This is a genomic window from Cellulomonas sp. (assembly GCF_017744555.1).
Taxonomy (GTDB): Bacteria; Actinomycetota; Actinomycetes; order Actinomycetales; family Cellulomonadaceae; genus Cellulomonas.
In genome coordinates this window covers 1-57,232 of the sequence record NZ_JAGIBD010000008.1, presented here as the reverse complement: position 1 = coordinate 57,232, position 57,232 = coordinate 1, and the positions used below count along the sequence as shown (strand labels likewise).

Sequence of the window (57,232 nt, the reverse complement as noted above, 5' to 3'; positions counted from 1 at the left end):
GGTTCCCGAGCGGGCAGCCGTTGTGGCAGAACGGGATGCCGCAGTCCATGCAGCGGCCCGCTTGCTGCTTGAGGAACGGCTGGCCCTCCTCGAGGTGGGCGTGCACGTCCTTCCAGTCGCGCAGGCGCACCTCGACGGGGCGGTTGGCCGGGAGCTCGCGCTCACGGACCTTCAGGAAGCCGCGGGGGTCAGCCACGGGCCACCTCCAGGATCTGGTCCCACACGCCGGGGGCTGCCGGGTCGAGGCCGTCGGCCTCGGCCTGGGCGAGCGCACGGCGGACGCGGGCGTACTCGGTGGGCAGGAGGCGCGTGAACCGCGCCCGGGACGTCGCGAAGTCCTCGAGCAGCTGCGCGGCGACGGGCGAGCCCGTCTCCTCGTGGTGCGTGCGCAGGAGCTGCTCGACGACCGCGGCGTCCTCGTCGTCGAGGGCGCCGAGGGACAGCTCGCCGGAGCGGACCGCCTCGAGGTTGACGAGCGCGGGCACGAGGTCGAGCACGTAGGCCGTGCCACCCGACATGCCCGCTCCGAAGTTGCGCCCGGTCGGGCCGAGGACGAGCACGGTGCCGCCGGTCATGTACTCGCAGCCGTGGTCGCCGACGCCCTCGACGACGAGCGTCGCGCCGGAGTTCCGGACGCCGAACCGCTCGCCGACCAGGCCGCGCAGGAAGATCTGCCCGGTGGTCGCGCCGTAGCCGATGACGTTGCCCGCGACCACGTTGATCTCGCTCTGCAGCACCGCGCTGCGGTCGGGACGGATCACGATGCGCCCACCCGACAGGCCCTTGCCGACGTAGTCGTTCGCGTCGCCGAACAGCCGCAGGGTCACGCCGCGCGGCACGAACGCGCCGAACGACTGTCCGGCGGACCCGGTCAGCGTGACGTCGATCGTGTCGTCGGGCAGGCCGGCACCGCCGAACCGCTTGGTGACCTCGTGGCCGAGCATCGTGCCGACCGTGCGGTTGACGTTGCGGATCGGCAGGGCGATGCGCACCGGCTCGCTGCGCTCGAGCGCGTCCTGCGCCAGGGCGATCAGCTGGTTGTCGAGTGCCCGGTGCAGGCCGTGGTCCTGGTCCTGCGTGTGGAACAGCGACGAGCCGGGCACCGGCTCGGGCACCGCGAGCACCGGCCCGAGGTCGAGGCCCTCGGCCTTCCAGTGGTCGATCGCCGCACGCGTGTCGAGCATCTCGACGTGGCCGACGGCCTCCTCGAGGCTGCGGAAGCCGAGCTGCGCGAGCAGCTCCCGGACCTCCTGCGCGATGAACTCCATGAACGTGACGACGAACTCGGGCTTGCCCGTGAACCGCGCCCGCAGCTCCGGGTTCTGCGTCGCGACGCCGACCGGGCAGGTGTCGAGGTGGCAGACGCGCATCATGATGCAGCCCGACACCACCAGCGGCGCGGTCGCGAAGCCGAACTCCTCGGCCCCGAGCAGGGCGCCGACGACGACGTCGCGGCCCGTCTTGAGCTGGCCGTCCACCTGCACCACGACGCGGTCGCGCAGGTTGTTCAGCACCAGGGTCTGCTGGGTCTCGGCCAGGCCGATCTCCCACGGCGTGCCCGCGTGCTTGAGCGACGTGAGCGGGCTCGCGCCCGTGCCGCCGTCGTGGCCCGAGATGAGCACGACGTCTGAGTGCGCCTTCGCGACACCCGCCGCGATGGTCCCGACACCGAACTCGCTCACGAGCTTGGTGTGGATCCGGGCGCGCGGGTTCGCGTTCTTGGCGTCGTGGATGAGCTGCGCCAGGTCCTCGATCGAGTAGATGTCGTGGTGCGGCGGCGGCGAGATGAGGCCGACGCCCGGCGTCGAATGCCGGGTCTTCGCGACCCACGGGTACACCTTGTGACCGGGCAGCTGACCGCCCTCGCCGGGCTTGGCGCCCTGGGCGAGCTTGATCTGGATGTCGTCCGCGTTGGTCAGGTACTCGCTCGTCACGCCGAACCGGCCGGACGCGATCTGCTTGATCGCCGACCGGCGCTCCGGGTCGTGCAGGCGCTCCGGGTCCTCGCCGCCCTCACCGGTGTTCGACTTCGCGCCGATCCGGTTCATCGCGACAGCGAGCGTCTCGTGCGCCTCCGCCGAGATGGAGCCGTACGACATCGCACCGGTGTTGAACCGCTTGACGATCTCGCTCACGGGCTCGACCTCGTCAAGCGGCACGGGCTCGCGCACGCCCTCCTTGAAGGACAGCAGCCCGCGCAGCGTCATGAGGCGCGACGACTGGTCGTCGACCCGGCTCGTGTACTGCCGGAAGATGTCCATCTGCCGCGTCCGGGTGGAGTGCTGCAGGCGGAACACCGTCTCGGGGTCGAACAGGTGGTCCTCGCCGTCACGGCGCCACTGGTACTCGCCGCCGACCGCCAGGCGCTGGTGCGCGAGCCGGTTGCCGCTCGCCGGGTACGCGTCGGCGTGCCGGGCCGCGACCTCGGCCGCGATGACGTCGAGCCCGATGCCGCCGAGCCGGCTCGTGGTGCCCGTGAAGTACCGGTCGACGAGCGCGTGCGACAGGCCGATCGCCTCGAACACCTGCGCGCCGCGGTACGACGCGATCGTCGAGATGCCCATCTTCGACATGACCTTGAGGACGCCCTTGCCGAGCGCCTTGATGAGGTTCGCGACGGCCTTCTGCGGGCCGACGGTGCCGAGGTAGCCGTTGCGCGCGAGCTCCTCGACCGTCTCCATCGCGAGGTACGGGTTGACCGCGGCCGCGCCGTACCCGATGAGGAGCGCGACGTGGTGCACCTCGCGGACGTCGCCGGCCTCGACGACGAGCGAGATCTGCGTGCGGGTGTGCCGGCGCAGCGTGTGGTGGTGCACCGCGGACAGCAGCAGCAGCGACGGGATCGGCGCCAGGTCGGCGTCCGAGTTGCGGTCCGACAGCACGAGGAAGCTCACGCCGTCGGCGACCGCCGCGTCGACCTCCGCGAAGATCTCCTCGAGGCGGGCCTCGAGCGCCTCGCCGCCGCCCTCGGCACGGTAGAGACCACGGATCGTGGTCGCCCGGAAGCCGAGCGACGGCTCCTTCTGGACGTGCACGATCTTCGCGAGCTGGTCGTTGTCGATCACCGGGAACGGCAGGATCAGCTTGCGCGCGTGCTCCGGGCCGTCCTCGAGCAGGTTCGGCTCCGGGCCGATCGCGCCGCCGATCGCGGTGACGAGCTCCTCGCGGATCGCGTCGAGCGGCGGGTTCGTGACCTGCGCGAACATCTGCGTGAAGTAGTCGAACAGCAGCCGCGGACGGCTCGACAGCACCGCGACGGGCGTGTCCGAACCCATCGCGCCGAGCGGCTCGGCGCCGTTGGCTGCCATCGGGCTGAGCAGGATCTTGAGCTCCTCCTCGGTGTACCCGAACGCGCGCTGACGACGGCGCACCGACGCCGCCGAGTGCGCGACGTGCTCACGCTCGGGCAGCTGCTCGAGGTAGACCGAGTTGTCGCGGACCCACTCGGCGTACGGGCGCTGCGCGGCGAGCTGGGCCTTGATCTCCTGGTCCTCGACGATCCGGCCCTTGCCGGTGTCGACGAGGAACATGCGGCCGGGCTCCAGGCGGCCCTTCGCGACGACGGTCGCAGGGTCGATGTCGAGCACGCCGGCCTCGGACGCGCAGACGACCAGGCCGTCCTCCGTCACCCAGAACCGGCCGGGGCGCAGGCCGTTGCGGTCCTGGACCGAGCCGACGAGCGTGCCGTCCGTGAACGTCATCGCCGCCGGGCCGTCCCACGGCTCCATGAGGGTCGAGTGGTACTCGTAGAACGAACGACGAGCGGGATCCATCTGGGCGTGGTTCTCCCACGCCTCCGGGATCATCATCATCACGGCGTGGGGCAACGAGCGGCCCGACAGGTGCAGCAGCTCGAGCACCTCGTCGAAGCTGCCCGAGTCCGAGCCGCCGGGCGTACACACCGGCAGCAGCGGCGCCAGGTCGCCGAGCGCCTCGCTCGCGAGCGTGCCCTCACGGGCCGCCATCCAGTTCCGGTTGCCGCGGACCGTGTTGATCTCGCCGTTGTGCGCGACCATCCTGAACGGCTGCGCGAGCGGCCACGACGGGAACGTGTTCGTCGAGAACCGCGAGTGCACGAGCGCGATCTCGCTCGCGTACCGCGGGTCCGACAGGTCGGCGAAGAACGGCTCGAGCTGACCCGTGGTGAGCATGCCCTTGTACGCGATGGTGCGCGACGAGAGCGACGCGAAGTACACGCCCAGCTCGCGCTCGCTCCGCTTGCGCAGCCGGTACGCACGCCGGTCGAGGTCGATCCCCGACAGCTCCCGCGACGGGTCCGCGACGACGAGCTGGCGGAACACGGGCATCGACGCGCGCGCCGTCGGACCGACGAGGTCGGCCGTGACCGTGACGTCGCGCCACGCGAGGACGTCGAGCTTCTCCTCGGCCGCGATCGACTCGATCGCCGCGACCACCGTGCGCTGCTCGGCCTCGTCGACGGGCAGGAACGCCATGCCGATCGCGTAGAAGCCCGCCTGGGGCAGGTCCGCGTCGACCACGTCACGCAGGAACGCGTCGGGGATCTGCGTGAGGATGCCGGCGCCGTCGCCGCTGTCCTCCTCGGCGCCGACCGCGCCGCGGTGGTCGAGGTTGAGCAGCGCGGTGAGACCGGCGTCGACGATGTCACGGCCGGGGGTGCCACGCAGCGTGGCGACGAACGCGAAACCGCACGCGTCGTGCTCGGCGGACGGGTCGTAGAGACCCTGCCTCACCGGGGCGGCCGACGCGGGTGCGTCGGGGCTCACGGGCGACGTCGACATCAGCACCGTCCTCACGGACCCCGGGGGGCCGGGGCATAGCACGAACATGGGGAACGCGGGACGTCGTCGGCCCAGACGTGTGGGCGACGATACAACCCGGAAACATCCGTGGCTGCATCGCCGCTCGTGTTGAGATGGCTCGCTCGGTCGCTCGCGGTCAGCGAGCGGGCTCCGACGTGCTCTCCTCGTCGTCCTGCGCCTGTGGGGGTTCTCGCAGGAGTGTCGTGTCGCGCCCAGGATGCCGGCGCCCGACCACGACGAACGCTACCAGCGCGCCGAGGCCCACGATGATGGACGTCCAGACGTTGAGGCGCAGCCCCAGGATGTGGTGCGCCGTGTCGATCCGGAGCAGCTCGATCCAGAGCCGTCCGGTCGTGTAGACGACCACGTAGAGCCAGAACACGCGGCCGTGCCCGAGCCGGTAGCGCCGGTCCAGCCAGAGGAGCAGGGCGGCGCCCGCGAGGTTCCAGACGATCTCGTAGAGGAACGTCGGGTGGAACAGCGTGCCGGACTCGTAGCCCGGCGGCAGGTGCGCGTCGTCGATCTGGAGGCCCCACGGCAGGCTCGTCGGGCCGCCGAACAGCTCCTGGTTGAACCAGTTGCCGAGCCGGCCGATCGCCTGTGCGACGAGCAGGCCCGGGGCGAGCGCGTCGGCGAACGGTGCGAGCCGGACCCCGTTGCGACGGCACCCGATCCACGCACCGACCGCGCCGAGCGCGACGGCACCCCAGATGCCGAGGCCGCCCTCCCAGATGGCGAGCGCGCGCCACGGCTCGCCGCCCTCGCCGAAGTACGCGTCGGGCGAGGTGATGACGTGGTACAGCCGCCCGCCGAGGATCCCGAACGGGACGGCCCAGAACGAGATCTCGAGGACCGTGTCGGCGTCCCCACCTCGTTCGACCCACCGCCGCCGCGTCATCCACAGCGCGACGACGATGCCGATCAGGATCGCGAACGCGTACGCCCGCACAGGGAACGGCCCGAGGTGCCACACGCCCTGCGACGGGCTCGGGATCGAGGTCGCGAGGCCGCTCACGGGGCGACCCGGGCGGCCGACGCCACGCCCGCGGCGAGGTCGGCGGTCAGCCGGGCGAGCGAGTCGAGACCCGCGGACGCAGACTCCGCGTCGAGCAGGGTCCGCACGAGCGCGGAGCCGACGATGACGCCGTCGGCGTACCCGGCGACCTGGGTGGCCTGCTCGGGTCGGGACACCCCGAGGCCGACGCACACGCGCTCGGCGCCCGCGGCGCGCGTGTGCGCGACGAGCTCCTCGGCGCGCGAGCCCACGGTCGCGCGCTCCCCGGTGACGCCCATGGTCGACGCCGCGTAGACGAAGCCGCGGGACGCGGCCGCCGTCGAGGCGAGCCGCTCGGGCGTCGAGCTGGGCGCGACGAGGAACACACGGTCGAGACCGTGCGCGTCCGACGCCGCGATCCAGTCGGCGCCCTCGTCGGGGATGAGGTCGGGCGTGATGAGCCCGGCGCCCCCGGCGGCAGCGAGATCGCGCGCGAACGCGTCGACGCCGTAGCGCAGGACGAGGTTCCAGTAGGTCATGACCAGCACGGGCGCGCCACGGCCCGACACCTTCTCGACCGCGCTGATCGTGTCGCGCACGCGCGCGCCGCCGGCGAGCGCGATGTCGGCGGCCCGCTGGATCACGGGACCGTCCATGACCGGGTCCGTGTACGGGACGCCGAGCTCGACGATGTCGACGCCGGCGTCGACCATCGTGTCGACGGCCTCGACCGAGCCCGCCACGGTCGGGAACCCGACCGGCAGGTAGCCGATGAGCGCGGCACGTCCCTCGTCCGCGCGTAGCTTGTCCAACCGTTCGCCGACCTGCGACCGCACGACGACGCTCCCCGTCACAGCTGCTCCCCCTCGTCGGCCAGCACGACCGGCTCGTCCTCGATCAGCCCGAACCAGGCCGCGGCCGTCGCCACGTCCTTGTCACCACGACCCGACAGGTTGACCAGCAGCACGGGCTCCTGACCGTCCTCGCGCCACGCCGACGCCTCCCGTCCGACCTGGATGGCCCCCGCGAGCGCGTGCGCCGACTCGATCGCCGGGATGATGCCCTCGGTGCGGCACAGCAGGCGGAACGCGTCCATCGCCTCGACGTCCGTCACGGGCCGGTAGTCGGCACGGCCGATGTCGTGCAGCCACGCGTGCTCTGGCCCCACGCTCGGGTAGTCGAGACCCGCGGAGACGGAGTGGCTCGGCAGCGTCTGGCCGTCCTCGTCCTGCAGCAGGTACGACTTGGCGCCGTGCAGCACGCCGGGTGCACCGCCCCGGAACCGGGCCGAGTGGCGGCCGGACTCGATGCCCTCTCCCCCGGCCTCGAAGCCGAACAGGCGGACGTCGGGGTCGTCGAGGAAGGCGTTGAAGATGCCCATCGCGTTCGACCCGCCGCCCACGCACGCCGCGACCGCGTCGGGCAGGCGGCCGATCTCGTCGAGCAGCTGCGCGCGCGCCTCCTCGCCGATGACGCGGTGGAAGTCGCGGACCATCTCCGGGAACGGGTGCGGGCCGGTGACGGTGCCGAGGAGGTAGTGCGTCGTCTCGACGTTGGCGACCCAGTCGCGCAGCGCCTCGTTGATCGCGTCCTTGAGCGTGCGGGTGCCGATCGTCACCGGGACGACCGTCGCGCCGAGCAGCTCCATCCGGGCGACGTTGAGCGCCTGGCGCCGCGTGTCCTCCTCGCCCATGTAGATGACGCACTCGAGGTCCATGAGCGCGGCCGCGGTCGCCGTCGCCACGCCGTGCTGACCGGCGCCCGTCTCGGCGATGAGCCGCGTCTTGCCCATGCGCTTCACGAGCAGCGCCTGGCCGAGCACGTTGTTGATCTTGTGCGAGCCGGTGTGGTTGAGGTCCTCGCGCTTGAGGAACACCCGCACGCCCTCGCCGACGTGGCGCGCGAACCGCGGCACCTCCGTCAGCGGGCTCGGCCGGCCCGTGTACGTGCGGTGGAGCCGCGCGAGCTCCTTGCCGAACGCCGGGTCCGTGAGCGCCTTGTGGTACTCCGTGTCGATCTCGTCGAGCGCCGCGATGAGCGCCTCGGGGACGAAGCGACCGCCGAAGTCCCCGAAGTACGGGCCGAGGTGGGCAGCGAGCGGACCACCACCGGACCGGATGTCCCGCATGCCGGGGACGTCGGGCCGTCCGCTCACCGGCGCACCGCCCGCAGCGACGGGTGGGCGCCCGCGGCGACCAGGTCGGCCACCGAGTTGCGCGGCGCGTCGTCCGTGACGAGCGCCTCGCCGACGAGCACCGCGTCCGCACCGGCGCGCGCGTAGTCCATGACGTCGTGGGGCCCGCGCACGCCCGACTCGGCGATCCTCACGATGTCGGACGGGATCGAGGGCGCGACCCGCGAGAACGTGGTCCGGTCCACCTCGAGCGACTTCAGGTTGCGCGCGTTGACGCCGATCACCCGCGCGCCGGCGTCGACCGCACGCGCGACCTCTTCGGTGTCGTGCACCTCGACGAGCGCGGTCATGCCGAGCGAGTGGACCCGCTCGACGAGCGACTCGAGCACGGTCTGCTCGAGCGCCGCGACGATGAGCAGCACCACGTCGGCGCCGTGCGCCCGCGCCTCCCACACCTGGTACGGCGTGACGACGAAGTCCTTGCGCAGCACGGGGATGTCGACCTTCGCCCGCACGGCGTCGAGGTCCGCGAGCGAGCCCTTGAACCGGCGCTCCTCCGTGAGCACCGAGATGACGGCGGCGCCGCCCTTCTCGTACTCGACGGCCAGCGCAGCGGGGTCCTTGATCGGGGCCAGCGAGCCCTTGCTCGGGCTCGAGCGCTTGACCTCGGCGATCACCGTGACCGCGTCCTCGACCTTGAGGCGGACCACCGCGTCCAGCGCGGACGGCCGCTTCGCGGCGAGCTCCTTCACGAGCGCCAACGGCGTGGCCGCCTCGCGGACGGCAAGGTCCTCCCTGACGCCTGCGACGATGTCGTCCAGCACGGTCATCGAAGCCTCACTCCTTCCCCGGTGCGGAGCCGTCCCGCTGCCCTCGGTGGCGACGGAGTCTCCGGCGGCCATCGTAGAGCCGTCGGCGGGTGACCCCGACCACACGCCGGTCCGTGGGACCGCCGCGCACCGGGCGCCCCGGATCCGGACGATCCGGTCGAACGCTCAGGGCGCCAGCCACGGGGCGAGGACGGGCACGTTGCGCAGCACGGCGAACACCAGGACCACCGCCAGACCGACCCAGCCCGCCCGGACGGGGATCGGCCGCGTCGGTCGCCCCGCGGCCGCCGCGGCGAACCAGCGCACCCACAACGCCGCCACCAGGGGCACCATCAGCACCCACAACGGGTTCATCCCCCACGCGCCCGCAAGGTCGCCGTGCGCCAGGTCGTGGGTCGCGCGCAGGCAGCCGCACGCGGGGCACGCCAGCCCCGTCAGGGCGTTGAAGGGGCACAGCGAGTAGCTGCCCCGCACGTGCGGGTCACGCACAGCCAGCAGCACCGTGCCGGCCGCGATGCCCGCTGCGACGAGCAGCGGGCGCCGGACTCGCAGGATCAGCTCGTGACGCGGCCCGCGGGTGGCCGCCGCCCCGGGGATGCCGGGTGCACCGTCCCGCGGGCCGGACGTCACCGCCTCAGTAGCTCGAGGTCCCACCGTTGACCGCCGCCACGCCCACCAGGACGATCCACGCGATGATCCCCAGGACCGACAGGCCGACGCTGATCCAGCCCATGATCACGCCGGCCGTGCCGAGGCCCCCGTTGTTCGCCTCGCCCGCCGCGGCCGCCTTCTTCGCGTTGTTGCCGACGATGATCGCCGGGATGCCCGCGAACAGGCCGCACGCGACGAGGCCGAGGATGCCGAGCACGAGCGCCCACACGCCGAGCGAGTTCTTCGGGTACACGTACCCGTACTGGCCGGCACCGTACGGCGTGGCAGCCGGGTACTGACCTGCCTGCGGGTACTGACCGGCCGGGTACTGCGGCGCCGCCGGGTACTGCGACGACTCCTGCCCATAGGTCGGGTACTGCGGCGCGGCCGGATACTGCGAGGCCGACGGGTCCGGCGGCGGTGTCGGTGCGCCGTACGGGGACGCGGGCTCCTGCGGCGTGTTGCCGTCGTAGGGGTTCTGCGGGTCCTGGGGGGTCGACATCGGTCCTCCTCGGTGGTGCCCGGCGGGAGCCGGGGGTCGTGCGGCGTCGCTGACGCCGCGCTGGAGCTGAGCTGCTGGACGACGAGCGCGCCGTGCACGACCTCGTGGAGGCGTGACCTCGGCGGGGTCAGTGACCGCCGGAGCGGGCCTGCCGGGCGAGGGTCGCGGCGCCGCCCTGGCCGTGCCCGAGGACCTGGAGCACCTTCCCGAGGATCACCGTGACGACGCAGATGGCGAGACCGGCCCAGACCAGCCAGACGACGGCGAACGCCATCGCGAGACCGGCGATGGTGAAGCCCGCGACGACCCCGTAGGTCGTGAACCACGCGGCGAACGTCTTGCCGTGGTTGGTGGGCGGCGCGCTCGGCGGCAGGTGGATCGTCTCGGTACGCGTGGGGTGCTGCGCGCGGTGCGCAAGGGACTGGTCGGCCATCAGGTGGTGCCCTTCGTGCGGGATTCGAGCATCACCCTATCGGACCGCGACCTGCACACGACGTCCTCAGGACGGGTCGTCGCCGCGGCTCAGCGCGTCCCACGCCGAACGCTCGTCGTCCGGGCCGTCGACGGCGCGACCCGCGGCCGCCTCGTGCCGTCGGGAGGAACCGCCCCACGCCTGCGACGCGCGGAGGAACCACACCGCCGCGAGCACGTCGACGGCTCCTGCCACGACTGCGACCCAGGGCCACGCGGTGGTCGACACCGGCCCGGCGACGTGGCCCACGCCGGTGACGTCCGCGACCACGGGCGTCGCCGCGGCCAGCGGGTCGGAGATCACGGCACCGGCGCTCAGCGCGACGAGCACGCCGCAGCCCGCCACGACCACGGCCACGACCCAGCGACCGGCCCTGCCGACCAGCGCGACCGCCGCGGCCGCCGCGAGCAGCGCGACACCCGCGGCGAAGATCCCCGGAGCGACCTGCGAGCCCGCGATCGACACAGGCACCGTGCCGCGCAGCGGCGTCGTCCCGGTCGTGGTCAACCACGTCGGGAGCGCCGGCACGACCGTGACCGCCGCGAGCAGCACCATGACGCCCGCGGCGCGTCCACGGGCACCCCGCCGGGGCGCGGGCACGGGCGCGGGTGCAGCGCCCGTCGTCATGCCCCTGCCCGGCGCAGCCGGGACGCCGTCTGCACCGCCCGGACCGCGGCTGCCGCCTTGTTCCGCGACTCCTCGTACTCGAGAGCAGGCACCGAGTCCGCGACGATGCCACCGCCCGCCTGGACGCTCGCGCGGCCGTCGCGGATCAGCGCGGTGCGGATCGCGATCGCCATGTCCATGTCGCCCGCGAAGTCGAAGTACCCGACCGTGCCGCCGTAGATGCCGCGACGAGCCGGCTCGAGCTCGTCGATGAGGGCGATCGCCCGCGGCTTCGGGGCGCCCGAGAGCGTCCCGGCGGGGAACGTCGCGACGAGCGTCTGCAGGGCGGTCGCGCCCGCGCGGAGCCGCCCGACCACGGTCGAGCAGATGTGCATGATGTGCGAGTACCGCTTGACCGCCATGAACTCGACCACCTCGACGCTGGTCGGCTCGCAGACCTTGACCAGGTCGTTGCGGGAGAGGTCGACGAGCATGATGTGCTCCGCCCGCTCCTTGGGGTCGGCGAGCACCTCGTCCTGCAGGGCGCGGTCCTCCTCCGGCGTCGCACCGCGCGGCCGCGAGCCGGCGATCGGGAACGTGACGACCCGCCCGTCGGTGACCTTGACGAGCGTCTCCGGGCTCGAGCCGACGACGGCGAAGTCGCCGCCGTCGGCATCCTGCAACTGCAGGTAATACATGTACGGGCTCGGGTTGATGGTGCGCAGCACGCGGTACACGTCGAGCGGCGCCGCCGGGCAGTCGAGGTCGAGCCGCTGCGAGATGACGACCTGGAAGACCTCGCCGTCGCGGATCGCCTCCTGACCGATGCGGACCTGCTGCTCGAACTCGTGGCGCGTCGACCGGAACGCCAGCTCCGGCTCGTCGACGTCGACGAGCACGGACACGTCCGGGTCGACGGGGTGCAGCAGGAGCTCCTGCATCGCGTCGAGGCGGGCGACCGCGTCGGCATGGGCCTCGTCGACCCGCGCGTCCGTGTCGTCGAAGTTGATCGCGTTCGCGACGAGCCACACGGACCCGTCCTGGTGGTCGACGACGGCGAGGTCGGTCGCGAGCAGCAGCGTGAGCTCGGGCACGCCGAGCTCCTCGGGCGCCTTGGCCGGGAGCGTCGGCTCCCAGTGCCGCACGATGTCCCAGCCGAGCGCCCCGACCAGACCGCTGGTCAGCGGCGGCAGACCGGGCACGGCGGGGGTCCGCAGCACGTCGAGCGTGCGCTCCAGGACGTCGAGCGTGTCGCCCTCCGTGGGCACCCCCACGGGCACGTCCCCGACCCAGACGGGCGCACCGTCGCGGACCGTGAGCGTGGCGCGCGAGCGGACGCCGACGAACGACCAGCGCGACCAGGTGCCGTCGGACTCCGCGGACTCGAGGATGAACGTGCCCGGACGGCCCGCGGCGAGCGACCGGTACAGGCCCACGGGCGTCACGTCGTCCGCCAGCAGGCGCCGGACGACGGGGATGACGCGGCGCTCGCGCGCCAGGCCCCGGAACGTGTCGAGGGCCGGCCAGGTGGTACCCCAGGGGACGTCCGCAGCGACGATGCCGGGGGTCACGCTGGGCGCGCTCATCGGGCTCCTCCTTCGGAGGTCTCGAGGTGGGAGGTCTCGAGGTGGGAGGTCTCGAGCTGGGAGGTCTCGGGCCGGTGGCCCACGACGGCGGGCAGGGGTCCGCCCGCCTCGAAGCACGTGTGCGCGCCGGTGTGGCACGCGGCGCCGACCTGGTCGACCTGCACGAGCAGCGCGTCGCCGTCGCAGTCGATGCTCACGCCCTTGACGTACTGCGCGTGCCCGGACGTGTCCCCCTTGCGCCAGTACTCCTGCCGGGACCGGCTCCAGAACGTGACGCGGCCCGTGGTGAGCGTGCGCCGCAAGGCCTCGTCGTCCATCCAGCCGACCATGAGCACCTCGTGCGAGTCGTGCTGCTGCACGACCGCGGCGACGAGGCCGTGCTCGTCGCGGCGCAGGCGCTCGGCGACCGTGGGATCGAGGACGTCGGCGGGGAGGGGACCGTTCTCAGGCACGGACCGATCCTGCCACGGCGCGCTCGTCCGCCAGGTGGGCGTCCAGGTATCAGCGCTCCTCAGCGCGTCTGCGCGACCCACGCCTCGTGCATCGCGGCGTAGGTGCCGCCCCGCGCGACGAGGTCCTCGTGCGGGCCGACCTCGACGACCCGCCCTGCCTCGACGACGACGACCAGGTCGGCGGCCTCGGCGGTCGAGAGGCGGTGCGCGATCGTCAGCGTGCTGCGGCCCCGGGCGAGCTGCTCGAGCGCACGGGCGATCCGGACCTCCGTCGCGGGGTCGACGGCCGACGTCGCCTCGTCGAGGAGCAGCAGGTCGGGGGCCGCCAGGTACGCGCGCGCGAGGGCGACGAGCTGCCGCTCCCCCGCGGACAGCGACTCGCCGCGCTGGCCGACCGGCGCCGACAGGCCGCCTGCGAGCTCGTCGACCCACGGGCGCAGACCGAGAGCGTCGATCGCGTCACCCACCCGCGGGTCGTCGGGCGACGGCATCGCGCCGTCGGTGCCGCGCAGCCCGTACGCGACGTTCTCCGCGACGGTGCCGTCGAACAGGAAGCCCTCCTGCGGGACCAGGACGACACGGCGCCGCAGGTCGGCGAGCGGCACGTCGCGCAGGTCCACGCCGTCGAGCAGCACACGGCCGCTCGTCGGGTCCATGAGACGGGCGACGAGCCGGGCGATCGTCGTCTTGCCCGAGCCGGTCGCTCCCACGACGGCCACGGACGTGCCCGCCGGGACGGTCACGTCGACGTCGTGCAGGACGGGCGGACCGTCGGGGTACGCGAACCCGACGCGGCGCAGCTCGACGGTCGCGGCACCGCGCGGGCTCGGCACGCCGTCCCGGCCGGCATCGACCACCGAGACCGGCGTCTCCAGGATGCCCAGCACGCGGCGCCACCCGGCCGTCGCGTTCTGCAGCTCGTTGAGGATCTCGGTCGCCTGCTGGACGGGACCCGTGAACATCTGGACCAGGAACAGGAACGCGAGCAGCCGACCCGCGGTCAGGCCGCCGGCCAACCCGAGGTAGGTACCCGCGACGACCACGACGGCCAGGACGAGGTTGGCGACGAGCACACCGCTCGAGAACACGACCGCCACGAGGTTCTGCGCGCGGATCATCGCGCGCCGCGTGGCTGCGACGGCCGCGTCGACCCGGCGCTGCGTGCGGGCCGCGACACCGTACGCCCGGATCGTCTGCGCCCCGACGACCGACTCGGAGATCGAGCCGAGCATCGCGCCGTACTGCTCCCGGACCGCGGTGTACCGGGCGTTGACGCGCTTCTGCAGCGGGCGCAGCGCCACCACGAGCGGCACGAACCCGAGCCACACGAGCAGCGTGAGCTGCCACGAGTACACGGCCATGAGGACGGTCGCGACACCGATCTGCAGCACCGAGACGAGCAGCATGATGCCGCCCCACTGCACGAACAACGAGATCGTGTCGACGTCGGACGTGACGCGCGAGACGAGCGACCCGCGACGCTCGGTGTTCTGGGTGAGGACCGACAGGTCGTGCACGTGCCCGAACGCGCGCGTGCGCAGCGTCCACAGGCCGGCCTCGCTCGACCGGAACAGCCGCACGTTGACGAACGCCGAGCACGCCGCGCCCACCAGCAGGCCCACCGCGGCGAGGCCGGCGAGCGTGGCGACCCGCGACACGTCGGGGCCGCCCTCGGCGAGGATCCCGGTGTCGACGGTCTGCTGCACGGCGACCGGCACGAGCACCTTGCCGAGCGACGCGACGACGGCGAGGAGCAGCGTCACGCCGAGACCCTGCACGAGCTGCGGCGACACCTGCACGCCGCGGCGCAGGGTCGCGAGCACGCCGAGGTCGGCGGCCGGGGCGAACCGGTGGTCGGTGCTCATGCGTGCTCCTCGACGACCTCGGTCGCGTCCTCGTCGGCCCGGTCGGCGGCCCGCCGGGCCGACTCCTGCTCGTACGCGGTGGCGAGCTCGCGGTACCCGGGGTCGCGCGCCAGGAGCTCCTCGTGGCGGCCGCGGTCGACCACGCGCCCGCTGTCGACGTGCACCACCTCGTCGGCAAGCAGCACCGACGACATCCGGTACGCGACGAGCAGGACGGTCGGCGAGCCCTGCGCACCCCGCAGGCCCGTGAGGATGGCCTGCTCGATGCGCGGGTCGACGGCCGACGTCGCGTCGTCGAGCACGAGCACGCGCGGGCGCCGGACCAGGGCGCGGGCCAGGGCGAGCCGCTGCCGCTGCCCGCCCGACAGGTTCGCGCCGCGCTCGCCGAGCGACGCGTCGAGCCCGCCCGGCAGCCCGCGGACCACGTCGTCGACGTGCGCGAGGCGCAGGGCCTCCCAGACCTCGTCGTCGGACGCGGACCCCGGGTCGCCGACGTCGGCGAGGGTGACGTTCCCGCGCACGGTGTCCTCGAACACGAACGTGCTCTGCGCGACGAACGCGACGTGCCGGGTGAGGTCGGCGGACGCCATCTCGCGCAGGTCGACGCCGTCGACCAGCACCGCCCCGGTCGTCGGGTCGGCGAGGCGGCTGACGAGCGAGACGAGGGTCGTCTTGCCCGCACCCGTCGAGCCGACCACGGCCACCGACCGTCCGGGCTCCACCTCCAGGTCGACGCCGTGCAGGAGCTCGACCGGCCCGCGCGGCCCGGGCACGGACAGGTGCACGTCGCGCAGTTCGACGCGCGCGCCCGCACCCTGCGGCTCCCACGGGACCGTGCCGTCGGGCAGCTCGCCGCGTGCGTCCAGCACCCGCGAGATCCGGTCGTACCCGACCAGCGCGCGCGGCGCCTCGCCCAGCACCCACCCGAACGCCCGCACCGGGACCGCGAGGAGCGTCAGGAGGTACGCCGCCGCCACAACATCACCCGTCTCGATCCGGCCCTCGGTGACCTGGACCGTGCCGACGACCAGCACGAGCAGGGTGCCGAGGCTCGGCAGCAGGTCGATCACCGGGTCGAACATCGCGCGGACCGTGCCGACTCGCACGTTCGCGTCCCGCAGCTGCGCCGCCCGCGCCGAGAACCGGACCTCCTCACGGTGCTCCGTACCGAGCGCCTTGACCAGCAGCGCCGCCTCGAAGCTCTCGTGCGCGACGTCGGCGACCTCCGCACGCAGCTGCTGCGCCTTCCCGACGGCAGGCGCCATGTGCCGCTGGAAGACGACGTTCGCGACGATCGCGAGCGGGATCACGACGAGCGCCGACAGCGCGAGCCACACGTCCGTGCGGAACAGCGCGACGGCCGCGACGGCGAGCATCACGACCACACCGAGCGCGAACGGCAGCGGGTTGAAGATCGACGTCGCCGCCTCGACGTCCGCGCTCGCGTTCGACAGCAGCTGGCCCGTGGGGTGCCGCCGGTGCCACGACATCGGCAGGCGCAGGTACTGGCGGGTCACGGCAGCGCGGTGGTCGGCCTGGATGAGCGCGAACCCCTTGCCTGCGAACACGCGCCGACCCGCGACCGACAGCGCGAGCGTCACGGCCACGAGCACGAGCGCCAGGCCCGCGAGCCAGATGTCCCCGCGCGCCTCGGGGTCGCCCGCCAGCGCCGGCACCACGACCCGGTCCGTCACCGCCCCGAGCACTCGGCTGACCCCGACCGTCGCGGCGCCGAAGACCGCGGACGTACCCACCGCGAGGGTGTAGGTGCCCGGATGGGCACGCATGCCCCGGGCCATGAGGGTGACGGCGCGACGCACCGCGGACCCGGTGAGAGCCGTCGGCTTCGACGGCTCGACTCGCGTGCGCACGCCAGACCTTCCAGAGGACGAGGGGGACCCGTGGATCCTCTCATGGAACGTTCCGACGACCCGGGTGGCGGGCGCGTGCGAGCATGCGTGGATGACCTGGCACCAGCACGAACGCGCCGCGCTGGCGCAGGCCCTCTCCGACGTCCCACCGGACGCGCCGACCCTCTGCGAGGGCTGGGAGGCGAGGCACCTCGCCGCGCACGTGGTGCTGCGGGAGGGGTCGGCCGTGGTCGGTGCCGGGATCGTCGTGCCGGCGCTCGCCGACCGTGCCGAGCGGGCGATCCAGGAGCTCGGCGACTCCGCCGCGACCGAAGGGGCGTACCGCGACCTCGTCGCCCGGGTGGCCGCTCAGCCCCCCGGCTGGCACCCCATGGCGTGGGCCGGGGACGCGGCGAACCTCGTCGAGCTGTTCGTGCACACCGAGGACGTCCGCCGCGGGAGCGGGCCCGTCGCACCCCGCCCGCTCGAGCCCGAGCTGGCCGAGGCGCTGTGGCGGCAGCTCGTGCGCAGCGCGCCGGTGCGGCTGCGCGGTGCGGGCGTCGGCATCGTGCTCGTGCGACCCGACGGCGTCCGTCGCCGCGTCGCCAAGGCCCGAGGGGACCACGGCACGGTCGTCGTCCGCGGTGACGTCGGCGAGCTGCTGCTGCACGCGTTCGGCCGAGGGCGCGCCGCCGACGTCACCGTCGAGGGGGCGCCCCGCGACCTCGAGGCGCTCGAGCGTCGGCTGCCCGTCTGACGCGCTGCGGGTGCGGCCCGCGGGCCGTCAGCGGACGGTGACCCCCGCGTCGCGCAGGCCGTCCTTCACCTGACGCACCGTGAGCTGCCCGAAGTGGAACACGCTCGCGGCGAGAACCGCGTCGGCGCCCGCGCGGGCTGCCTCGACGAAGTGCTCGACCGTGCCTGCTCCCCCGCTCGCGATGAGCGGCACGTGCACCGCGCCCCTGACGTCCCGGAGCATCTCCAGGTCGAACCCGTCCTCGGTGCCGTCGGCGTCCATCGAGTTCAGCAGCACCTCCCCGGCACCGAGCTCCGCCGCGCGCGCCGCCCACGCGACGGCGTCCAGCCCGGTCCCCCGCTTGCCGCCGTGCGTCGTGACCTCGTAACCCGACTCCGTGCGCACGTCACCCGTCACGCGGCGCGCGTCGATCGAGATGACGAGCACCTGGCTGCCGAAACGGTGAGCGATCTCCGAGATGAGCTCGGGCCGGGCGATCGCGGCCGTGTTCACGCCCACCTTGTCGGCACCCGCCCGCAGCAGCGTGTCGACGTCGTCCGTCGACCGGACCCCGCCGCCGACCGTGAGGGGCACGAAGACCTCCTCGGCCGTCCGGCGCACCACGTCGAACGTCGTGTCCCGGCCCGCGAGGGACGCCGAGACGTCGAGGAACGTCACCTCGTCCGCGCCCTCCGCGTCGTACCGACGGGCGAGCTCCACCGGGTCGCCCGCGTCGCGCAGGTTCTCGAAGTTGACGCCCTTGACGACGCGACCGGCGTCGACGTCGAGGCAGGGGATCACACGCAGGGCCAGGCTCACTTGGTGCCTCCGTCCGGGCTGCCCGTGGCAAGGATGTCGATCACGAAGACCACGGTCTGCCCCGCGAGCTCAGGGCTGTCCGTCACACCGAGGGCGTACGTCGGCGGCACCACCAGCATCACCTGGCTGCCGACCGGCTGGTCCACCAGACCCTCCTGCCAGGCCTGCACGTCCTGCAAGGAGAAACTCACGGGCAGCCCGCTGTGCCACGTCGAGTCGAACGGCTCGCCGGTCGTCCAGGCGAAGCCCGTGTACTGCACGGTGATGACGTCACCCTCGGCGACCTGGTCGCCCGTGCCGCGGATGAGGGCCTGCACGACCAGGTCGGACGGCGGGTCGGTGCCCGTCGGCGTGATCGAGGGCGCGCCGTTGTCGCCGAGCGTCACGACCGGCAGCCCCTCGCGCGGCGGCACCGGCTCGCCGTCGGCGCGGGTCGGGAGCACGTCGAGCACCGTGACCGTCGGATAGTCCAGCGCACCGGACCCCGATCCCGGGCTCACCTGCAGCAGCCGCGCGCCCACCTTCTGACCCTTCAGCGTCTTGTACAGGTCGGTGCCGAGGTCCTCCTCGGTCAGCAGCCGCGGGGTCGGGTTGGACGAGAAGCTCTCGTCGACGAGCGATGCGTCGGTCGCGTTCTCGAGCCAGAAGTCGATGAGGACGGGCCCGCCCTCCACCAGCTCGGCGCCCGTGCCCGGCCACACGGTCGAGCGGTAGGTCTTCGACACCGACAGGGGCGTCACGTACGTGACCGTCGGGGCCTGACCCGGCTCGCCCGTGACGGTGACCTGCGGGTCCGTCGTCCCGTCGGCCGTGCACCCCGCGAGGGCCACGACTGCCAGGACCGCAGCGGCAGCCATGACACGCAGTCGTCGCACGGTGATCCTTCCTGGTGGAGCGCGCGCCCCGGTCCGGGCGCGACGGTGTTCCGGCCGCGGACGGCCGAGGCACCGCCACACTGTACGGCCCGGGGCCATGAGGCCGAGGACGCGCCTACATCGACTCGATGAGCCTGTCCACGCGCTCGTCGACGCTCCGGAACGGGTCCTTGCACAGCACCGTGCGCTGCGCCTGGTCGTTGAGCTTCAGGTGCACCCAGTCGACCGTGTAGTCGCGCCGGGCCTCCTGCGCGGCCCGGACGAAGTCGCCGCGGAGCTTGGCCCGCGTGGTCTGCGGCGGCACCGCGGTCGCCTCGAAGATCTCGAGGTCGGTGCTCACCCGCTCCACGAGCCCCTTCGCGGCGAGCAGGTTGTACAGACCCTCGGTGCGCGAGATGTCGTGGTACGCCAGGTCGAGCCGCTGCACCCGGACGTCGGACAGCTCGAGGCCGTGCTTGGCCCGGTAGCGCTCGATGAGCTTGTACTTGATGACCCAGTCGAGCTCGCGGTCGACCAGCGACAGGTCCCCGGTGCGCAGCGCACGCAGGCCCCGCTCCCACAGGTCGAGCACCATCTTCGTCTCGGGCGTCGGCCCACCGTCCGAGGACACGAAGTCGGTGACCCGGGCCAGGTACTCCTCCTGCAGATCGACCGCCGTCACGGTGCGCCCGTTCGCGAGGACCACCGGGTGCATGCCCGTCATGTCGTGGCTGATCTCACGGATGGCCCGGATCGGGTTCTCGAGCGCCATCTCCCGGATCGGGATGCCCGCCTCGATCATGCGCAGCAGCAGATCGGTCGTGCCGACCTTGAGCATCGTCGTGGTCTCGGACATCGACGAGTCGCCGACGATCACGTGCAGGCGGCGGTAGTGCTCGGCGTCCGCGTGCGGCTCGTCGCGCGTGTTGATGATCGGCCGGGACCGCGTCGTCGCGCTGGAGACGGCCTCCCAGATGTGGTCCGCGCGCTGCGACAGGCAGTACACGGCACCCCGGGGCGTGCTCAGCACCTTGCCGGCGCCGGTGAGGATCTGCCGCGTGATGAGGAACGGGACCAGCACGTCGGACAGGCGCGAGAAGTCGCCCTGCCGTCGCACCAGGTAGTTCTCGTGGCAGCCGTAGGAGTTGCCCGCAGAGTCGGTGTTGTTCTTGAAGAGGTGGATCCGGCCCGGCAGGCCCTCGTGCTCGAGGCGCTGCTGCGCGTCGGCCACGAGACCCTCGAGGATGCGCTCGCCCGCGCGGTCGTGGGCGACGAGCTGCCGCACGTCGTCGCACTCGGCGGTCGCGTACTCCGGGTGGGAGCCGACGTCCAGGTACAGCCGCGAGCCGTTGCGCAGGAACACGTTCGACGAGCGACCCCATGCCACGACCTTGCGGAACAGGTAGCGCGCGACCTCGTCGGCCGACAGCCCGCGCCCGTCCTGCGCCGCGCACGTCACGCCGTACTCGGTCTCGAGGCCGAAGATCCGTCGGTCCATGCCTGCTCCCCTCGTCGTTCCCTGCTCGCCGGCCCGACCGGTCAGTCCGTGCCGCCGTCGGCGCCCGGCGCGGGCGTCGCCAGCAGGTCCTCGAGCAGCGCGCCCGACAACCGCCGGAACGCCCGTCGCGGCCGCGTCCGGTCGAGCACCGCGACCTCGAGCTGCTGTGCGGGGATGGCTCGCACCTCGCCGCCCTCGTCCGCGGCGGAGCCGAGCACCCGCACCCCGAGCGCGAGCACCTCGGGGAGCGTCATGCCCGGCGACCACCCGTCCGCGAGCAGCCCGCCGAGCCTGTCGGCCTGGCCGCCCATCACGACGAACCCGTGCTCGTCGGCGACGGAGCCGTCGTACGACAGCCGGTAGATCTGGTCGGACGCGGGCTCGCGGCCGACCTCGGCCACGCACAGCTCGACCTCGAGCGGCTTCGACTCGGTCGTGAACACCGTGCCGAGCGTCTGCGCGTACGCGTTCGCCAGGCCGCGCGCGGTCACGTCCTCGCGGTCGTAGGAGTACCCGCGCAGGTCCGCGTAGCGCACGCCGGCGACCCGGAGGTTCTCGAACTCGTTGTACTTGCCGACCGCGGCGAACGCGATCCGGTCGTAGATCTCCGAGACCTTGTGCAGCGCGCGCGACGCGTTCTCGGTCGCGAACGCGATGCCGTCGTCGTACTGCAGCACCACGACGGACCGGCCACGGGCGATGCCCTTGCGGGCGTAGTCCGCCCGGTCCTTCATGAGCTGCTCGGGAGCGACGTAGAACGGCATGCTCATCGGGCGGCACCTCCCCGCCCACGGTGGGCCTCGCGACGTTCTTGCTCGACCCGCTCGACGACGTCGCCGAGCTCCTCGTCACCCGCACGCAGGTACCCGGCGGCGGTCACGGTCGCGACGACCGGCCAGATCCGCCGGACCGTGTCCGGCCCGCCCGTCGCGGAGTCGTCGTCCGCGGCGTCGACAAGCGCCTCGACCGCGACGCGCACCGCACCCGCGGCGTCGAGACCCGGACGCCACAGCTTCTTGAGCGAGCCGCGCGCGAACACCGAGCCCGAGCCGACCGAGTGGTGGTCGTGCTCCTCGTACCGGCCACCCGTCACGTCGTACGAGAAGATGCGCCCCAGGCCCCGGTCGAGGTCGAACCCGCCGAACAGCGGGACGACCGCGAGGCCCTGCATCGCGAGGCCGAGGTTGCCCCGGATCATCGTGGCGAGCCGGTTCGCCTTGCCGTCGAGCGACAGCAGGCTGCCCTCGATCTTCTCGTAGTGCTCGAGCTCGAGCTGGAACAGCCGCACGAGCTCGACCGCCAGCCCCGCGGCGCCCGCGATGCCCACGGCCGAGTACTCGTCCGCCGGGAAGACCTTCTCGATCTCGCGGCTCGCGATCATCGGGCCCATGGTCGCCCGACGGTCGCCCGCCATGACGATCCCGCCGTCGAACGTGAGCGCGACGATCGTGGTCCCGTGCGGGGCCGGGACCTCAGACGTGGGCAGCGGCCGGTTGCCCGGCAGCAGGTGCGGGGCGTACCCCGCGAGGAAGTCCACGAACGACGACGAGCCTGGAGTGGTGAAGGCGTGCGGCAGCCGCCCGGAGGCCGGCATGTCGTGCAGGGTCATCGGCGCTCACTGACCGCCCTTCTGGACGAAGCCGCGCACGAACTGCTCGGCGTTCGACTCGAGCACGTCGTCGATCTCGTCGAGCAGCGCGTCCACCTCGGCGTCCCGCGCCTGCGCGGACGGCGTCGCCGGGGTCGGGGTGTCCGGGACGTCCGGCTCCTCGTCGTCGCGGCGGGGCCGCACCTGTTCCTGACCAGCCATGGAGACCTCCCCGTGCACCGACGATCCTTCTCGACACCACCCTAGGCCCATCCTCCGACGCATCCGGGCCGAGTGCCCGCGACCCGGACAGCGCGGGTCGGCCGCGGCCGGCGGGGTCCGGGGCGCCGGGCCGTCAGGAGCCGAGGGCGACGAGCAGCGACGCGGCGTCCGGGCACCGGTCCAGCAGGTCGCCGACGTGCGCCTGCGTGCCGCGCAGAGGGTCCCGCATGGGGACACGCTGCAGGGTCGCCGCACCGGGGACGTCGAACACGACCGAGTCCCAGCTCGCCGCCGAGATCTCACCCCCGTACCGGGCGACGACCTCGCCGCGGAAGTACGCGCGCGTGTCGGCCGGCGGCCGGACCACGGCCTCGTCGACCTGCTCCGGGGTGACCAGGAGGTCGACCGCTCCGGCGGCCACGAGTCGGTGGTACAGGCCACGCTCGGGGCGGACGTCGGACCACTGCAGGTCGACGGCGGCCAGCCGCGGGTGGTCCCACGCGAGCCGGTCGCGGCGACGCATGCCGTCGAGCAGACGCAGCTTCGCGAGCCACTCGACCTGGCGGGCGCACGACGCGGGATCGGTGGCCAGGGCCCCGAGCAGCGACTCCCAGCGCGCGAGCACGTCGGCCGTCTGCGCGTCGAGGTCGCCGCCCACGTGGTCGAGCGCCGTGCGCACCGCGGCGAGGTACTCCTGCTGGATCTCCAGGGCGGTGAGGCGCCGACCGTCCGCCAGCTCGAGGCGGGCCGTCAGCGTGAGGTCGTGGCTGACCGTGTGCACGGCTGTCACCGGGTCCCGCAGCGCCAGGCGGTCGACCATCGTGAGCCCGCCGCCGGCGCCGCCCTCCCCGACCGCCCGCTCGATCAGCCACAGCACGAGCGCCGCCGTGCCGAGCCGCAGGTACGTCGCGACCTCGAGCATCGTCGCGTCGCCGATGATCACGTGCAGACGGCGCCACCGGTCCGGGTCGGCGTGCGGCTCGTCGCGCGTGTTGACGATGGGGCGGCGCAGCGTCGTCTCCAGGCCGATCTCGGCCTCCATGTAGTCGGCGCGCTGCGACAGCTGGAAGCCAGGCTGCTCGCCACGCTGACCGATGCCGACACGGCCCGCGCCCGTGAACACCTGCCGGGTGACGAGGAAGGGGATGAGGCGCGACGCGAGGTCGCCGAACGGGACCGCACGCTCGACGAGGTAGTTCTCGTGCGTGCCGTAGGTCGCGCCCTTGCCGTCGACGTTGTTCTTGTACAGCGCGACGTCGGGCAGCGCGGGCGTCGAGGCCAGCGCACGCACCGACGCGAGCATGACCTGCTCGCCGGCGCGGTCCCACCGCACCGCGTCGAGCGGGTTCGTGACCTCGGGCGACGAGTACTCGGGGTGCGCGTGGTCGACGTACAGCCGTGCGCCGTTGGTGAGGATGACGTTCGCCGCGCCCGGGTCCTCGTACTCCTCGGTCGTGGCTCGGGGCAGGGCCTGCGGGCCGTCGCCCGACGGTGCGGGCGTCGTCGGGTCGTCCGTGAGCAGCGACGGGTGCGCGGAGGCCCGCTGCAGGTGGAAGCCGCGCGCGTCGTGCAGCGGGTCCTCGTCGTCGTAGTCCCACCGCGCCTTCGTGCGGGCTCCCTCGCGGGCGGCCGCGTGCACCGCGACGACGTGGCTCGACAGCAGCATCGGGTTGGCCAGCGGCCGGCCGGGCTGGAGGATCCCGTACTCGGTCTCGATCCCCATCACGCGGCGCACGGTCACGGGACCACCCTAGGTGTCCCGTGACCGTGCGACCGGTCGCGTCTCGCAGGCGCGTCTCAGAGGTACTGACCGGTGCTCGTGACCGTCTCGATCGTGCGCGAGCCGTCCGTGCCCTTCTTGCCCTGGACGATCGTGCGGATGAACACGATCCGCTCACCCTTCTTGCCGGAGATCCGGGCCCAGTCGTCGGGGTTCGTCGTGTTCGGCAGGTCCTCGTTCTCGCGGAACTCGTCGACGCACGCCGTGAGCAGGTGGTCCACCCGGATGCCACGCTGACCCGTCGAGAGCAGGTCCTTGATCGCCGACTTCTTGGCCCGGTCGACGACGTTCTGGATCATCGCGCCCGAGTTGAAGTCCTTGAAGTAGAGGACCTCCTTGTCGCCGCTCGCGTACGTCACCTCGAGGAAGCGGTTCTCCTCGCTCTCGGTGTACATCCGCTCGACGACGCGGGTGATCATCGCCTCGACGGCCTCCGCCGGTGAGCCGCCGTGCTCGGCGACGTCGTCCGGGTGGATCGGCAGGTCCGGCGGTGAGGTACTTGCCGAAGATCTCGCGGGCCCCCTCCGCGTCGGGCCGCTCGATCTTGATCTTCACGTCGAGGCGTCCGGGGCGCAGGATCGCGGGGTCGATCATGTCCTCGCGGTTCGAGGCGCCGATGACGATGACGTTCTCGAGCCGCTCGACGCCGTCGATCTCGCTCAGCAGCTGCGGCACGATCGTCGTCTCGACGTCGCTCGACACGCCCGTGCCGCGGGTGCGGAACAGCGACTCCATCTCGTCGAAGAACACGACGACCGGGTGCCCCTGCGACGCCTTCTCGCGGGCGCGGGCGAAGATCAGCCGGATGTGCCGCTCGGTCTCGCCGACGTACTTGTTGAGCAGCTCGGGGCCCTTGACGTTGAGGAAGTAGCTGCGTGCCTCCGTGACGTCGTCGCCGCGCGCCTCGGCCGCGGTGGCGGCGAGCGAGTGGGCGACGGCCTTCGCGATCAGCGTCTTGCCGCACCCCGGGGGGCCGTACAGCAGCACGCCCTTGGGCGGCTTGAGGCCGTGCTCGCGGAACAGCTCGGGGTGCAGGAACGGCAGCTCGACGGCGTCGCGGATGGCCTCGATCTGCGGCCCGAGCCCGCCGATGTCCGTGTAGTCGATGTCCGGCACCTCTTCGAGGACGAGCTCCTCGACCTCGGCGCGCGGGATGACCTCGAACACGAACCCGCTGCGCGAGTCGATGGTCAGCGCGTCGCCGATCCGCACCGGGGCGTCGAGCACCTGCCCGGCGAACCGGACCACGCGCTCCTCGTCGCCCCGCCCGACCACGAGGGCCCGACCTTCGCCGAGCATCTCCTTGACCGTGACGATCTCGCCGACCTTCTCGTAGCCGCCCGCCTCGACGACCGTGAGCGCCTCGTTGAGCATGACCTCCTGGCCGGGCTTCAGCCGGTGCACGTCGATCGCGGGGCTCGCGCCGACGTGCATCTTGCGGCCGGAGGACACCACGTCGACGGAGCCGTCGGTGCGGGCGCCGAGGAACGTGGCGTACGTGCCGGGCGGCTTGGCCAGGTCGTCGACCTGGCGCTTGAGGTCGAGGATCTGCTCTCGCGCGGCCACCAGTGCCTCGCTCAGGCGCTCGTTCTTCGCCGCGAGCACGGCGAGCTCGCGCTGCAGGTCACGTCCAGGGGCGTTCGGGTCGGTCATCGTCTCGGCCTCCGTTCCGCGTCGTACCGGGGTGCGTCTCGAACCACATCTGCCACCACCGTGCACGGCGCTGTGCCTGCTGGTCCGACGACCCTAACCACCAGTGTCAACCGGTCCGCGCGAACAGGGGCGGTGTGTCCGGAACGTCTCGCGGTGCGGACGCACGTCCGCGGGACGAGGCACCTGGGCGTGGACCGAGGCGCTCAGTCGGTCGGCGCCTGCCCCACGTCGCGGCGCGCGCGGCGCAGCTTCTTGTCCGACACGGCCCGCTCCCCCATGGCCTCGGGCGACCACAGCTCGGGGTCCGCGGCGGGCGCGCCGTCCTCGCCGACGGGGTACGCGCCCTTCGCCGGACGACGGCGGCGCAGCGGTGCCTCGACGCCGTCCGCGAGCCGGCGCGTGGTCAGCAGGAAGCCCGTGTGCCCGATCATCCGGTGCTGCGGTCGCACGGCGAGGCCCTCGAGGTGCCAGCCGCGCACCATCGACTCCCACGCCTCCGGCTCGGTGTACCGGCCGTCCGTGCGGACGTCCTCGGCGAGCCGCGACAGCTGCGTGGTCGTCGCGACGTACGCGATGAGGACACCCCCGGGGGCGAGTGCCTGCGCCGCGACGTCGAGGTTCTCCCAGGGGGCCAGCATGTCGAGCACGACCCGGTCGACCGAACCCGGCTCCGCCACGACCGGCAGCACGTCCGCGAGGTCGCCGACCGACAGCGTCCACGCGGGGTGGGGTCCGCCGAAGAAGCCCTCGACGTTGCCGCGCGCGATCGCCGCGAAGTCCTCGCGCCGCTCGATCGAGTGCAGCGACCCGCCGTCACCCACGGCGCGCAGCAGCGACATCGTCAGCGCGCCCGAGCCGACCCCGGCCTCGATGACCCGCGCACCCGGATAGATGTCGGCCATCGCCACGATCTGGCCCGCGTCCTTGGGGTAGACGACCGCCGCGCCGCGCGGCATCGACAGCACGTAGTCCGCGAGGAGCGGCCGCACCGCGAGGTACTCGATGCCTGCCGTGTTCCGGACCACCGAGCCCTCGGGCGCCCCGATGAGGTCGTCGTGCGTGAAGTAGCCGCGGTGCGTGTGGAACGTCCCGCCGGGTGCGAGCGTGATCGTGTGGAGCCGGCCGCGCGGGTCGGTGAGCTGCACGCGGTCACCGGTGCGGAAGGGACCGCGCCGCTGAGCGGCGCCGGCGGGCTGGGAGTCGGTGGTCACGGGCCACGAGTCTAGGAGCCTGGCGGCCCGCGCCGGTCCGGCCGCCGGACGAGGGGGTCTACTGCCGGATGGCCGCGATGACGTCGGTCGCACGGATGAGGCCGACGACCCGGCCGTCGACCGTGGCCGCGACCACGGGGGCGAGCCGGGTCGCCTGCCCGACGGCCTGCACGAGCGCCGCGCCGGTCAGCGACGCGTCGACGACGGCGCCGACCGGGAGCGGGACCGCGACGGCCGTGACAGGCGTGGTGCCGGCGGCCTCGGCCGGCACCGATGCGGCTGCCGCGCGGTCGACGTACGCCGCGGGCCGCCCGTCGGGCGAGAGCACGACGACCTCCTCGGCACCCGCCGCCGCGGCCGCGGCACCGGCGCGGGCCACGGAGTCGGCGTGGCCGACGGTCGCAGCCCGGCGACCCACGGTGGCGAACGTCACCTGGTCGACCGCGCGCTGCGCCTTGCCGCCCCGGACCGCGCCCGACGCGCCGGACCACAGGAAGGCGCCGATGAGCGCCGCCCACAGCACCTCGCCGACGTTCGGCTGGTACCCCCGCACGAGCGGCAGGAGCAGTGCCCATGCGAACACGCCGACCGCCACGACCCGGCCGCACCAGCCCGCGACGACCGTGCCGGTGTGCCGGTTCCTGGTGACCGCCCAGACGACGGCCTCCAGCACTCGGCCGCCGTCCAGCGGCAGGCCGGGCACCAGGTTGAACAGGCCCACGAAGCCGTTCGTGATCGCGCCCGAGTAGAGCAGCAGGCTCGTGATGCCGGGCGCGCCGGTCGCGGTCGCGTCGACGGCCCGGGCGGCCGCGAGGAACAGGACGCCGAGCACGAGGTTCGCGATCGGCCCGACGACGGCGATGAGCGCGCTCGTGGCGGGCGTCGGCGCAGCGCCCCCGAACGACGTGTGCCCGCCCCACAGCGTGAGCACGAACTCGTGGGGCTGCTGACCCCGCGCCCGCGCGACGAGGCCGTGCGCGAGCTCGTGCACGAGCACGGACGCGAAGAGCAGGACGACGAAGACCAGCGCGACGAGGTACACGCCGGCGCCGACGTCCCCGATCCGGTTCCGCACGGTCGGCGCGAACAGCAGCGTGAGGACCAGCGCCGCGAGCAGCCAGCTCGGCGCCAGGATGATCGGTGCGCCGGCCGCGCGGCCGATGACCCAGCCGGAGGTTCGTCGGGCGGGGGGCGGGGTGCTCACCGGATCAGCCTAGGTGGCGCGACGCGCGAGCCGGTGCGCCGGTGGTGTCGGTGCCGGCGCCTACCCTCGTGGTGTGAGCTCTCAGGACGTCGACGAGGTGGTGCCGGACCTGGCGACGGCGCAGGTCGACACGGCGCACGACGACTCCGTGGAGGAGCTCGTCGAGGCGCAGGTCGAGGCCGTCGCCGCTCGTCCCCCGTCGAAGCCGGGCCTGTCGCCGTCGCGCGCGAACGACTTCCTGCAGTGCCCGCTCATGTTCCGGCTGCGCGTCGTCGACCGGCTCCCCGAGCCGCCGAGCGTCGCCGCGGCGCGCGGCACCCTGGTGCACGCGGTCCTCGAGCACCTCTTCGACCTGCCGGCCGTCGAGCGGACGCTCGAGTCGGCGACGGGACTGCTTCCGGAGCGCTGGGACGAGCTGCGCGAGCACTCGCCACAGGTCGCCGAGATGTTCGCGACGCCCGACGAGCTCGCGGAGTGGATCGCGAGCGCCGAGCGGCTGCTCGCCACGTACTTCACGCTCGAGGACCCGACGCGGCTGCAGCCGCGCGAGCGCGAGCTGTCGGTGTCGACCGAGCTGGAGGACGGCCCCCAGCTGCGTGGCATCGTCGACCGGGTCGACGTGGCACCGAACGGGTGGGTGCGGGTCGTCGACTACAAGACCGGCCGGTCGCCGCGCGCGGGGTTCGAGAGCTCCGCGCTGTTCCAGATGCGGTTCTACGCCTACGTGATCTGGAAGACGCGGGGCGTGCTCCCCAAGCTCCTGCAGCTCGAGTACCTGGGCGACGGCGTTGTCCTCAAGCACGAGCCCACCGAGCCCGAGATGCACACCTTCGAGGCGCGCGTGCGGTCCATCTGGGCCGGCATCCAGGAGACCGCGCGCACCGGCGACTGGCGGCCGCGACCGTCGAAGCTGTGCGACTGGTGCTCGTTCCGCGACCTGTGCCCGGCGTTCGGCGGGACGCCCCCCGAAGTGCCCGAGGGGGCCGTCGAACGGGCGATCGGCGTGACGCCGCTGGCCGTGACGCCGGCCGCCTGACGAGTCAGACGGCCGGACCCGGTTCCAGCTCGTCCCCGCAGGCGATGCGCGCGAGGTCGTCGAGCGTGAGGTCCTCGAGCGACGCCACCCGGCTGAGCCCGGGTCGCGGCGTGACGGGCTGCATGACCTCGACCGCGACCACGCGCGCGCCCGACGCGACAGCCGAGGCGATGCCCGACCGCGAGTCCTCGAGCGCGACGCACCGCGCGACGTCGACCCCGAGCGCCGCGGCGGCACGCAGGTACGGCTCCGGGTCGGGCTTCGGCCGGGAGACGTCGTCACCGGCGACGACGACGTCGAAGTACGGCGCGACCCGCGCGAACGGCTCGGCGAGCACACGGAACGACGACGTCACGAGCGCCATCGGCACGCCGGCGGCCTTCAGCTCCTTCAGGAGGCGCTCGGCGCCGGGCTGCCACGGGACGCCCGCCGCGACACCGGCGGCGACGCGCGTGTTGAGGAACGCCGCGATCTCGTCGTCCGGCAGGTCCACCCCGCGCGACCGCAGGATGCCGGCCGACACCGTCATCGCGCTGCCGACCAACTGGAGGCCGTCCTCGTGCGTCCACACCCCGCCGTGCGCCTCGACGAGCTCGGTCTCGGCCGCGATCCAGAACGGCTCGGTGTCGATGAGGGTGCCGTCCATGTCCCAGAGCACCGCGGGCGGCAGTGCGGGCCGGTCAGCGGGCACGGTCGGGGCAGCGTCCGAAGGGGTGGGCATGGTGTCCATGCTAGGCACGGCCCGGCGCGCCCTCGGACCACCCGTTGCGGGGGTGCGCGGGGCAAGCGTCCTACGCTGGGTGGATGAGCGAGCACGGACCCGCAGAGCTCCCGGACGCCGAGCCGGTGATGCTCGCCGCCTTCGAGGGATGGAACGACGCGGGATCAGCCGCGACGCAGGCCCTCGAGCACCTGCACGAGGTGTGGGACGCCGAGCAGGTCGACGAGCTCGACCCCGAGGAGTACCACGACTTCCAGGTGAACCGGCCGGTCATCGGCCCCGGCCCCGACGGCACGCGCGAGATCACGTGGCCCACGACCGCCGTGGCGCTCGCCGACGCCAACCGGACCGGCCGGCGGGTCGTCCTGGTGCACGGCATCGAGCCGTCCATGCGGTGGCGCCGGTACTGCGCCGAGCTGCTCGACATCGCGTCCGGCATGGGCGTGCGCACGGTCATCACGGTCGGTGCGCTGCTCGCGGACGTGCCGCACACGCGGCCGATCCCGGTGAACTCCACGAGCGAGGACCCGCACCTGCGCGATCTCATCGGACTCGACCCGAACACGTACGAGGGGCCGACCGGCATCGTGGGCGTGCTGCAGCACGAGGCGGCGGCCCGCGGCATGCGCGCCATGTCGCTGTGGGCGGCCGTGCCGCACTACGTGGCGCACCCGCCGTCGCCGAAGGCGACCCTGGCGATCCTGCACCGCATCGAGCAGCTGCTCGGCGAGCCGGTGCCGCTCGGCGAGCTGCCCGACGACGCGGTCGCGTGGCAGCACGGCGTCGACGAGCTCGCCGGCGAGGACAACGAGATCGGCGAGTACGTGCGCCAGCTCGAGGAGGCGAAGGACACCGCCGACCTCCCCGAGGCGAGCGGTGAGGCGATCGCGCAGGAGTTCGAGCGTTACCTGCGGCGGAGGGACAAGGGCACCGGCGGCTGACTGGCTGCGGCCGCGCCGGGCGTCAGATCCGGACGCCCAGCAGCGCGTCGATGGTGCGCGCCACCACGCCCGGTGCGCCCTCGACGGGGTCGGCCGTCCCTGCCAGCGCCGCCTCGGCCCACGCGTCGACCACGGCGAGCGCCGTCGGCGTGTCGAGGTCGTCGGCGACCGCCGCGCGAACCCCGGCCAGCATGGCCGTCGCGTCCGGTCCACCGTTGCCGGACACCGACCGGCGCCACCGCTCGAGGCGCTCCTGCGCGGCGACGAGACCGGCGTCGGTCCAGTCCCAGTCGTCGCGGTACCGGTGGGCGAGGATCGCGAGGCGCACGGCCATCGGGTCGACGCCGTCCGCCCGGAGCCGGGAGACGAGCACGAGGTTGCCGCGCGACTTGCTCATCTTCTCGCCGTCGAGCCCGACCATCCCGGTGTGCACGTGCACGCGGGCGCCGTGGCCCGCGTCGAGCAGCCGCGCGTGCGACGTGCTCATCTCGTGGTGCGGGAACAGCAGGTCGGAGCCGCCGCCCTCGACGTCGAACGGCAGCCCGAGCCCGTCGCGCGCGATCACCGCGCACTCGATGTGCCACCCGGGGCGTCCCGGGCCCAGCTCGCCGCCGTCCCACGCGGGCTCGCCGGGCCGCTCGGAGCGCCACAGCAACGGGTCGAGCGGTGACCGCTTGCCCTCGCGGTCGGGGTCTCCCCCGCGCTCGGCAAACAGGGCGCGCATCGTGTCGTCGTCCAGGCCGGCCACGGCGCCGAAGTCGGCGTCCTTCGACAGGTCGGCGTACACGTCGCCCAGGCCCGTCGAGCCCGGTGTCGGGACACGGTAGGCGGCGCCCACGTCGAGCAGCGTGCGGACGGCCTGCGCGACGGCGGGGATCGACTCGACGACGCCGAGGTAGGTGTCGGGAGGCACGACGCCGAGGGCCGTCATGTCCTCGGCGAACAGCGCGGTCTGCTCGACGGCGAGGGCCCGCCAGTCGACACCGGTCGCGGACGCGCGCTCCAGCAGCGGGTCGTCGACGTCCGTGACGTTGGACGCGTAGCGGACCGTGTGGCCCGCGTCGCGCCAGGCGCGTCCGAGCACGTCGAACGCGACGTAGGTGGCGGCGTGACCCATGTGCGTCGCGTCGTACGGCGTGATGCCGCAGACGTACAGCGTCGCCTCCGGACCGGCCGCGGCGACGACCAGGCGCCCGGTCGAGGAGTCGCGGACCTGGACCGGCGCACCGCGTCCGGGGAGCTGAGGGATCGGCGGGGTGGGCCAGGTGAGCACGGGCGGCAGCCTAGCCGTCTGTGCACGCACGGCGGCGCGCAGTGTCACGATGCAGCCGTGGGGACGACGACGCCGACGACCGAGCACGAGCGCGACGAGCGGGACGAGCGCGTGTGCGTGCAGACGCCCGACGGGTGGCGCGCGCTCGGCCACGACGACGCGCCGGACCACGGCGCCACACGGGACGGCGGCGCCCGGTGGGTCGTCCTGCCCGAGCCCGGTGGCCTCGTGGACGCGGCGCGCCGGTACGGGCTCGGCGAGGACGTCGTCGCGGCGCTCGAGCACCGCGGGCCCAGCGCGCACCCCGTGTCGCCGGGCCACCCGATGCGGGCCCGGGTGGACCGCACGCCCGACGGCGAGATCGTGCTCACCGTGCCGACGCTGTCGTACGTCGAGCAGACCCGCGACGTGCACACGGGGGCCCTCACGTGCGTCGTGGCGGCGCACGTCGTCCTCATGAGCGAGCTCGGGGACGCGCACGTGCTCGAGCACGCCGAGGAGAAGCTCACGACCGGCACCGCGGTGCCCGACCACGGCGTGCGGCAGGTGCTGGCCGCGGTGCTGCTCACGCTCGTGGCGACCGCCTCGGACGTCGAGATCGCGCTCGGCGAGGCCACGGCCGACACCGAGCGTGTCGTGTTCTCGTCCGACCGTCGCACCGATCCCGTCGAGCAGATCTACGACCTCAAGCGCGAGATCGGCGAGGCCCGCCGCGCGCTCGGACCCGTGACGACGGTGCTGCCCGACCTGCTCGCCGACGCCGAGGACGACCCCGGGGGCGACGAGGCCAAGCCGTGGCTGCGGCGCCTGCAGGCGACGACGGACCGGGTCGACCGACACCTCGACGCGCACGACCGGCTGCTCGGCGACATGCTCTCCGCGCACCTGTCGCAGGTGTCCGTGCGGCAGAACGAGGACATGCGCAAGATCTCCTCCTGGGCCGCCATCGCCGCCGTGCCCACGCTCATCGCCGGGATCTACGGCATGAACTTCCACCACATGCCCGAGCTCACCTGGACGTACGGCTACCCGATCGCGCTCGCCGTCATGGGCGGCGTGTGCTGGCTGCTGTACCGCGTGTTCCGACGGTCGGGCTGGTTGTAGCGGTCAGGCATTGGCGGGTGCGCTGTTCGCGTCCAGCACACCCGTGAGCAGGAGGATCACGACGAGCACGGCGAGGCCGACGCGGTACCAGACGAACGGCGCGTAGCTGAAGGTCGAGACGATCTTCAGGAACACGATGATGACGAGGTAGCCGACGACGAACGCGACGAGCGTCGCGAGCAGCGTCGCGCCGAACCCGGGCGTCCCGGCCGTACCGAAGTCGCCCGCGCTCTTGGCCAACTGGAACAGGCCCGAACCGAACACCGCGGGGATGGCCAGCAGGAACGAGTACCGGGCGGCGGCCTCCCGGGTGTAGCCCATGAGCAGACCGCCCGTGATGGTGCCGCCCGAGCGCGACACCCCGGGGATGAGCGCGAGCGCCTGCCACAGGCCGAACTTGATCGCGTCCTGCGGCGTCAGGTCGTCGAGCGGCCGTCGGTGCGCTCCCCGCCTGTCCGCCCAGCCGAGGAACAGACCGAAGCCGGCGAGCGTGAGCGCGATGAGCCACAGGTTGCGGAACGTCTGCTCGATCGCGTCCTGGAACAGCAGGCCCAGCACCACGATCGGTACCGAGCCGAGCGCGATGAACCACGCCATGAGCGCGTCGTGGTCGGCCGGACGGTCGTTCGCCAGGCCCGCCCGCGACCGCCAGTCGAGCCCGCGGTCACCCCGCGCGGCCCGCCACCACGCCGAGCAGATGCGCGCGATGTCGCGGCGGAAGTACAGCAGCACCGCGGACTCGGTGCCGAGCTGGGTGATCGCGGTGAACGCCGCGCCGGGGTCGGACGACCCGATCAGCTCGCCGACGATGCGCAGGTGCGCGCTCGACGACACGGGCAGGAACTCGGTCAGTCCCTGGACCAGACCGAGGAGGATCGCTTCACCAGCACCCATGCTCACGAGCGGTCACCTTAGTGGTGCTGCCTGGCACGGCGGGCCGTCCCCGGCGGTCCTGGGCACCGCGGTTACTGTTGCGCCTCATGGAACAGCGCCATCTCGGACGCACGGGCCTGCGCGTCTCACGGCTCGGTCTCGGCACGATGACCTGGAGCCGCGACACGGACGAGCACGAGGCGGCCGAGCAGCTCCGGGACTTCGTCGACGCCGGCGGCACGCTGCTCGACACGTCCGCGTCGTACGCCGACGGCGGCGCCGAGGAGCTCATCGGCAACCTGCTCGGCGAGGTGGTCGCGCGTGACGAGGTCGTGCTGTGCACCAAGGCCGGCGCGCGTCGGACCGGGTCCGGCGCGTTCGTCGACGGGTCGCGCGGCGCGCTGCTCACGTCGCTCGACGCGTCGCTGACCCGGCTCGGCACGGACCACGTCGACCTCTTCCTCGTCCAGTCCCCCGACCCGCGCACGCCGCTCGACGAGACCGTGTCCGCGCTGCGCCTGGCCGTCTCGAGCGGCCGCGCGCGGTACGTCGGGCTCGCCAACCACGCCGGATGGCAGGTCGCACGCGCCGCGACCCTGCTAGAGGGCGACACCGGTCTCGCCGCCGTCGAGGCCGAGTACTCGCTGCTCCAGCGCGGTATCGAGCGCGAGGTCCTGCCCGCCGCCGCGACCCTGGGCGTCGGCACGCTCGCGTGGTCGCCGCTCGGCCGGGGCGTGCTCACCGGCAAGTACCGGCGCACCATCCCCGCCGACTCGCGGGCCGCGTCACCCCACCTCGCGGGTTTCGTCGAGCCCTACCTCGGCCGCGACTCCGCCGCGGTCGTCGAGGCGGTCGCCACGGCCGCCGACGGTCTCGAGCGGACACCTCTCGAGGTCGCGCTCGCGTGGCTGCGCGGACGTCCCGGTGTCAGCTCGGCCGTCGTGGGCGCCCGCACCGCGGCGCAGCTGCGCGGGTCGCTCTCGTCCGAGGACCTCGAGCTGCCCGTGGAGCTGCGGCGGGCGCTCGACGAGGTCAGCGCACCCGAGGTCGGCTACCCCGAGCGGTTCTGAACCGGCTGCCGCGTCAGCGGCTGCCGAGGCCCGACGGCTCGTCCGCGAGGTCGTCCGCGTCGTAGTCGTCCTCGTCGACCTCGTCGTCGTCGACGTCGTCCTCGTCGTCCTCGTCGTCCTCCTCGGCGAGGTAGAACGGCGTCGCCTCACCGTGGACGGTGCCCAGCGCGTCGTCGTAGACCTCGAACGCGTCCGCCAGAACGTCGTACGCGTCGTCGACTGCCGGGTCGTCCTCGCCGTGCTTCGACAGGACGGCGTTGTAGTGGGCCTCGAGGGCTGCGATCAGGCGGTCCAGGGCGGCACGCGGGTCGACGGTCATGCGACGACGTTAGCGCCGCGCGAGGCACAATGGCACCGCGTAAGGTCGGTCGGCACCGGTGGGACGGCGACGCGTGCACCGCATGCGGGACGGGGTGGCGGATGGCAAACGGTCAGACGGGGACGAAGCGCCAGGACTGGGTGTCCCAGGGCGGTCAGTACGAGGTGAGGGTCGTGACGATCCCGCCCTCGACGAGCCGCAACGACGCGCGGCAGATGCTGACGGAGCAGGCCGAGTACGGGCGCTGGGAGCTGGCCCGGACCCGCCTGTTCGCGGGCGGCGGCCGCAAGGTCTGGCTGCGGCGCAAGATCATTCGGGTGCGCAGCACGCTCTCGCTGCCCGACGACGACTGACGCGCTCGCCGGGTCGCTGCCCGGCCCGGGTCCGTCAGCAGGAGCGCAGCAGCCGGTCCAGCACCCGGGTACCGAACCGGAGGGCGTCGGTCGGGACGCGCTCGTCGACGCCGTGGAACATGCCCGCGAAGTCGAGCTCCGCGGGCAGCCGCAGCGGCGCGAAGCCGTAGCCCGTGATGCCCAGGCGGGACAGCGACTTGTTGTCCGTGCCGCCCGACAGCGTGTACGGCAGGACTGTCGCGTCCGGGTCCTCGGCGAGCAGCGAGTCGACCATCGCGTCGACCAGGGCGCCCGAGAACGGCGCCTCGAGCGCGACGTCGTGGTGGATGCGCTCGATCCGGACGTGCTCGCCGGCCAGGTCGGCCACGGTCGCGACGAACTCGTCCTCGAGGCCCGGCAGGAACCGGCCGTCGACCGTGGCCTGAGCGCTCCCGGGGATCACGTTCGCCTTGTACCCGGCGGTGAGCTGCGTGGGGTTGGTGGTGTGGCGCAGGGTGGCGCCGACGAACTTGCCGGCCGGCCCGAGGGCGGCGACCAGGGCGTCGACCGACGACGGGTCGTCGGCGTCGAACCGCAACCCGGTGAGGTCCGCGACGCCGTGCAGAAGCGCATGCACGGTCGGCGTGAGCTGCAGCGGCCACGGGTGGCGCCCGATCCGCGCGACGGCCTCCGCGAGGTGGGTGACCGCGTTGTCGGCGTTGACCTGGCTGCCGTGGCCGGCGCGGCCGTCGGCGACGAGCCGCAGCCACGACAGGCCCTTCTCGGCGGTCTGCAGCAGGTAGGCGCGTCGCCCGTCGACGTCCACCGAGAAGCCGCCGACCTCGCTGATCGCCTCGGTGGCGCCCTCGAACAGGTCGGGGCGGTGGTCGACGGCCCAGCGGGCGCCGTACGTGCCGCCGGCCTCCTCGTCCGCGAACATCGCGACGACGACGTCCCGGGCCGGGCGGCGGCCCTCGCGGACCATCTGGCGGACGACCGCCAGGATCATCGCGTCCATGTCCTTCATGTCGACGGCACCGCGGCCCCAGATCAGGCCGTCGGTCTCTTCGGCGGCGAACGGGTCGACGGTCCAGTCGTCGGCGCGCGCGGGCACGACGTCGAGGTGGCCGTGCAGCACGAGCGCCGGCCGGGACGAGTCCTCGCCCTCGAGCCGCACGACGACGCTCGAGCGGCCCGGTGCGCTCTCGAACAGCTCGGGGTCCAGGCCGACCTCCGTGAGCAGGCCCATGACGTGCTCCGCTGCCGCTCGCTCACCCGGTCCTGAGCCGTCGCCGTAGTTCGACGTGTCGAACCGGATGAGGTCACGACAGATCCCGACGACCTCGTCCTGCGCGCTGATGCTGGTCGGGGGCTGGCCTGTCACGGGCGCAGCGGGGCCGGTACGAGGATCGGGCATGCCGACCACCGTACCGGCCCGCACCGTCACTGCTCGCCGGCCCCCAGCAGGCCCCGGCGGGCCAGCAGCGGGCGGATGTCCGCGTCGCGGCCACGCAGGTCACGGAACGCCTGCAGCGGGTCGACCGAGCCTCCCCGGGAGAGCAGCCGGGCCCGGAACGTGTCGCCGTTCTCGCGGCGCAGACCACCGTTCTCGCGGAACCACTCGACCGTGTCGGCGTCGAGCACCTCGGACCAGATGTACGAGTAGTACCCGGCGCTGTAGCCGCCGCCGAACACATGGTTGAAGTACGTCGTCCGGTAGCGCGGCGGGACCGGTGCGAACGCGACCCCCGCGGCCTCCAGGGCCCGGGCCTCGAACGGCTCGACCTCGGCCGGGTCGGTCGGCACCTCGTCGGGCGACAGGCGGTACCACGCCTGGTCGAGGAGCGCGGCGGCCAGGTACTCGGTCGTCGCGAAGCCCTCACCGTCCTGGCGGGCCGCCAGGAGCGTGTCGACCCACTCCGACGGCATCGGCTCACCCGTCTCGTGGTGGAGCGCGAACGTGCGCACGATCGACGGGTCCCACGCCCACATCTCGTTGACCTGCGACGGGAACTCGACGAAGTCGCGCGGCACCTCGGTGCCCGACTGCGACGGGTAGCGCACCGCCGAGAACAGGCCGTGCAGCGCGTGACCGAACTCGTGGAACGCCGTGATCACCTCGTCCCAGGTGAGCAAGGTCGGCTCGCCCTCGGGCGGCTTGGGGATGTTGAGGTTGTTGACCACGACGGGCCGCTCGTCGAGCAGCGTCGACTGGTCGACGAGGTTGTTCATCCACGCGCCGCCGCGCTTGCTCTCGCGGGTCCAGAAGTCGCCGAGGAACAGGCCCACGCCGGTGCCGTCCGCGTCGAACACCTCGAACACGCGGACGTCCGGGTGGTAGCCGACCAGGTCGTGCCGCTCCGCGAACGTGAGGCCGTACAGCGCGTTGGCCGCCCGGAACACACCGTCGGCCAGCACGCGTTCGAGCTCGAGGTACGGGCGGAGCAGGCCGTCGTCGAGCGACCGGCGCTCCTTGCGGACCTGCTCGGCGTAGTACGCCCAGTCCCAGGGCTCGAGGACGGCACCCGGGTGGTCGGCCACCAGTGCCGCCTCGAGGTCGGCCGCCTCGGTCCTGGCGTTCGCGACGGCGACCGGCGCGAGGCGGCCCAGAAGGTCGGCGACAGCCTGCGCGTCCTTGGCGGTCGCGTCGGCCGCGACGTACGCGGCGTGGTGCTCGTAGCCGAGCAGCTGGGCGCGCTCGGCGCGCAGCCGGACGAGGCGCAGGATCGTCAGCCGGGTGTCGTGCGGGCCGTCGGCCGCACCGCGCGTCGCCGAGGCCCGGAAGATCCGCTCGCGCAGGCCGCGGTCGCGCAGCATCGCCAGGGGCGCCTGGTGCGTCGGCAGCTGCAGCTCGACGAGCCAGCCGTCCTCGTGGCCGCGCTCCTTGGCCGCCAGGGCCGCAGCGGCGCGCGCGTCGTCGGGCATGCCGTCGAGCTCGTCCTCGTCGGTCACCAGCACCGCGGCCGCGTTGGTCGCGGCGAGCAGGTCGCGGCCGAACGTCGTCTCGAGCGACGTGATCTCGGCGTTCAGCGCGCGCAGCCGCTGCTGCGCGTCGGCGTCGAGCCGGACGCCCGAGCGGATGAAGGCCGTCCGCGTGCGGTGCAGGAGCCAGGCGGTGTCGGGCTCCAGGTCGAGGGTGCCGGCCTCGGCAGCCTCGTGCAGGGCCTCGACGCGGCCGAACAGCCGCGCGTCCAGGTACGTCGCGTCGTGGTGGGCCGCCATGAGCGGCGCGACCTCCTCCTCGATCGCGTCGAGCTCGGGCGTCGAGTCGCTGCTCGCCTGGTTGTAGAACGACGTGGCCGCCCGGTGCAGCAGCCGGCCGGCGCGCTCCAGGGCCACGAGCGTGTTCTCGACCGTCGGCGGGGCGGGGTCGGCGGCGATCGCCTCGACCTCGGCGCGGTGCGCGGCCATGCCGGCGAGCAGGGCCGGACGGTAGTGCTCCGCACGGATCCGGGTGTAGTCGGGGAGCCCGTACGGCAGGGTCGAGGGGGCCGCGAAGGGGTTGTCCGCGGCGAGCGTGGTGTCGGTCATGGCGGTCATCATCCCCGAGCGACCTGGCACGCGCCGGGCACGACGTCCCGGTCAGTCGAGACGGTCCGCGAGCAGCCGGTCCTCGGCGTCGTACGCGAAGAAGTCGCCCATGGCCTCCATGCGGACGAACCCGGGGAACGCGGTGCGCCAGTCCCCCGCGCGCGCCTGCTCGACGAGCCACTCGACGGCCGGACGGACGGTCTGCGCGTACCCGCCGGGTGCGACGTACCCGAGCGCCTCCCGCGCACGTGACATGTCCAGCACCATCGGGCGGGGCACGCACCACGGCGTGAGGCCGACGTCGTCGACCGGCGGCCCCGGAACCGTGACCGTGCGCGTGCGGACCCCGAGCGCGGTGTCGACCGCGTCGCCGATCTCCGCGACGGTGAGGGCCTCGGGGTCGGCCGCGTTGAGGACGCGGTCGCCGGGGTTCGCGGCGGCGAGCCGCACGAGCTCGGCGATGACCTGCGTCGACGTCGTGTGGAACCGGCTCGCCCCGTCGTACGCGAGCACGCGCACGTCGCGGCCGTCGAGCACGCGCTTGACGAACGTCCACTCGCGCGGCTGGCGGCAGCCCGGTCCGTGGATCGCGCCGGGACGCAGGACCGTCGCCGGGACGTCGGCGGCCCTGAGCCATGCGTGCTCGAGGGCGACCTTGCCCGTCGCGTACGAACCGCGACCCGGTGCCACGGTCGGCTGGTCCTCGTCGACAGGGACGGGGAACGTCCCGAACTCGTCCGTCTCGAACCCGTCGCCGTGCGCGTCGACGTAGACCGCCGCGCTCGACACGACGACGGCGGAGCCGATCCGGTCGCGGCGCGCGAGCAGCAGCTCGGCGTCGGTGTCGTCGTACGCGACGACGTCCACGAGCGCGTCGACACCCCCGACCAGCGCGCGGTCCAGCGCGTCGGGGTCGTGACGGTCGCCGACCACGAGCTCGGCGCCCCACGCGGCGACCTGCGCACCGTGCGCGGCGGCGTCGCGGGTCAGCACCCGCACCTCCCAGCCGTCCGCCACGAGGGCCGGGACGGCCAGCCGGCCGATCTGCCCGCTGCCGCCGATCACCAGAGCCGTCGCCATGACGGGCACGGTAGGACGGCCGGCGCTCTGCTGCCTGACGGTTCTGCCGACGGCAGACGGTCAGACGACCTCCGCCAGGTCGGCGACCGGGTACCCGTGCGCCTCGCCGACCCCGGCGTTGAACAGCAGCCCCGCGTCCGTGCTGAGGCCCGCAGCGAGCGCCGGGTCGTCGGCCACGGCCTGCCGCCACCCGTGGTCCGCGAGCGCCGTGAGGTACGGCAGCGTGACGTTGGTGAGCGCGCGCGTGGAGGTCACGGGGACGGCGCCGGGCATGTTCGCGACGCAGTAGAAGACGGCGTCGTGCACCCGGAAGGTGGGGTCGTCGTGCGTGGTGGGGCGCGTGGACTCGAAGCAGCCGCCCTGGTCGACGGCGACGTCGACGAGCACGGACCCGGGCCGCATGCGGGCGACGATCGCGTCCGAGACGAGGTGCGGTGCGCGGGCGCCGGGCACGAGGACGGCGCCGATGACGAGGTCCGCGTCGACGACCTCCCGCTCGAGCACCCACGTGCTGGAGGCGAGCGTGCGGACGCGGCCGCCGAACGCGACGTCGATCTCCCGCAGGCGCGGCATCGACAGGTCGAGCATCGTGACGTCGGCGCGCATGCCGACGGCGATCTCCGCGGCGTGGCGGCCGACGACGCCGGCACCGAGGACCACGACCTTCGCGGCGTCGACGCCGGGCACGCCGCCGAGCAGCAGACCGGAGCCGCCCTCGTTCTTCATGAGGTGGTACGCGCCGACCTGCGTCGCGAGGCGTCCGGCGACCTCGCTCATGGGGGCGAGCAGGGGCAGGGAGCGGTCGGGGAGCTGGACGGTCTCGTAGGCGATGGACGTGGTGCCGGCCTCGAGGAGCGCATCGGTGGTGGGGCGGTCGGCGGCCAGGTGCAGGTACGTGAACAGCACGAGGTCCTTGCGCAGGAACCCGAACTCGTCGGGCACGGGCTCCTTGACCTTGCAGACCAGGTCGGCGTCGCCCCACACGTGCGCCGCGTCGGGGACCACCCGGGCGCCCGCCCGGATGTACTGCTCGTCGGGGATCGCCGAGCCGGCACCGGCGCCGGTCTCGACGAGCACTTCGTGGCCGTGCCTCACGAGCTCGTGCGCGCCTGCGGGTGTCAGCGCGACGCGGTACTCGCGGTTCTTGACCTCGCACGGGATGCCGATGCGCATGGTCGGGTCCTTCCGGTCGTCGTCACCGTCAGTGTCGTCGCCCGACGGCGTCCCGGCAGTACGGGGAGGGAGATGTCACCCGAGGACCGTCGCCCAGACCCTCGACTGCGCGAGCCCCTCCCGCAGCGCGGCGTCGTCCGAGGACACGGACCACCACCACAGCGCGGACTCGACGCCGCGCGCCACGCCCCAGCCCGCGACGCGCTCCGGGTCGAGTCCGGCGGCGTCGGCGACGAGCTCGACCCGGGTCCGCAGCGTCGCGACGGGGTCCGGGTGCGCGAACGGGTCGTCGACCTGCTCGAGCATCGGCCACAGGTCGTAGGCGGCGTCGCCGCGCATCGGCTTGGGGTCGATCGCGACCCACCGGTCGCGTGCGCCGTGGAGCACGTTGCCGGGGTTGAGGTCGCCGTGCACGACCGCAAGGCCGCCGGGCACGCCGTCGGGGAGCCGGACGAGGAGGTCGACGGCGTCGCGCACCAGCCCGGGATCGACGAGAGCTCCCGCGCGCTGCGCGCGTGCCGTGAGGACGGCCGACCAGCGCGTGCACACGTCGGCCATGGACGGCACCTCGACGAGGGCCGCTCCCGGGGCGTCGAGCAGGTCGCGCAGCACGTGCGCACCGACGAGGAGCCGGTCCTCGGCGCTCGCCGTCGACGCGCTCAGCGGCGTGCCGGGGGCGACCCGTTCGAGCAGGAGGGCCCAGTCGTCGCGGTCGTCGTCGAGCAGGAGCGGGACGCCGTGACCGTGCCAGGCGCGCAGCGCGTCGGCCTCGTGGCGGGCCTCGTCGTGCGGGAAGGAGACCTTCAGCACGGCCGCCGTGCCGTCCGGCCGGACGACCGGCGCCGTCCACGACGCCGAGCCCTGCGTGAACGGTTCGCCGACCCGCAGGTCCCAGCGCCGGGCGGCACGGGAGACGAGCCCGGGCAGCCGCGCGATCCAGTCGCTGCCCTCGGCCGTGCGACCGACGCCGTCGTGCAGGATCGTGGGCACGGTCAGCTCGGGCACGTGCCGAGGGTAGTCACGGGTGCGCTGCCGGGACGGGCGACGGGGTGATGTCTGCGCGTCGACCGCGAGCGGCCCGCCCCTCGTGTGCGATCCTCGCGGGACCGGCCGCCCGCGGGACGGGCGGCGACGTCGAGGAGGACGGCACGTGAGCGGGGGTCAGCGGTTCGACGGCGTCGGCGGCGCACCGGGCGGGCTGCCGCCGGTGCCACCGGCCGTCCCCACGACCACGTACCCCGCGGCGTACCCGCCTCCGCCCGCGTCCGCGCACGCGGCGGGGTACCCGCCGCCGTACCCGTTCGTCCTCGAGGCGATGTCCCCGCCGGTCCCCAGCTCCCGCGCCGCCCCGCCTGCGCCGTTCGGCGACCCGCGGTTCCTGCCGCTCCCGCCGGCCCGACGTCGACGCTCGCGGGTCGTGCCGATGCTCGTCGCGGGCGCGATCCTGGCGGCAGTCCTGCTCGGCGGGCGCTCCTGGCTGTCCGGCGCCCTGCCCTCCTACGGCCCGCCCGCCGGCCTCGAGGAGGCGCGCCTTCCCCTGGGCGCGCCGCCACCCGAGTCCGTGCTCGACACGGGTGCGTACGCGTTCTCCGCGATGCAGCCCGACGGGTCCGGCCCGGTGACGTACAGCCCGTGCCGGCCCATCCACTACGTGGTGCGGCCCGACCACGCGCCCGAGGGAGCCGACGCGCTGCTCGCTGCGGCGGTCGAGCGGGTCGCGCACGCGACGGGCCTGCAGTTCGTGGCGGACGGCCCGACGGACGAGGCACCGGACCCGGACCGGGCCGCGTACCAGCCGGACCGGTACGGCAAGCGTTGGGCGCCCGTGCTGATCGCATGGTCGAACGCGGCGGAGACGCCGAGCCTCGCGGGCGATGTCGCGGGCACCGGCGGGTCGGCGGCCCTCACCCACGACGGCCGCTCCACGTACGTGACGGGTGCGGTGACGATCGACGCCGACGAGCTCACGCGCCTGCTCGCGACCCCGAACGGTCGGGGCGTCGCGACCGGGGTGATCACGCACGAGCTCGGCCACCTGGTCGGTCTCGCGCACGTCGACGACCCCACCCAGCTCATGTACCCGACGACGAACATGGCCGTGACCTCGTTCGCCGCAGGCGACCGCGCCGGTCTGGCGCTGCTCGGCGCCGGCGCGTGCGCACGTGACGTGTGACTCGCTTCAGGCACCGCCCAGAAATGCCGATTACCCTCCCGTGAACGCGTGCCCCGCGCACGCCTGTTCGACAGGAGCAACTCCCATCGACCGTCCGATCATCTTCGTGCACGGGACCCGCACGTCGTCGGCCATCTGGCAGCAGCAGGTGGCGGCGCTGAGCGGTTCCGGGCACCCCACGCTCGCGCTCGACCTGCCCGGCCACGGGTCGCGGTCGCACGAGCGCTTCAGCCTCGACGGCGCCCTCGCGGCCATCGACGACGCGGTCGCGTCGTTCACCGTGGCACCCCTGCTCGTCGGGCTCTCGCTCGGCGGCTACGCGTGCCTCGCGTACGCCGGCACGCACCAGCACAAGCTCGCCGGCGTGGTGCTCGCGGGCTGCTCGACCGAGATCAAGGGCAAGCCGCTGCACGCGTACCGACGGGCGTCCACGTGGGTCACGCGCGCGTTCCACCTCGGCGGCGGCAGCTGGCACGTCGTCACCGACATGCTGTCGGCGCTCGCCGGGTACTCGCCGCTCGCGGACCTGCGCCGCACGCACCTGCCGGTGTGGCTCGTCAACGGCCGGCGCGACCCGCTGCGCCTCGACGAGCGGCGCTACCTGTCGGCCCGGCCGGGCACCAGGCTCACCGTGGTGCCGCGTGCAGGTCACGACGTGAACTCGCACGCACCGACGGCGTTCAACCGCGTGCTGTTCGACGCGCTGCACGAGCTGCGGCACCCCGGCCCCGTCGTCGCGGCCCCCGCCGCGCTCTGACCTCGCCACCACCCGAGGCGCCCGTCCCCCCCTGCGGGTCGAGCGCCTCGAGCAGCGCCTGCCGCGCGCTCGTCGGGTCGCCGCGCGGCACGCGCAGGTCGAGGACCACGCGGCCCGGCCGGTCCGACAGCACCACCACCCGGTCGGCGAGCAGCAGGGCCTCGTCGACGTCGTGCGTGACGAGCACGACCGCGCGGCCGGCACCGGCCGCCCTGCCGTGGCCGGCGAGGTCGAGACCAGCGAGCCACGCGTTCATCCGCCGGCGCGTGATCGCGTCGAGCGCCCCGAACGGCTCGTCGAGCAGCAGCACCGGCCGGCCGGGCAGGCAGGTGCGCAGCAGCGCGAGCCGCTGGCGCATGCCACCCGACAGCTCGTGCGGCCACGCCCGCTCGAACCCGGCGAGCCCGAACGCGTCGAACAGCGTGCGCGCTCGCTCGTCCGCGACGGCCCGCCCGACACCGGCGATGCGGGCGCCCACGAGCGCGTTGGACCATGCCCGGCGCCACGGCAGCAGCCCGTCACGCTGCGGCATCCACGCCGTCGTGCGGGTCCCGTTCGCGTCGACGGGTGTCGTGAGGGTGCGGGCGGCGACCACCGCGCCGGCCGGGGTCAGTCCCGCCAGGATCCGCAGCAGCGTCGACTTGCCGCACCCCGACGGACCGACCACGGCGACGAACTCCCCCGCCGCGACGCGCAGGTCCACGTCACGGAGCGCGACGACGTCGGCCGTGGCGCGGCGCCCCTCGCCGGTGAACGTGACGGTGAGCCCGGCGACCTCGAGCGCCGGTGCTGTCGTCAGGTCCTCGTGCGCCGGGACAGCCTCAGTCGACGGGGAGGTAGTCATCGGTCCAGGCCGCATCGGTGTCGAAGTCCGCGTCGGCGAGGTCGTGGTCCTGCAGGAACGCGACGAAGTCGTCCCACACCGTCGCCTGCTGCACTCCCCAGCGCGTCGGGTCGTCGGCGTACCGCGGGGCCAGCCACTGCGCGCTGGCCGTGAGCAGCTGCTCGTCGACCTCGGGGGCCGCCGCGTGCAGCGCGTCCACGGCCGCGCCGGGGTCGGCGATCGCATCCTCGTAGCCGTGCGCGAGCGCGCCGAGGAAGCCGCGGACGAGGTCGGGGTCGTCGTCGAGGTGCTGCTGCGACGTCGCGACGAGCGGCGTGTACCAGTCGGGGATGCAGTCGGTGTGGTCGATGAACGGGATCGTCGAGACGTCGAGGCCGTCCACGTCGCGCAGCTGGATCGTCTCCCACCCGTCGAAGACCCACGCGGTGTCGAACTGGTGCTCCTCGAGCCCGATGCGGAAGTCGTCGCTGGCCAGCGGCGTGAACGTCACCGCGTCCGGGTCGCCGCCGTCGCACTCGACGAGCGTGCGCAGCAGCGCCTCCTCGAGCTCCGAGCCGTACGACCCGTAGGAGTGGCCCGCCAGGTCGCGGGGCCGCGTGATGCCCGACGACGCGAGGGAGATCAGGCTCGACGTGTTGTGCGGCATCACGGTCGCGACCGAGACGACGTCCGCGCCCTGCTGCCGGGCCGGCACGAGCCCCTCGGCCACCGAGTACGCGAAGTCGGCCTTGCCCGCGGCGACGAGCTGCAGGCCCGACGTGTCCCCCGGTTCGAGGATCGTCACGTCGATCCCTGCGTCGGCGAAGTAGCCGCGCTCCTGCGCGAGGTACAGGCCCGAGTGGTTCGTGTTCGGCGACCAGTCGAGCACGACGGTGACGGGTGTCCGCCCGGAGGCGTGGTCGGAGGCGTGGTCGGAGGCGCCGGCCGTCGAGCACGCGGCGAGCAGCGCGAGGCTCGCGGCGGCCGCGAGGATGCGGGCACGCGAGGCACGCGTGGCACGGGAGACGCGGGTGGTCATGCGGGGGTCCTTCCGGGACGAGAGCGGTTCGACGGGCGCTGCCACGGGGTGGCGAGGCGCGCGAGGCCGTCGACGAGCAGGAACAGCAGGCCGGTGAGCACGGCCACGAGGACGACGGCGACGAGGATCTGGTCGACCTCGTAGCCCTTGCGTGAGCGCTGGACGAACACGCCCAGGCCGCTCTGGCCGGCGAGGTACTCGGCGACGACGGCCGCGCCGATCGCGTACGTGGCGGCGACCCGGAGGCCGCCGAGCGCTCCCGGCACGGACGCGGGGAGCTGGACGAGCCAGAACTGGTGCCGACGGGTGCCGCCCAGGCCGGCGACCATCTCGGCGTGCTCCGCGTCCACCGCCGCCATCGCGGTGACCGCGGCGACGAGCACCGGGAAGAACGCGGTCAGCGCGACGAGGACGACCTTGGGCAGCAGACCGAACCCGGCCCACAGGATGAGCAGCGGCGCGAGCACCACGGTCGGCACGGTCTGCGTGAGCGTGACCAGCGGGTACACGGTGTCCTGGACCCACGGGAACGCGGCGATCAGCACGGCCAGGAGCAGCCCGACGACGGCCCCGACGAGCAGCCCGAGACCGGCCTCCGTCAGCGTCGTGACGACGTGGCCGCCCAGCAGCGGTGCCACGTCGACCGCGGTGCGGGCGACCTGCGACGGCGCGGGCAGCACGAAGGCTGGGAGGCCGGACGCACGCACGCCGGCCTCCCAGCCGACGAGCAGCACGACCCCGGCGACCGTCGGCGCGAGGACGCGACGCCAGCGGTGCACGGCGTCAGGCCCGGAACTTGCCCACGAGGTCCGCGATGGTCGGCCCCGCGTCGTCCTTGGCCTGGCCGACCTTGATGACGCTGGACACGCCGGACGCGCCCGCAAGGACGGTGGCCTCGTGCACGGCCCGCAGCAGCGGCCACACCTGGTCGGGCGTGCCCTGGACGGTGGTGCCCATCGCGCCGACCTCGTACACGAGCCCGGACTGCTGGATGACGGCGATCGCGGCGTCGACGTAGGCGTAGCGGTCGTCGTCGGTGCCGCTCGGGCGCGGCGAGACCTGGATCTGTGCGAGCACGGTGTACCTCCGGTGGGTCGGACCGGGTACGCGTCGCCGAGGACCGCCCGCACCGGGGCACGACGACGACGGAGGCCCGGCACCGGCCGGGTGACCGCCCACGCCGCGCTCGGTGGCGCATCCCTCCGCTGGCATTACCCAGTTCAGGTTCTCGGGTCGACGTGCGCTGGCACCCTGCGGTGTCGCGGCCCGTCCTCTCAGCCCGGCTGTCCCGAGCTCCCCGGCGTTGGCGGGACGAACCTACGCGCACCGGACGGCGCCGTCCGCCCCCTTCTCACCCTGTGGTCGGTCCTACGCTCGCGGGATGACGGTGACCAACATCCTGGCGGCGCTCGGCACGATCACCGAGCCGTGGCAGCCGCACCGGCTCACGAGCGTCAACGACTACGACGTGAAGGTCGTCAAGCTGCACGGCGAGTTCGTGTGGCACAGCCACCCCGACACCGACGAGCTCTTCCTCGTGGTCGCCGGCTCGCTCACGATCCAGCTGCGCGACGGCGACGTGGTGCTCGGTCCGCACGACGTCTACGTGGTGCCGCGCGGCGTCGAGCACTGCCCGCGCGCCGACGAGGAGGTGTGGGCCGTGCTCGTCGAGCCGCAGGGCACGGTCAACACGGGCGACGCCGGGGGCGAGCGCACAGCCCCGCTGCGCGAGCTCGAGCGACCCGCGTAGACGCAGCACCGGGGTCGTTGACGGGGACCGTCGGCGGGAGCAGGCACAGTAGGGCCCGTGGACCCCGCCGAGCTCGCCGACGCGTCGCGCGTGCGCGCCCGGGCGACCGTGCTGCACGCCGACGCCGACTCGTTCTTCGCGGCCGTCGAGCAGCGCGACAAGCCGTCGCTGCGCGGCAAGCCGGTCCTGGTGGGCGGGACCGGGCCGCGCGGGGTCGTGTCGACCGCGTCGTACGAGGCCCGGCAGGCAGGTGCCCGGTCGGCGATGCCGATGAGCCGCGCGCGGCGGCTCGCGCCCGCCGCGGCCGTCCTGCACCCGCGGTTCGAGGCGTACGCGGCGTACTCGCGACGGATCATGGCCGCGCTCGCGACCCTGTCCGAGCTCGTCGAGCCCATCAGCATCGACGAGGCGTTCGTCGACCTCGAGGCGGGCCCGCACGCGGCCGACCCGGGCGGCGCCGCCGCAGCCGTCCGGGCCAGGATCCGCGAGGAGACGGGCCTCGCGGTGTCGATCGGGATCGGGCGGACCAAGCTCGTCGCGAAGCTCGCGTCCGACGCGGCCAAGCCCGACGGCCTGCTCGTCGTGGAGCCCGCCGACGAGGACGACTTCCTGCTCCCGCTGCCCGCGCGCGCCGTGCCGGGCATCGGACCCGCGACGCAGGCCGCGCTCGAGCGGCTCGACGTCCGCACCGTGGCGGACCTGCGTCGGCAGCCGCTCGACGTGCTCACCATGACGATCGGCGAGTCGGCGGGCACGAACCTGTTCCGGCTCGCGCGCGGCATCGACCTGCGGACCGTCGGGCCGAGCGGCGAGCGCAAGTCCGTCGGGGCGGAACGGACGTTCGCGGAGGACATCTTCGGTCGCGAGACCATCGCCGCGGCGGTCGACGCCGTCGCCGACGAGGCGCTGCGCCGGCTCACGGCCCACGGCGGCGGGGCACGGACCGTCGTCGCGAAGGTGCGCTTCGCCGACTTCACGACCGTGACCCGGTCGGTCACGCTCCCCCAGCCGTCCGCCGAGCCCGCCGAGCTGCGCGCCGCCGCCCAGCAGGCCGCCCTCGCCGCCGGGATCAGCGACTCGGTGCGCCTGCTCGGGGTCTCGTTCCACAACCTGTCGTCGCACGCGCAGCTCACGCTGCCGTGGGACGACGCACCCGTCGCCGAGGTCACCGCGCTCGCCGAGCCCGTGCAGAACGCGGGCCCCGCGCGGCCGCGGCTGCTCGACGAGCACGTGGCGCGGCCCGGGCTCGACGTCGAGCACCCCCAGCTCGGGCGCGGCTGGGTCGTGCACGTGCGCGGACGCGAGGCGACGGTCCGCTTCGAGACCGTCGACTCGCCGCCCGCGCGGTCGCGCGTGCTCGACCTCGACGCCGACCCGCTCGTCGTGGTGCACCCGCTTGCGGCGGAGCGGCTCGCGCCCGACACGTGAGCGCGCCGCGCCGTCCGCCGCCATGATGTGCACGGACGCGACTCGCACGGCGGGCAGGGGTGAGCATGACCGACGGACCGCAGCCGGCACCGCCGGAGGCCGTGACGCAGGCGCTCGCGTCGTCCACGCGCACCACCTACCGGTCGCTGCGGGTCGCGATCGTCGCGATGGCGCTCCTGCTCGCGGTCTCGCTGCTCATCGAGATCGTCTGGGGCGACGGGGTGCGGTACGGGTCGATCAGCGGGTACTTCTACTCGCCGGTGCGCAACGTGCTCGTCGGCACGCTGGTGGCGATCGGACCTGCCCTCATCGCGATCAAGGGCCGGCCCGGGTGGGAGGACTCGCTGCTCGACCTCGCCGGGATGGTCGTGCCGTTCGTCGCGTTCGTGCCCGCACCGATCGCCCCGGGGCCCGACGGCTGCCCCGGGTCCGACCGCTGCATCCCGCCGGATCTCGTCCCGGGCGTGAACAACAACGTCGCCGCCCTGCTCGTCGTCGGGTCGCTCGTGCTGGCGTTCGCGTGGGCGAACCGCGGCGACGTCCCCGAGGGGTCCCACCGCGTCGGCCTGGTCGTCCTGACCGGCGTCTGGGCGGCGTTCGGCATCTGGTTCGTCGGCTGGCACGACGCGTTCCTGCTGCGCGCCCACTACGCCGCGGCGATCCTCTTCTTCGTCTGCATCGCCGGCGCGGCCGCCTACGCCGCCCGGCAGGTCAACCAGCCACCGGTCGGCAAGCCCAAGGGCATGTCGCCCGACGGGTACAGCACGGCCTACGGGTGGCTCAGCCTGCTCATGCTCGCGACCGTCGTCGGCGCGGCCATCGCCGCGCTCGTCGGCTGGTGGCGCGGGGCCGATTCGTGGCGGTACACGCTGTTCACCGTCGAGGCCGTGCTCCTGGGGCTGTTCGTCGTCTTCTGGATCCTGCAGACCACCGAGAACTGGGACGAGGAGGCGGTCGAGACGGCCGCCCGGCACTGCGAGCCGCCGACCCCGGCGCCGTGAACCCCTCGCATCCGCGCGCCGGATGCGGTGGGATCGTGTCGCGGCCGCGACGCGCGGACGCGCCCACCACCTGGAGGACGTCTCATGGCGACGATCGTGTCCACCCTGTTCATCTCTCTCGACGGCGTCGTCGAGATCGACCCGGCGTGGCACTTCCCGTACTTCGACGAGCACATGGGTGCCGCCGTCATGGAGGACTACCGCGGCGTCGACGTGCTGCTGCTCGGCCGCGTGACGTACGACAGCTTCGCGGGCGCCTGGCCCGACCGGGAGGCCGCCGGCGGCGAGGACGCGTCGTACGCCGCGCAGCTCGGCGACACCCGCAAGGTCGTCGTCACGCGCGGCACGCAGGACCTCGGGTGGCGCAACGCCGAACCGCTGCGGGGCGACCTCGTCGAGGCCGTCACCGCGCTGTCCGCCGAGCCGGGCGTCGGCAAGATCCTCGTGCCCGGGTCCATCTCGGTGGTGCGGCAGCTGCTCGCGGCCGGGCTGCTCGACGAGCTGCGGCTGCTCGTGCACCCCGTCGCCGCACGCAAGGGCGAGCGCCTGTTCGACGAGGGCGAGCCGATCTACCCGCTGCGGCTGCTGCGCTCGGACATCTTCCCGACCGGGGTCGTCCGCCTCATCTACGGCCCGGGCGAGGTGCCCGGTACCGAGACCTACGAGGACGTCACCGAGCACATCCCCGGCTCCGACGAGTCCTGACGCCGGTGCGCACGACGTGGCCGCAGGCGCTCGCGTGGCGCCTGCGTCGCCACCTGCTCGACCCGGTCGGCACCGGGTCGAGCGCCGACGTCGTGGGCACGCTCGGTGCCGTCCCGGCGCACCCCGACGACGCGGCCGAGCTGGCGGTCCGGGTCCGACGGCAGGAGTCGGACGGCGGCGACGTCGCCCGGGCGCTCGCCGACGGGACGCTGATCAAGTCGTTCGCGTTCCGCGGCGCCACGCACCTCATGACGCCCGAGCACGCCGCCGCCTTCCTCGCGCTGCGGGCGTCGAGCCGCATGTGGGAGCTGCCGAGCTGGCAGACCTTCTACGGTCTGGCTCCGGACGACTGGCCGCCGCTGCGGCACGTGGTCAGGGACGCGCTCGCGGACGGGCCGCTCACCGTGCCGGCGCTCGGCGAGGCGGTCGTGGCGGACCCCCGCTACCGACACCTCGCGCAGACCTTCGCTGACGGACCGTGGACCCTGCTCAAGGCGTTCGCGTGGCAGGGCGACCTGTGCTTCGGACCGGACGAGGACGGGCAGACGACGTTCCAGCGGCTCGACGACAACCCGCGCTGGACGGGGCTGCTCGACCTCGACGCCGCCGGTGCCCGGGCCGTCGAGGCGTACCTGCGGGCGTACGGCCCGACGACGGCGCGGCACCTGCAGTACTGGCTCGGCGAGGGGCTCGGGTCGGGCCGCAGGAACGTCCAGCGGTGGGTCGCGGACCTGGGCGACCGGCTCGCCGAGGTGGACGTCGACGGCGAGCCCGCTGCCCTGCTGCGCGACGACCTCGACGAGCTCGCCGCCGCCTCGCCGTCGCACTCGCTCCGGCTGCTCCCCCGCTACGACCAGTGGGTGCTCGGTCCCGGCACCGCCGACGCGCACGTCGTACCGCCCGAGCGCCGCGCCGTGGTGAGCCGTGGCGCCGCCGTCGTCGTGGTCGGCGGTGTGGTGCACGGGACGTGGTCGCTGGACGGCGACGACGTGCGGGTCGACTGGTTCTCCGGCCGTTCGGCGGCACGCGAGGCGCTGGACGACGAGGTCGGGCGGCTCGCGGCGATCGTCGGCCGGCCGCTGCGCCCCCCCGAGGTGCCGTGACGGTCTAGCCGCCCGCCGCCGGCTCCGGTGCCCGCAGCTCACCGGAGTGCAGCTCCACGAGCCGATCCGCCCGCTCGGCCATGAGCGGGTCGTGCGTCGTGACGACCGCCGCGACGCCGTGGCCGTGCACGAGCTGGACGAGCAGGTCCATGACGACCCCCGCCGTGCCGCTGTCGAGCTGACCCGTCGGCTCGTCGGCCAGCAGCACCGACGGCCGGTGCACGAGCGCCCGCGCGATCGCGACGCGCTGCTGCTGACCACCGGACAGCTCGGCGGGCCGCTGGTGCGCGTGCCGCTCGAGCCCGACGGCCGCCAGCGCGTCCGCGACCCGCCGGTCGCGCTCGGACGGGTCGGTGCGCAGCACGCGCAGCGGCACCTCGACGTTCTCCGCGGCCGACAGCACCGGGATGAGCCCGAACGCCTGGAACACGTACGCGATCCGGGTGCGGCGCAGCTCGAGCACCTGCTCGGGCCGCATCGCGGTGAGGTCGGCGCCGTCGACCAGCACCTGGCCGGAGTCCGGCTTCTCGAGGCCGCCGAGCACGTGCAGGAGCGACGTCTTGCCCGAGCCGGAGCGGCCGCGCACCACGACGAGCTCGCCGGGCTCGGCGTGCACGTCGACACCCCGCAGCGCGTGCACCAGGGTCTCGCCCGTGCCGTACGAGCGGGTCAGGCCGGTCCCGCGGACGCCCGTCATCGTGCTCCTCCGTCGTCCTCGGCGCCCGGGACGTCGTCCGTCCCCGGGACGTGGTCGTGCCGCGACACCCGCACGTGGTCGGGCTCCAGGCCGAGGCGCACCCGGTCGCGCAGGTCGAGCCGCTCGACGACCTCGCGGGGCAGCTGCAGGCGCCCGACCTTGTCGAGCACCGCGAACTCCTCGGCGTGCAGCCGCTCGACGCCGTCCTCGCCCCGCTCCGTGCGGCGCAGCACCTCGGTCGACGTGCGACCGTCGCGGATCTGGACCGTGCGGTGCACGTGCTCCGAGACCGTCGGGTCGTGCGTGACGATGAGCGTCGTGACGCCGAGCGTCGCGTTGACGTGCCGCATCGCCTCGAGCACGTCCTGGGACGTCGACTCGTCGAGCTCCCCGGTCGGCTCGTCGGCGAGCAGCACCCGCGGCGCGGCCGCGACCGCGGTGGCGATCGCGACGCGCTGCTGCTGGCCGCCCGACATCTGCGCGGGCAGCCGGTCGCGGCAGTCCGCGACGCCCATGACGTCGAGCAGCTCCGCGGCCCGCTCGGCCCGGCCCCGCGCCCCGGACACCACGAGCGGCACCGCGACGTTCTCCGCAGCCGTGAGGTACGGCAGCAGGTTGCGCGACGTCTGCTGCCAGACGAAGCCCACGACGTCCCGCTGGTAGCGGCGACGCTCCGCCGCGCCCATGGTCACGAGGTTGGTGCCGGACACGACGGCCGTGCCCGCCGTCGGTCGGTCGAGGCCCGACAGGATGGTGAGCAGCGTCGACTTGCCCGAGCCGGACGCGCCGACCACCGCGACGAGCTCACCGGCGTCGACCCGCAGATTGAGGCCCTGCAGCGCCTGCACCTCGACGCCCTCGGTCACGAACACCCGCACGAGGTCCTCGCAGAGGATCGCGGGCGCGCCTGGCGCTGTCGTGGTCATGCTTCTCCTTCTCGCAGGACGGTGGCGGCGTCCGTGCGGCGGGCACCGACGACGGCGACGAGCACGGCGCCCGCCACGAGCACCGCGTACGCGACGACGAGGACGCCGAGCGTGACCGGCCCCAGCGTCGGGGACGGGGTCCGCGCGCCCCCGGCCAGGACGGACACGTCCGTGGTCCCCAGCATGACGGGCGCCAGGATCGCACCAGCGGCCAGGCCCGCCACGACGGCGACGAGCGACCACGGCACCACCTCCCACCGCACGAGCGACCGGGAGTCACGCCCCGGGACGCCGAGCGTGGTGAGCAGCGCGAGCAGCCGTCCGCGCGCACGGCCGCCGAGCGCCACCCCGAGCCCGAGCGCGAGCGCGCTGAGCAGCAGCGACCCGACGGTCGCGACCGCCGCGGCCTTCCGCACACCGCCGACGAGCGCTCCCTGCGTGAGGCGGGCGACGGCGTCGGCACGTGTCACGACGGTGGCGCCGTTCCCGGCGACCGCCCGGACGTCCGTCGCGACCGTGGCCGGCTCCGCGCCACGGTCGAGCCTCACGAGCAGCAGCACGTCGTGCGGCACGGCGCCGAGCGCGGACGCGGTGGCGGCGTCGACGACCACTGCCGACTCGCCGTGCGTGAGACCCGCGGCGCGGTCGCGCGTGCTGAGGAGCTCGACCGGGTGCTCGACGGGCGGCGACCCGAGCTCGAGCGTCAGCGGACCGTCGACGTCGACGGCCAGCTCCCCGACGACGACCACGCCGGTCGGCCCGGCCGCGCCCAGCCGGAGGTCGTCCACACCGGCGAGGCCGTGCTGCGCGTCGCGCAGGCCGGCGCCGTCGACCACGAGCAGCGGCACCCGGTCGCCGTCGCGGCCGTCGCTCAGCACGGCGTCGTCGGCCTCGCCGACGACCGCCACGGCCGCGACACCGGGGACGCCCCGCACCGCGTCGGCGAGGCCGGGCGCGAGCCCCGGAGCGCCACGGACCGCGAGGTCCGCCCCCACGGCGTCGACGCCACCGCGCTGCGCACCGCCGTCCATCGTCGCGAGCACCACGAGCGACGTCGTCGTCACCGCGACGCCCAGCGCGAGGGCGACGACCGGCACGAGGCCGACGGCCGGGGCGCGCGCGGCACCCGCGGCACCGACGAAGCCGGGCAGCCCCGCGCGCCGCTGCAGCCCGCGCGACAGGGCCGCGAGCAGCAGCGGCACCACGCGCAGCACCACGACGCACACGGCCAGCGCGAGCAGCACCGGCAGTGCGAGCAGCACCGGGTCAGCGCCGGGCGTCTGGTCCGCGAGCCCGCGCTCGCGGACCGCGACGACGGCGACCGCGGCGAGCAGCACCACGCAGACCTCGGCGACCCAGCGCGCCGTGCCGCCGCGGCGCCCGGCAGGCGTGCGCGCCCCACCCGCCAACGCGGACCGCGTCGCCCGGACGCGCGCCGCCGACACACCGAGCAGCGCACCGGGGACCAGCCCGGCGACGAGCGGGACGACCAGCCCGTCGGCGCCGACCGGCCCGGGCACGAGCGCGACGGCGAGCGCCGTGCCCGCGACGGCCGCCGGCAGGCCGAGCACGATCCCCTGCGCCGCGACGAGCGCACCGACGAACCCCGCGGACGCCCCGCGCGCCCGCAGCAGCACGAGCGCGGGGCGTCGGCGGTCGATCGCGAGCATCACCGCGAGCCACAGCACGCCGAGGGCCGCGCCGGCGGGCCCCGCGGCCAGCACCCCGAGCACCGTCGCGACGAGGTCCTGGCGTGGTCCGAGGCCCGCGAGGACGCCGTCGAGCTCGGTGTCCGTCGCGGTGGCCGTGCGGAACGCCCGCAGGTCCTGCAGGAGGGCCGCCCGGTCGGTCGTGGCGGCGGGTCCGACGTCGAACGGGAACCAGGTGGCAAGGTCGAGCGGCCCGCCGACGGCGAGCAGCGGCACGGCACCGGGGTCGGCGTACGCGAAGACGTCGACGAGCGTGCCCTGGTTGGGGTCCTCGACGACCTGCGGGACGAACGTCGAGTCGAGGTGCGCCCACGTCGGGTCGTCCCGGTCTTTCGCTGCGAACGTGCCGACGAGCACCGCGTCGACGCCCGTGCCACCCGCGAGGGTCCGGGTCTCGCCGACGCGCCAGTCGACGCGGTCGGCCGACTCCGCGGACAGCGCGAGCTCGAGCGGGTGCCCGGGCTCGGTCCCGGTGGGGCGCGGAGCGCCGGCCGGCGTCGCGGGGATCGCCACGGGGTCCGGCAGGCGGCCCTCGACGACCCGGACGAGGTCGGGCAGCTGCTCGTCGACGCGCACGTGCGTGTCGAGGTGGGTGATGCCCACCGGCCGGGGGCCGCGGTCGGTCTCCCAGGGGCCGGCGGTGAGGATGACGCGCGCGGGGTCGGCGAGCAGCGGGCTCAGCGCCGTCCCGGCCTCGGCGGCGGTGGCCTGCAGGTCGTCGTGCAGGGTCGCGAGGTCGGCCGCGGAGCGCTGGGTGCCGGCCGCGGGGTCGACGAGCCAGGACGCGACGCGGGTCGGGTCCACCCGGGACGCCACGAGCGGCCGGACGGCGTCGGCCTGGTCGGCGCCGACCACGCGGTCGACCGTGCGCGGCCACGCGGCGAGCACGCACGCGGCAACCAGCGTGGCGAGCACGACGAGCGCGGCGCCGACGGGGTCCGTGCCCAGCTGGCGGCCCGCGAGGCGGGGTGCGGACAGCGCGCTCACCGGGCGTCCTCCCGCACGGTGGCGGTGGCCGCCTGACGCAGCACGAGCCGCCCGTCGGCGACGACGACGAGCGAGCAGCCGAGCACCGTCGCGCCGAGCAGCGCGGCCGCGACCTGCGGCGACACCGCCGGCAGCACCGCGAGCTCCTCCGGCCCGCGTGCCACGACCCGCACGAGCGCGGGCGCGAGCAGCGTGCCGAGCGCGAGCCCGCCGAGCGCACCTGCGAGCACCGCGGTCCCGAGCACGACGCCCGTCTCGGCGCTGCGCCCGCCGGCCTGGCTGCGGGGCCGCACACCGAGCGCGTGCAGCACCCCGACCTCCGGGTGCCGGGCGCGCGACAACGCGAGGGCCGCGGCGGCGACGCCGGGCAGCGCCATGGCGAGCAGGCTGTCT

Annotated in this window: 52 protein-coding genes, 2 pseudogenes and 1 riboswitch (1 of these 55 cut by a window edge); of the genes and pseudogenes, 13 read left to right on the top strand and 41 right to left on the bottom strand. The window is 74.0% G+C overall.

The features are described from left to right. From J7523_RS07500 to J7523_RS07435, 14 genes are all read right to left on the bottom strand, one after another. Positions 1–196, bottom strand: partial view of a glutamate synthase subunit beta gene (locus J7523_RS07500; protein ID WP_291884322.1) — the beginning only. It extends 1,265 nt beyond the left edge of the window; 196 of the gene's 1,461 nt are visible here — the first part of the coding sequence; its start codon is at positions 194–196; its stop codon lies beyond the left edge, outside the window. Then, positions 189–4,760, bottom strand: a complete 4,572-nt coding sequence (gene gltB / locus J7523_RS07495) for a glutamate synthase large subunit (protein WP_291884320.1) — start codon at positions 4,758–4,760, stop codon at positions 189–191. The genes J7523_RS07500 and gltB overlap by 8 nt, the downstream gene beginning before the upstream one ends. Before the next feature lie 157 nt (positions 4,761–4,917). Further along, positions 4,918–5,796 (bottom strand): prolipoprotein diacylglyceryl transferase, encoded by an 879-nt coding sequence (gene lgt / locus J7523_RS07490; protein WP_291884317.1) that lies wholly within the window; start codon positions 5,794–5,796, stop codon positions 4,918–4,920. Beyond that, positions 5,793–6,629, bottom strand: a complete 837-nt coding sequence (trpA, locus tag J7523_RS07485; protein WP_291884315.1) for a tryptophan synthase subunit alpha — start codon at positions 6,627–6,629, stop codon at positions 5,793–5,795. Before trpA ends, lgt begins: the two co-directional genes overlap by 4 nt. Then, a complete protein-coding gene (gene trpB, locus J7523_RS07480) occupies positions 6,626–7,903 on the bottom strand; it encodes a tryptophan synthase subunit beta (protein WP_291884496.1) in 1,278 nt (425 codons plus the stop codon). The genes trpA and trpB overlap by 4 nt, the downstream gene beginning before the upstream one ends. 23 nt (positions 7,904–7,926) lie before the next feature. Continuing rightward, a complete protein-coding gene (gene trpC, locus J7523_RS07475) occupies positions 7,927–8,739 on the bottom strand; it encodes an indole-3-glycerol phosphate synthase TrpC (RefSeq protein ID WP_291884313.1) in 813 nt (270 codons plus the stop codon). A gap of 165 nt (positions 8,740–8,904) precedes the next feature. Beyond that, a complete protein-coding gene (locus J7523_RS07470) occupies positions 8,905–9,369 on the bottom strand; it encodes a DUF2752 domain-containing protein (RefSeq protein WP_291884311.1) in 465 nt (154 codons plus the stop codon). Positions 9,370–9,373: 4 nt separating this feature from the next. Next, on the bottom strand, positions 9,374–9,892 hold the full coding sequence (locus tag J7523_RS07465; protein WP_291884308.1) for a DUF4190 domain-containing protein: 519 nt from the start codon (positions 9,890–9,892) through the stop codon (positions 9,374–9,376). Positions 9,893–10,019: 127 nt separating this feature from the next. Beyond that, a complete protein-coding gene (locus J7523_RS07460; protein ID WP_291884307.1) occupies positions 10,020–10,325 on the bottom strand; it encodes an HGxxPAAW family protein in 306 nt (101 codons plus the stop codon). A gap of 66 nt (positions 10,326–10,391) precedes the next feature. Then, entirely contained in the window at positions 10,392–10,991 is a 600-nt protein-coding gene (locus J7523_RS07455; RefSeq protein WP_291884305.1) for a Trp biosynthesis-associated membrane protein, read from the bottom strand. Next, positions 10,988–12,556 carry an anthranilate synthase component I gene (locus J7523_RS07450; RefSeq protein WP_291884303.1) on the bottom strand — a complete coding sequence of 523 codons (1,569 nt, stop codon included), beginning with the start codon at positions 12,554–12,556 and terminating at the stop codon, positions 10,988–10,990. The genes J7523_RS07455 and J7523_RS07450 overlap by 4 nt, the downstream gene beginning before the upstream one ends. Further along, complete coding sequence (gene hisI, locus J7523_RS07445; RefSeq protein ID WP_291884301.1) at positions 12,553–13,008, bottom strand: phosphoribosyl-AMP cyclohydrolase; 456 nt, start codon at positions 13,006–13,008, stop codon at positions 12,553–12,555. The genes J7523_RS07450 and hisI overlap by 4 nt, the downstream gene beginning before the upstream one ends. Positions 13,009–13,067: 59 nt before the next feature. Further along, positions 13,068–14,873, bottom strand: coding sequence for an ABC transporter ATP-binding protein (locus J7523_RS07440; RefSeq protein ID WP_291884299.1), 1,806 nt, complete (start codon positions 14,871–14,873; stop codon positions 13,068–13,070). Continuing rightward, entirely contained in the window at positions 14,870–16,672 is a 1,803-nt protein-coding gene (locus tag J7523_RS07435; RefSeq protein WP_291884493.1) for an ABC transporter ATP-binding protein, read from the bottom strand. The genes J7523_RS07440 and J7523_RS07435 overlap by 4 nt, the downstream gene beginning before the upstream one ends. Before the next feature lie 163 nt (positions 16,673–16,835). Between J7523_RS07435 and J7523_RS07430 the strand changes: the two genes are divergently transcribed. Further along, positions 16,836–17,480: a TIGR03085 family metal-binding protein gene (locus J7523_RS07430; RefSeq protein ID WP_291884297.1), complete on the top strand. Its 645-nt coding sequence runs from the start codon at positions 16,836–16,838 to the stop codon at positions 17,478–17,480. A 27-nt stretch (positions 17,481–17,507) separates the two neighbouring features. Here the strand turns inward: J7523_RS07430 and hisF are convergent, their stop codons facing one another. From hisF to J7523_RS07380, 10 genes and pseudogenes are all read right to left on the bottom strand, one after another. After that, positions 17,508–18,278, bottom strand: a complete 771-nt coding sequence (hisF, locus tag J7523_RS07425) for an imidazole glycerol phosphate synthase subunit HisF (protein ID WP_291884295.1) — start codon at positions 18,276–18,278, stop codon at positions 17,508–17,510. Beyond that, positions 18,275–19,135 (bottom strand): FKBP-type peptidyl-prolyl cis-trans isomerase, encoded by an 861-nt coding sequence (locus J7523_RS07420; protein WP_291884293.1) that lies wholly within the window; start codon positions 19,133–19,135, stop codon positions 18,275–18,277. The genes hisF and J7523_RS07420 overlap by 4 nt, the downstream gene beginning before the upstream one ends. A gap of 133 nt (positions 19,136–19,268) precedes the next feature. Beyond that, positions 19,269–20,630 (bottom strand): Pup--protein ligase, encoded by a 1,362-nt coding sequence (pafA, locus tag J7523_RS07415; protein WP_291884291.1) that lies wholly within the window; start codon positions 20,628–20,630, stop codon positions 19,269–19,271. A gap of 41 nt (positions 20,631–20,671) precedes the next feature. Continuing rightward, on the bottom strand, positions 20,672–21,400 hold the full coding sequence (gene prcA / locus J7523_RS07410) for a proteasome subunit alpha (RefSeq protein WP_291884289.1): 729 nt from the start codon (positions 21,398–21,400) through the stop codon (positions 20,672–20,674). After that, on the bottom strand, positions 21,397–22,239 hold the full coding sequence (gene prcB, locus J7523_RS07405) for a proteasome subunit beta (RefSeq protein ID WP_291884287.1): 843 nt from the start codon (positions 22,237–22,239) through the stop codon (positions 21,397–21,399). Before prcB ends, prcA begins: the two co-directional genes overlap by 4 nt. Before the next feature lie 6 nt (positions 22,240–22,245). Continuing rightward, entirely contained in the window at positions 22,246–22,440 is a 195-nt protein-coding gene (locus tag J7523_RS07400) for a ubiquitin-like protein Pup (RefSeq protein ID WP_291884285.1), read from the bottom strand. A gap of 133 nt (positions 22,441–22,573) precedes the next feature. Beyond that, positions 22,574–24,181 (bottom strand): depupylase/deamidase Dop, encoded by a 1,608-nt coding sequence (gene dop, locus J7523_RS07395; RefSeq protein ID WP_291884283.1) that lies wholly within the window; start codon positions 24,179–24,181, stop codon positions 22,574–22,576. Between the two features lie 56 nt (positions 24,182–24,237). Next, positions 24,238–25,873, bottom strand: a pseudogene (arc, locus tag J7523_RS07390) (proteasome ATPase). 203 nt (positions 25,874–26,076) lie between these two features. Next, positions 26,077–27,084 (bottom strand): tRNA (adenine-N1)-methyltransferase, encoded by a 1,008-nt coding sequence (locus J7523_RS07385; RefSeq protein ID WP_291884280.1) that lies wholly within the window; start codon positions 27,082–27,084, stop codon positions 26,077–26,079. Between the two features lie 58 nt (positions 27,085–27,142). Continuing rightward, positions 27,143–28,288: a site-2 protease family protein gene (locus tag J7523_RS07380; protein WP_291884269.1), complete on the bottom strand. Its 1,146-nt coding sequence runs from the start codon at positions 28,286–28,288 to the stop codon at positions 27,143–27,145. Between the two features lie 148 nt (positions 28,289–28,436). Between J7523_RS07380 and J7523_RS07375 the strand changes: the two genes are divergently transcribed. Next, complete coding sequence (locus tag J7523_RS07375) at positions 28,437–29,324, top strand: PD-(D/E)XK nuclease family protein (protein ID WP_291884490.1); 888 nt, start codon at positions 28,437–28,439, stop codon at positions 29,322–29,324. Between the two features lie 4 nt (positions 29,325–29,328). Here the strand turns inward: J7523_RS07375 and J7523_RS07370 are convergent, their stop codons facing one another. Then, entirely contained in the window at positions 29,329–30,045 is a 717-nt protein-coding gene (locus J7523_RS07370) for an HAD family phosphatase (protein ID WP_291884266.1), read from the bottom strand. A gap of 83 nt (positions 30,046–30,128) precedes the next feature. On the opposite strand from J7523_RS07370, the gene J7523_RS07365 reads away from it, so the two are divergent. Next, the gene (locus tag J7523_RS07365) at positions 30,129–30,986 is read left to right on the top strand and encodes a PAC2 family protein (protein WP_291884263.1); all 858 of its coding nucleotides are present in this window, start codon (positions 30,129–30,131) and stop codon (positions 30,984–30,986) included. A gap of 22 nt (positions 30,987–31,008) precedes the next feature. Here J7523_RS07365 and mshC read toward each other — a convergent pair whose 3' ends face one another. Beyond that, positions 31,009–32,259 (bottom strand): cysteine--1-D-myo-inosityl 2-amino-2-deoxy-alpha-D-glucopyranoside ligase, encoded by a 1,251-nt coding sequence (gene mshC / locus J7523_RS07360; protein ID WP_291884260.1) that lies wholly within the window; start codon positions 32,257–32,259, stop codon positions 31,009–31,011. A 57-nt stretch (positions 32,260–32,316) separates the two neighbouring features. Here mshC and J7523_RS07355 point away from each other — a divergent pair, with 57 nt between their 5' ends. Beyond that, the gene (locus J7523_RS07355) at positions 32,317–33,363 is read left to right on the top strand and encodes a magnesium and cobalt transport protein CorA (protein WP_291884257.1); all 1,047 of its coding nucleotides are present in this window, start codon (positions 32,317–32,319) and stop codon (positions 33,361–33,363) included. A 3-nt stretch (positions 33,364–33,366) separates the two neighbouring features. Here the strand turns inward: J7523_RS07355 and J7523_RS07350 are convergent, their stop codons facing one another. After that, positions 33,367–34,257, bottom strand: a complete 891-nt coding sequence (locus J7523_RS07350) for an undecaprenyl-diphosphate phosphatase (protein WP_291884488.1) — start codon at positions 34,255–34,257, stop codon at positions 33,367–33,369. An 86-nt stretch (positions 34,258–34,343) separates the two neighbouring features. Here J7523_RS07350 and J7523_RS07345 point away from each other — a divergent pair, with 86 nt between their 5' ends. Next, positions 34,344–35,306 carry an aldo/keto reductase gene (locus J7523_RS07345; RefSeq protein ID WP_291884254.1) on the top strand — a complete coding sequence of 321 codons (963 nt, stop codon included), beginning with the start codon at positions 34,344–34,346 and terminating at the stop codon, positions 35,304–35,306. A 13-nt stretch (positions 35,307–35,319) separates the two neighbouring features. Here the strand turns inward: J7523_RS07345 and J7523_RS07340 are convergent, their stop codons facing one another. Further along, positions 35,320–35,625: a primosomal protein gene (locus J7523_RS07340; protein WP_291884250.1), complete on the bottom strand. Its 306-nt coding sequence runs from the start codon at positions 35,623–35,625 to the stop codon at positions 35,320–35,322. Between the two features lie 101 nt (positions 35,626–35,726). Here J7523_RS07340 and J7523_RS07335 point away from each other — a divergent pair, with 101 nt between their 5' ends. After that, positions 35,727–35,978 (top strand): DUF5703 family protein, encoded by a 252-nt coding sequence (locus tag J7523_RS07335; protein WP_291884247.1) that lies wholly within the window; start codon positions 35,727–35,729, stop codon positions 35,976–35,978. Positions 35,979–36,012: 34 nt separating this feature from the next. Here J7523_RS07335 and J7523_RS07330 read toward each other — a convergent pair whose 3' ends face one another. The 5 genes from J7523_RS07330 to J7523_RS07310 form a co-directional block, all read right to left on the bottom strand. Further along, positions 36,013–37,374 (bottom strand): M20/M25/M40 family metallo-hydrolase, encoded by a 1,362-nt coding sequence (locus J7523_RS07330; protein ID WP_291884244.1) that lies wholly within the window; start codon positions 37,372–37,374, stop codon positions 36,013–36,015. Between the two features lie 26 nt (positions 37,375–37,400). Then, positions 37,401–39,488 (bottom strand): M3 family metallopeptidase, encoded by a 2,088-nt coding sequence (locus J7523_RS07325; RefSeq protein ID WP_291884241.1) that lies wholly within the window; start codon positions 39,486–39,488, stop codon positions 37,401–37,403. Between the two features lie 51 nt (positions 39,489–39,539). After that, positions 39,540–40,568, bottom strand: a complete 1,029-nt coding sequence (locus J7523_RS07320) for an NAD(P)H-binding protein (protein ID WP_291884238.1) — start codon at positions 40,566–40,568, stop codon at positions 39,540–39,542. A 60-nt stretch (positions 40,569–40,628) separates the two neighbouring features. Continuing rightward, positions 40,629–41,741, bottom strand: a complete 1,113-nt coding sequence (ald, locus tag J7523_RS07315; RefSeq protein WP_291884235.1) for an alanine dehydrogenase — start codon at positions 41,739–41,741, stop codon at positions 40,629–40,631. Positions 41,742–41,816: 75 nt separating this feature from the next. Next, positions 41,817–42,746 carry an aminoglycoside phosphotransferase family protein gene (locus tag J7523_RS07310; protein ID WP_291884231.1) on the bottom strand — a complete coding sequence of 310 codons (930 nt, stop codon included), beginning with the start codon at positions 42,744–42,746 and terminating at the stop codon, positions 41,817–41,819. 145 nt (positions 42,747–42,891) lie between these two features. On the opposite strand from J7523_RS07310, the gene J7523_RS07305 reads away from it, so the two are divergent. After that, positions 42,892–43,914 carry a matrixin family metalloprotease gene (locus J7523_RS07305; protein WP_291884228.1) on the top strand — a complete coding sequence of 341 codons (1,023 nt, stop codon included), beginning with the start codon at positions 42,892–42,894 and terminating at the stop codon, positions 43,912–43,914. A gap of 40 nt (positions 43,915–43,954) precedes the next feature. Beyond that, entirely contained in the window at positions 43,955–44,671 is a 717-nt protein-coding gene (locus J7523_RS07300) for an alpha/beta fold hydrolase (RefSeq protein ID WP_363266636.1), read from the top strand. Here the strand turns inward: J7523_RS07300 and J7523_RS07295 are convergent. Genes J7523_RS07295 through J7523_RS07280 form a run of 4 tightly spaced genes read right to left on the bottom strand, consistent with a single transcriptional unit; the run spans position 44,595 to position 47,610 of the window. Continuing rightward, entirely contained in the window at positions 44,595–45,515 is a 921-nt protein-coding gene (locus tag J7523_RS07295) for an ABC transporter ATP-binding protein (protein ID WP_291884222.1), read from the bottom strand. The genes J7523_RS07300 and J7523_RS07295 overlap by 77 nt on opposite strands. Beyond that, positions 45,493–46,533: an ABC transporter substrate-binding protein gene (locus J7523_RS07290; RefSeq protein ID WP_291884220.1), complete on the bottom strand. Its 1,041-nt coding sequence runs from the start codon at positions 46,531–46,533 to the stop codon at positions 45,493–45,495. The genes J7523_RS07295 and J7523_RS07290 overlap by 23 nt, the downstream gene beginning before the upstream one ends. Further along, complete coding sequence (locus tag J7523_RS07285) at positions 46,530–47,312, bottom strand: ABC transporter permease (protein WP_291884218.1); 783 nt, start codon at positions 47,310–47,312, stop codon at positions 46,530–46,532. Before J7523_RS07285 ends, J7523_RS07290 begins: the two co-directional genes overlap by 4 nt. A 4-nt stretch (positions 47,313–47,316) precedes the next feature. Further along, entirely contained in the window at positions 47,317–47,610 is a 294-nt protein-coding gene (locus J7523_RS07280; protein WP_291884215.1) for a thiamine-binding protein, read from the bottom strand. Positions 47,611–47,726: 116 nt separating this feature from the next. Then, positions 47,727–47,836, bottom strand: a riboswitch (TPP riboswitch). Between the two features lie 78 nt (positions 47,837–47,914). Between J7523_RS07280 and J7523_RS07275 the strand changes: the two genes are divergently transcribed. The 5 genes from J7523_RS07275 (at position 47,915) to J7523_RS07255 (ending at position 52,520) form a co-directional block, all read left to right on the top strand. Beyond that, positions 47,915–48,283: a cupin domain-containing protein gene (locus J7523_RS07275; protein WP_291884213.1), complete on the top strand. Its 369-nt coding sequence runs from the start codon at positions 47,915–47,917 to the stop codon at positions 48,281–48,283. Between the two features lie 57 nt (positions 48,284–48,340). Next, the gene (locus tag J7523_RS07270) at positions 48,341–49,711 is read left to right on the top strand and encodes a DNA polymerase IV (RefSeq protein WP_291884210.1); all 1,371 of its coding nucleotides are present in this window, start codon (positions 48,341–48,343) and stop codon (positions 49,709–49,711) included. A 65-nt stretch (positions 49,712–49,776) separates the two neighbouring features. Further along, entirely contained in the window at positions 49,777–50,712 is a 936-nt protein-coding gene (locus J7523_RS07265) for a hypothetical protein (RefSeq protein WP_291884208.1), read from the top strand. 84 nt (positions 50,713–50,796) lie between these two features. Next, positions 50,797–51,417: a dihydrofolate reductase family protein gene (locus J7523_RS07260; protein WP_291884204.1), complete on the top strand. Its 621-nt coding sequence runs from the start codon at positions 50,797–50,799 to the stop codon at positions 51,415–51,417. A 5-nt stretch (positions 51,418–51,422) separates the two neighbouring features. After that, a complete protein-coding gene (locus J7523_RS07255) occupies positions 51,423–52,520 on the top strand; it encodes a crosslink repair DNA glycosylase YcaQ family protein (protein WP_291884201.1) in 1,098 nt (365 codons plus the stop codon). A 4-nt stretch (positions 52,521–52,524) separates the two neighbouring features. Here J7523_RS07255 and J7523_RS07250 read toward each other — a convergent pair whose 3' ends face one another. From J7523_RS07250 to J7523_RS07235, 4 genes and pseudogenes are all read right to left on the bottom strand, one after another. Further along, on the bottom strand, positions 52,525–53,217 hold the full coding sequence (locus J7523_RS07250; protein ID WP_291884199.1) for an ABC transporter ATP-binding protein: 693 nt from the start codon (positions 53,215–53,217) through the stop codon (positions 52,525–52,527). Further along, positions 53,214–54,143 (bottom strand): ABC transporter ATP-binding protein, encoded by a 930-nt coding sequence (locus tag J7523_RS07245; protein WP_291884197.1) that lies wholly within the window; start codon positions 54,141–54,143, stop codon positions 53,214–53,216. Before J7523_RS07245 ends, J7523_RS07250 begins: the two co-directional genes overlap by 4 nt. Further along, positions 54,140–56,839 carry a hypothetical protein gene (locus tag J7523_RS07240; RefSeq protein WP_291884195.1) on the bottom strand — a complete coding sequence of 900 codons (2,700 nt, stop codon included), beginning with the start codon at positions 56,837–56,839 and terminating at the stop codon, positions 54,140–54,142. The genes J7523_RS07245 and J7523_RS07240 overlap by 4 nt, the downstream gene beginning before the upstream one ends. Beyond that, a pseudogene (locus J7523_RS07235) lies at positions 56,836–57,232 on the bottom strand (hypothetical protein); the annotation flags it as partial. The gene J7523_RS07240 and the pseudogene J7523_RS07235, both read right to left, overlap by 4 nt.

Coding starts and splice junctions, on each gene's coding strand:
- gltB (WP_291884320.1), bottom strand. CDS start 4,760: ATGTCGACGTCGCCCGTGAGCCCCGACGCACCCGCGTCGGCCGCCCCG.
- trpB (WP_291884496.1), bottom strand. CDS start 7,903: ATGCGGGACATCCGGTCCGGTGGTGGTCCGCTCGCTGCCCACCTCGGC.
- trpC (WP_291884313.1), bottom strand. CDS start 8,739: ATGACCGTGCTGGACGACATCGTCGCAGGCGTCAGGGAGGACCTTGCC.
- J7523_RS07465 (WP_291884308.1), bottom strand. CDS start 9,892: ATGTCGACCCCCCAGGACCCGCAGAACCCCTACGACGGCAACACGCCG.
- J7523_RS07460 (WP_291884307.1), bottom strand. CDS start 10,325: ATGGCCGACCAGTCCCTTGCGCACCGCGCGCAGCACCCCACGCGTACC.
- J7523_RS07455 (WP_291884305.1), bottom strand. CDS start 10,991: ATGACGACGGGCGCTGCACCCGCGCCCGTGCCCGCGCCCCGGCGGGGT.
- J7523_RS07450 (WP_291884303.1), bottom strand. CDS start 12,556: ATGAGCGCGCCCAGCGTGACCCCCGGCATCGTCGCTGCGGACGTCCCC.
- J7523_RS07440 (WP_291884299.1), bottom strand. CDS start 14,873: ATGAGCACCGACCACCGGTTCGCCCCGGCCGCCGACCTCGGCGTGCTC.
- J7523_RS07435 (WP_291884493.1), bottom strand. CDS start 16,672: ATGGCCCGGGGCATGCGTGCCCATCCGGGCACCTACACCCTCGCGGTG.
- J7523_RS07430 (WP_291884297.1), top strand. CDS start 16,836: ATGACCTGGCACCAGCACGAACGCGCCGCGCTGGCGCAGGCCCTCTCC.
- J7523_RS07420 (WP_291884293.1), bottom strand. CDS start 19,135: ATGGCTGCCGCTGCGGTCCTGGCAGTCGTGGCCCTCGCGGGGTGCACG.
- pafA (WP_291884291.1), bottom strand. CDS start 20,630: ATGGACCGACGGATCTTCGGCCTCGAGACCGAGTACGGCGTGACGTGC.
- prcA (WP_291884289.1), bottom strand. CDS start 21,400: ATGAGCATGCCGTTCTACGTCGCTCCCGAGCAGCTCATGAAGGACCGG.
- prcB (WP_291884287.1), bottom strand. CDS start 22,239: ATGACCCTGCACGACATGCCGGCCTCCGGGCGGCTGCCGCACGCCTTC.
- J7523_RS07400 (WP_291884285.1), bottom strand. CDS start 22,440: ATGGCTGGTCAGGAACAGGTGCGGCCCCGCCGCGACGACGAGGAGCCG.
- J7523_RS07370 (WP_291884266.1), bottom strand. CDS start 30,045: ATGCCCACCCCTTCGGACGCTGCCCCGACCGTGCCCGCTGACCGGCCC.
- J7523_RS07365 (WP_291884263.1), top strand. CDS start 30,129: ATGAGCGAGCACGGACCCGCAGAGCTCCCGGACGCCGAGCCGGTGATG.
- J7523_RS07350 (WP_291884488.1), bottom strand. CDS start 34,257: ATGGGTGCTGGTGAAGCGATCCTCCTCGGTCTGGTCCAGGGACTGACC.
- J7523_RS07345 (WP_291884254.1), top strand. CDS start 34,344: ATGGAACAGCGCCATCTCGGACGCACGGGCCTGCGCGTCTCACGGCTC.
- J7523_RS07340 (WP_291884250.1), bottom strand. CDS start 35,625: ATGACCGTCGACCCGCGTGCCGCCCTGGACCGCCTGATCGCAGCCCTC.
- J7523_RS07335 (WP_291884247.1), top strand. CDS start 35,727: ATGGCAAACGGTCAGACGGGGACGAAGCGCCAGGACTGGGTGTCCCAG.
- J7523_RS07330 (WP_291884244.1), bottom strand. CDS start 37,374: ATGCCCGATCCTCGTACCGGCCCCGCTGCGCCCGTGACAGGCCAGCCC.
- J7523_RS07325 (WP_291884241.1), bottom strand. CDS start 39,488: ATGACCGACACCACGCTCGCCGCGGACAACCCCTTCGCGGCCCCCTCG.
- J7523_RS07320 (WP_291884238.1), bottom strand. CDS start 40,568: ATGGCGACGGCTCTGGTGATCGGCGGCAGCGGGCAGATCGGCCGGCTG.
- ald (WP_291884235.1), bottom strand. CDS start 41,741: ATGCGCATCGGCATCCCGTGCGAGGTCAAGAACCGCGAGTACCGCGTC.
- J7523_RS07295 (WP_291884222.1), bottom strand. CDS start 45,515: ATGACTACCTCCCCGTCGACTGAGGCTGTCCCGGCGCACGAGGACCTG.
- J7523_RS07290 (WP_291884220.1), bottom strand. CDS start 46,533: ATGACCACCCGCGTCTCCCGTGCCACGCGTGCCTCGCGTGCCCGCATC.
- J7523_RS07275 (WP_291884213.1), top strand. CDS start 47,915: ATGACGGTGACCAACATCCTGGCGGCGCTCGGCACGATCACCGAGCCG.
- J7523_RS07265 (WP_291884208.1), top strand. CDS start 49,777: ATGACCGACGGACCGCAGCCGGCACCGCCGGAGGCCGTGACGCAGGCG.
- J7523_RS07260 (WP_291884204.1), top strand. CDS start 50,797: ATGGCGACGATCGTGTCCACCCTGTTCATCTCTCTCGACGGCGTCGTC.
- J7523_RS07250 (WP_291884199.1), bottom strand. CDS start 53,217: ATGACGGGCGTCCGCGGGACCGGCCTGACCCGCTCGTACGGCACGGGC.
- J7523_RS07245 (WP_291884197.1), bottom strand. CDS start 54,143: ATGACCACGACAGCGCCAGGCGCGCCCGCGATCCTCTGCGAGGACCTC.